Here is a 57,671-nt window from a genome sequence, read left to right on the forward strand (position 1 = left end):
GCAGCTGAGGAATGGAGCAGTGGGAATGTTGTTCCCAGCGCTCAGCCTTGGTCTATAGCAAACCGTGTCTCATATATATTCGACTTCCAAGGTCCAAGCATGCCTATTGATACTGCATGCTCTTCTTCACTGGTTGCAATCCATCTTGCGTGTGAAAGTCTCAAGAAGCGGGAGTGTCAGGTCGCTGTGGCCGGAGGAGTTAATCTATATTTGCATCCATCCAAATATCACTCCTTCTGCAAAAGAAGAATGGTTTCTCTGGAAGGTAAGTGTCGCAGTTATGGTGCCGGTGATGATGGCTTTGTTCCTGGAGAAGGAGTTGGGTCTGTAATACTTAAACCACTTAGCAAAGCTATTGCAGATAAAGATCATATCTATGCAGTAGTGGCTGGCAGTGCATTTGACCATGGAGGAAGATCAAATGGCTATTCTGCTCCAAATCCGAATTCACAAGCAAACCTGATTGAACATACACTTAGAAAGTCACAAATTCATCCTGAAACTATTGGATATATTGAGGGGCATGGAACAGGTACTCAATTAGGTGATAGCCTCGAAATTGTTGCTTTAACCAATGCGTTTAATAAACAAACAAAGAAAAAACAGTTCTGTCCTATAGGTTCGGTGAAAGCGAATATTGGCCACCCTGAGTCTGCTGCTGGAATTGCAGGTGTAGCAAAAATTTTATTGCAAATGAAACACAAGCAGATTGTTCCTACCATCCATTCAGAAGAAGTAAATCCAAATATCGAATTCAAAGAATCTCCTTTTTATCTTGAACATAAATTAACGGCATGGGAATCATCCCCTGATTATCCGAGAAGGGCGATTATTAACTCATTCGGAGCAGGAGGCGTGAATGCATGTATGATTTTAGAGGAATATGAAAAGTCTGATGAAAAGGAAAATGTAAATGAGGTAGGATCATATCTTGTAATACTTTCTGCAAAAAATGAAGATCGCCTTCGTGAATCTGTCAATCGCCTTCTGACTTTTGTGGGCAAGGAAAAGAATGTAAATCTTTCAGATCTCTCCTATTCACTACAAGTTGGTCGTGAAGCTATGCAAGAGCGACTGGCAATCGTTGTCTCGGACAGGAGGGAATTGATGGAGCGATTAAAGGACTGGAGGCAGCATAAACCTTCTGGTAGTATTTATCAAGGTAAGTATGACCCTCGTGAAGGGAGAAAGAAATCGACCAACAATGAAGATCTTCAAAAGATTGTTAAATCAAATGACCTTGCTAAGATAGCAGAATTGTGGATTGCTGGAATTGATGTTGACTGGGAAAGTTTATATGCAACAAATAAGCCGAATAGAATTGCATTACCCACATATCCTTTTGCTAAAGAGCGTTATTGGGTTTCAGATGTAAATACTTCTGCAAAGAAAAATGCTTCTGTTCAAGGAAATGGAAATGTTAATATGCACCCTTTGGTATCATATAACTCTTCAACATTGAGAGAAGTGAGCTTTAGTTCATTATTGTCTGATAAGGAATTCTATGCGATGGATCATCAGGTGCATAATGAAAAGATCTTTCCAGGTTCTGGTTTTCTTGAAATGGCCGGTATTTCTGGAAATATAGCAGGTGAGCAAAAGGTGTCTAAGATTACAGATATTGTTTGGGCAAATCCATTAAGCTTTAAAACAGGACCTCAATTGGTTCAAACGATATTAAAACCAAACGGAAGAGGAACAGAATATCAGATTGTGTCATTGAATGATGATAATGAAAGAGTACTTCATTCAGAAGGAAAGTTGTTTTTCAAAAATGGTATTGGCCATTCAGAGACTGCCGAGAAGACAATCTCAATAAAGGCACTGAAAGAAAAATGTGCAAAACCACAGAACGGTACAAATCTCTATAATTTATTTACTAATGCTGGTTTTAATTACGGTTTGGGTTTTCAAACCATTCAGGAATTTTACATCAATGATTCATATGCCTTATCTAAATTGAAGATAGCAGATTATTTAAAATCTGATTTTGATCAATTCATCCTTCATCCTTCCTTGCTTGATGGCGCCTTACAGACAGTCGCCGGTTTACTAGGAGGATCAGAACCTACAACTCCTTATCTTCCTTTTGCAATTGATGAATTGGAAATAATTCGTCCTATGTCGCAGATCTGCTATGCTTATGTTGAAGATGCGGATAAAGAGAAACAAGCAAAGGCGGGAGTTAAAAAGTTTAATATTCAATTACTGAATGAAGGAGGAGATCCCTTAGTGAGATTAACAAATTTTTATGTCAGAGCTTTGGGAAAGCTTTAAATATTTTGACGTTATTTATTTTTTATTTTTAAACAAGTTTGATAAATCTTAAAGTACCGCTATGAGAGCAATGGTTTGCACAAAATATGGACCTCCAGAGGTCCTTCAGCTTAAAGAGGTTGAAAAACCTGTGCCTAAAAATGATGAAGTTCTAATAAAAATTTATGCAACACCTATAACCGCACCAGACAGGAGAATCAGAGGTTTAAATGTCCCTTTCCCTGCAGCGAAGATCCTGATAAGATTGATGTTTGGTTTCACAAAGCCAAGAAAACCTATACTCGGTTTGTATGTGGCTGGAGAAATTGAATCAGTAGGAAAAGATGTGTCTCAATTTCAAAAAGGTGATCAGATATATGCGCGCACTGGGTCTCGATTAGGAGCCTATGCGCAGTATGTCAATCTTCCTGAAAAATGTGTTATGGCATTAAAACCAACGAATGTGTCTTACGAAGAAGCTATTGCTGTGCCTTATGGAGGTTCGAATGCTTTACATTTCCTCAAAAGAAAAGGCGGTATAAAGAAGGGACATAAGGTGCTTATTTACGGTGCGTCCGGAGCAATTGGTACTTCAGCAGTTCAGCTTGCCAAATATTTTGGTGCGGAAGTTACCGGTGTCTGCAGTACTTCAAATATAGAGTTGGTGAAATCCCTCGGAACAGATGCTGTGATTGATTATACAAAAAAAGATTATACCGATAGCAACGAACTTTATGATATCATCTTTGATGCAGTTGGAAAAATCACTTTTAAGAAAAGTAAGAAATTGCTTAAACCAGATGGGAAATATGTATCAGTGTTTTCTTCAGGTACTGCAAAAATACTTACAGAAGATTTTCTCCTACTCAAAGAGCTTGTTGAAAAGGGAAAATTTAAACCGGTTATTGATAGATGTTATCCATTAGAACAGTTGGCAGAAGCTCATAGATATGTGGATAAAGAACATGCAAAGGGAAACGTAGTAATTACTGTTTCGCATCAGGATTATTTCATACGCTGATAGAATTGTATTTGAAAATGGATTTATAGGTCTATTCAAAGTAGATGTTTAATAAAGAAGAATAATATATAACTATAAAAATAGGAGGAGAAAAATGAAAAAGAATATTGATTGGCCAGGTGAATGGTTTCGAGCCATGGAAGACTGTGGCGAAGATGTTTCAGGAATTTTCGGACAGATTAAAGAAGGTTCCGCACAACCTGAATGGACAGAGTTACCGCACTATGATTATGACGGAGTAGGAGGTTTGGCTTATCTGATGAGAGCTCAAGGTTTAAAAGTGGATCAGGTTCCAACTTTGAAGGATGATAAATATACTTTTTTCCGCAAGCTGCGTGGAATGATGGCATATCTGCCTACAGCGGCTGTCAGAAAGCAAAAGTGGCTTAAGATTGATCCAAATGCAAAACATACTGCGCTTCCTGTTCATGAACGTATCTCTTGGTATTTATTTACAAAAGAAGAGACAGATGAAATAAAGTTTGCTGCTAGGACTGCAGGTGTAACAGTGAATTCTTATTTATTGTATCATTTAGATGCTGTAGTTTCGGCTCAACTGATGCCCCCTTCAGCAAGTAGACGTTGGTCTGTTCCAGTAAATGTTCGCGGTGGTGTAGAACGTTCTGCCGAATTAATCCATACATCTTTCTTGGCTGTGGATATTGATCACAATTTTTCCATAAAGCAGCTTCATGAAAAAATAGTTGGCTTAATGAAAAGAGGCTATCACTGGGGCGCCTGGTTTGGGATTCAAGGTGGATCTATGATGGGGCAGGAGAAAATGCGTAAATATTTAGTCGATAGAAAACAACAAGGAGAGAGCTGGACAGGCACATTCTCAAATGTCGGTGTATGGGATATACCTGGTAGTGGCCATTGGCTGGTTTGTCCAAATGTTCCATATATGTATCCAATTGGTGCTGCATGTATGACAACACATGGACGTATGGGAATTACAATTCAGTTACACCATTCTTTGGGGAATGATGCACGGACACGTCAATCCATATTAGATTCCTGGATAAAATCTTCCTTGAAGAATAAATCTTTTTCAATGCAGGAAGCATGATATAAATAAGAGACTATAATATTACTGGAGAAATTTGACGATATCTTCATATTAAAATCTCGTATCTGTTTTGTAGTTCAATTCCTGATAATTATTTTTACTAACTCTTACAGAGATAGTTTTTTTGAGTACGAATATAATTGCCTTAAGGCAATATTGAAAAGAAGTCTTTTAACAGCTATTAATAACTTCTATTTTCATAAAAGCATATTTTATAAATACCCAGTCAGTACAGGTATATAGCATACATACTATATACTATTAATACATATAATAGTTTTATAAAAATTTACCATAAATAAATATATGAGTATAGTCGGAATTGAAGCGATTAATGTTTTCGCTGGTACCTCCTATTTGGACGTAGAAAAGCTTGCCGAATATCGTAAGTTGGATATGACTCGGTTTAATAACCTTATGATGAAAGAGAAGACGGTTGCACTGCCTTATGAAGATCCTATCACCTTCGGAGTAAATGCTGCCAAACCTTTGATTGATGCATTAAGTCCGGAAGAGAAGGATCGTATAGAGTTGGTTATTACATCTACTGAGTCGTCCTTCGATTTTGCAAAGTCAATGAGTACATACATTCATCATTACTTAGGCTTAAATCGTAATTGTCGTTTGGTTGAACTTAAAAATGCTTGCTATTCTGGTGTAGCCGGATTGCAGATGGCAATCAATTTTATCTTATCCCAAACTTCACCAGGAGCAAAGGCATTACTGATTGCCACTGACATTTCCCGTTTTATGATTGAAGATGGAGGTGATGCCCTATCTCAGGATTGGTCATTTGCAGAGCCAAGTAATGGTGCAGGAGCGGTAGCAGTATTAATCAGTGAAAAGCCACATGTGTTTCAGATTGATGTTGGAGCTAATGGCTACTATGGTTACGAAGTTATGGATACATGCAGACCATCCGCAGATTCAGAAGCTGCTGATTCGGATTTGTCATTGCTGTCTTACCTTGACTGTTGTGAAAATTCTTTTATCGAATATCAAAAACGTGTTAAGGGTGCAGACTATGCCAAAACATTCGGCTACTTGTCTTTCCACACCCCATTTGGAGGTATGATCAAAGGTGCCCATCGTAACTTAATGCGTAAAATGGTTCAGGCTAAGCCGAAGGATATCGAAGAGGATTTCAATCGTAGAGTAATTCCCGGACTTACTTATTGTCAACGTGTGGGCAATATCATGGGAGCTACCGCAATGTTGTCTTTAGCAAGCACAATAGACAATGCTAACCTGGATGCACCTCAGAGGATTGGTTGTTTTTCTTATGGTTCAGGATGTTGTTCGGAGTTTTTTAGTGGTGTTGCAAGAAAAGAAGGGCAGCTACGTATAAGGGCTCTTAATATCAGAGAGCAATTAGATAAAAGATATGAGCTGACGATGGAGGAATATGAAAACCTTCTCAGAGGAAGTAATGCACTTAAGTTTGGCACACGTAATGTGACTTTGGATAGTAGTTTCATTCCTCAAGCAAGAAAGGCAATGGGTAAAGAAACTTTATTCTTAAAAGAGATAAAAGAATTTAAAAGGATATACGAATGGGTGTCTTAGTCAGTGCAAAGCCTTATAAAAACATAAAGGCAAGGTTCGAAGACGACATTTGTTATATACAGATGTATCGCCCAGATGCGAATAATACTATTAATGATGGCCTTATTGAAGAGTTTTCCGAAGTGCTGGGTCAATGTGAAAATGAAGTTAAAATTGTGGTAATAGAAGGTTTGCCGGAAGTTTTTTGCTTTGGTGCAGATTTTAAAGGGATTCAGAAAAGCATGGAAAGTCAAACTCAACATCATGAACAAGATCCAGAGCCTTTGTATAATCTATGGTTACAAATGACTTCCGGGCCTTATATTACAATTGCTCATGTACGGGGAAAGGCCAATGCAGGCGGGATTGGATTTGTTGCAGCCAGTGATATAGTATTATGTGAAGAAAAGGCAGTATTCAGTTTGTCTGAACTGCTTTTCGGATTAATGCCAGCATGTGTATTGCCATTTCTGATTCGTCGAATGGGATTTTCCAAAGCGAATTATATGACATTAATGACCTCCCCTATCACAGCCAAACAAGCTCATGAATGGGGCTTAGTGGATGCTTATGAAGAGAGTAGTGAAAATTTGTTGAGGAAGCATTTGTTGAGACTTAGACGATTATCTAAGGAAGGAGTTGCACGCTACAAGAAGTATATTGGATCCTTGGATGAAGATCTTTTGAGGTCAAAGCAAAAGGCATTTGATGCTAATATAGAAGTCTTCTCAGATCACAATAACCTTGAGAAAATTTCACGGTACGTAAAAACTGGGAAATTTCCCTGGGAAGGAGCTTAATTATGTCAGAGGAGGTTATTGAACTTAAAGAGATAAGTGCTGGAATTATCCAGATCAGAATGCAGGATAAGGAAAGCAAGAATATGTTCTCTGTTCCTTTGGCTGAAGGACTGATTCAAGCTTTTGAAACTATCAAAACCCAAACTCAATACAAAGTAGTAATACTAACAGGTTATGAAAGTTACTTTGCCAGCGGAGGAACCAAGGAGGGGTTGCTTGAAATTTCTGACGGAAAGGCAAGGTTTACGGATATTGATCTTTACAGTCTGGCTTTGAATTGCCCTATTCCCGTAATTTCAGCAATGCAAGGACATGGAATAGGCGGAGGTTTTGTAATGGGAATGTTTGCTGATTTTGTGATTCTAAGCAGGGAGAGTATTTATACTACCAACTTTATGAAATATGGCTTTACGCCAGGTATGGGATCAACTTTCATCCTGCCTAAAAAGCTTGGTATAAGTTTAGCAGAAGAAATGATGCTGTCTGCTAAAACCTATAGAGGAGAAGAGTTACAGAAGAGAGGTATTCCTTTTCCTGTACTTCCACGGGAACAAGTAATGGAATATGCTTTGGAGTTGGCAAAGACTATTGCTGAAAAACCAAGGGTGTCACTTGTTACTTTAAAGGATCATTTGGTTGCAGACCTTCGGGCCGGCCTTCCAAAAGTTATCGAACAGGAGGAGGCAATGCATGAGATAACATTCCTTCAACCTGAAGTAAGAGATAGAATTAAAGACCTCTTTGGAAAGTAATTCAATAAATAGGTCACAGTCTAAATCAAAAGATTTTGTCTTCGTGTGCTAGCTAACCATTCCATATTAATTTTTGACAATAATTTAATCAATCATAAAATTTATGAAAAGAATCACTAACTCCATTTCGGAGTACTTTGCCAATCTTCCAGATCAGGTTCGGAAAAGGAAGCTCCTCTTCTCACTGTTTTTCATTGGTGCTACTGTAGCATGTTTCTTTGGAATGCAGAAGTCCAAATTTGATCTTACAATTGAAGGATGGTTTGCAAAGAACGATCCTGTATATGTCGCATTTAATGAATATCACGCTCAGTTTGGAAGTGAAGATGGAGTTTATATAGTTTATAAGCCTAAAGATGGAAATGTGTTTTCTCGCAAATCGTTGGAAGCGATAAGAGGAATTCGTGAGGAGCTTCTTGATTACAGGTCAAAATTAAAGGATGGAGAAAAATCTGCACTTGATCATATTGTAAAAATCAACAGTCTAGTTAATGCCCCTGTGTTAACTGTTGAAGAAGATATGCTTATTTCTAAACCTTTGGTAAGTAGCAGAATCCCAACATCAGCCGCAGAGCTAGATCAGATCAGAAAAACTGCGGAAGCACAAAGAAGCTTTCCTCTACAGTATTTTTCAAAGGATCTGAAATACGGTGGAATGTACATTGAAACGGATTTTGGGGCCATACCTGAAGACTCTGATGTGCCGGCGGATCAGGTTGCTGCTACTGATATGGAAATTGTGATGGATGGTTCAAAATTAAAAGACAATGTTTCGGCAAAAAAAGAAACTCCACGCTTTAAGCCAACAGACATGGCGGATTATACCGCTTTGAATAATGCAATAAAAGCTATTATTGACAAACCTGAATATGCAGATCATCTGGAATATTATGCAGTTGGTAATACTGCTGGATCAGAGTATCAAAACATAATGGTGGCGGAAATGGGAATGTTGTACTTGGCAGCATTTGTGATCATAATAGTTCTGTTATGGTTCCTGTTCCGTTCATTGTCTGCCGTTGTTTGGGGAATGCTCATCGTTTTCTTAACTACTATCTGGACTCTTGGTATTTCAGCTTTACTGGGTTTGCCATTTACAAGTTTTCTAATACTCACTGTTTTGCTGATTCTTACAGTCGGTATAGCTGATTCGGTTCACTTGATGTCTGGTTACATGTTTTATCGTAAGACGAATCATGACCATAATTCTGCACTTAGGCATACTTATAAAAGCACAGGAGCACCTATGCTTATGACTGCAATTACAAACATGGCAGGTATATTGGCATTAAATATTTCAGACCTGGTTCCTATTCAGAATTTTGCATGGATGTCAACGTTAGGGATTTTTCTTGCTTTGTTTCTATCAATTTTCCTTCTTCCTTTAATGCTTGATTTGTGGCCCCCGGTTCCAAAGGTTGAAAAGGCAGACAAGAAACAGCCTAGCTTTATTAGTCGTATTGTTCCAAATTTTGCCCTCTCTTTGCAAAAATCACTGGATAAAGTTATTCCTGCTGTAGAAAAAAGACCAATCGTTCCTATTATCTCTTTCTTGTCAGTCTTTGTTATTTGTATAATTGGGGCATCAATGGTGAAAGTGGATACCAGCTTAACTGATACTTTCCCTGAAGATTCCAGATGGAATAAAAATGTTAAAATTGTTGATGAGAAAATGTCTGGGTCATCTCGTATTGCAATCTATCTTGACTTAGGCAAGGATGACGGCCTTCAGGACCCGCAAGTATTGAACGTAATAGATGAACTACAACAAAAGTTTGAAAAGAAATATACCAAGTATGTAGTGACGACTTCGTCTATAGTTAATGTTGTAAAGGATTCGTATCAAAAGTTAAATCAAGGCCAGGCAGATAAATATATTATTCCTTCCGACGAGAAACAGCTTTCTCAAACTCTATTCTTGTTTAATAATGCTAATCCTGATGATCGCAGAAGGATGATTGATGATAATTACAGAAAAGCAAATATCTCGATAACATTGCATACTTATGGCTCATATGAATACACCAGAGTTTTTGATGAAATGCAAAAGGATATTCATGAGGCTGTGAATAAAATCAAAACGAAATATCCGGATACTTTTGTTTCTGTTACCGGTGGATTTGCTTTGGCAATGAAAACCGCTGACTATCTCACGCAAAATGAGTTTAAAAGTTTTGGTTTAGCTCTTTTTGTTATCAGTATTATTTTATTGCTGGTTTTTGGATCACTCAAAGCAGGCTTAATTTCAATAATACCAAACTTAATTCCTTCAGTATTGACCTTTGGTATAATGGGATGGTTCGGAGTTCCTCTGGATTTTTTTACAATGATGTTAGCCCCGGTTATAATAGGAGTTTCTGTTGATGATACTTCAACTTTTATTAGTCAATATCGCCTTGAGGTTTTGAAGGATGGAAATATCAGGAGAGCCTTGAAGCATACCATGAAAGAATCTGGTCAGGCAATCGTATTTACTTCTTTAATTCTTGGGCTTGGTTTTGGTATAATGTCCATTGCAGAAAGTACTGGAACATCGAACGTGGGAAAATTTGGCTCTCTGGCCATCTTTGCGGGGTTATTGTGTGACCTGTTTTTGCTTCCTGCACTAATTATGGTGTTTAAATTAAACTTCCAGAAGAAAGGAACAAAGTTCGAATCCAACCAAGAGCAGTATAAAGAATTAATCGGTGCTTAAAATCAATATAAAAAAGTATGAAATCATTTCAGATAATTATTGCAATCGTTTTATCAATTTTTGGACTTACAGCTTTAGTGCCTGCATCGACACAGGATGCACTAAAAATTATCAGTAGAGTTGATAGTGTTAGCAGAGAATCGTATAAGACATCTGTTACCAAGATTAAATTAACGACTTGCAAATATGAAATAAAAGGAGGAAGCTTGAGCTGCTCTGAAAATCCTAGGATATCAGTTCTGGAAAGCGCACAAAAGCATTATGGTAATGAAACAAGATCCATTGCTGTTGTGCTGGAGCCTTCTAAGGACAAAGGTATTGGTATGTTGACCTATGAGAATCTGGAGGCAGGAAAAGACAATGACACCTGGTTATATTTGTCAGCAATTGGAAAAGTTAAACGTCTGGTGTCTAGCAGTGAAGATAGCGATGAAAGCGGAAGCTTCTTTGGGTCTGAATTTTCCGTTGAGGATATGAGCAGTAGAAAAGTTAAAGACTATACATACAAACTTATCGGAGAAGAAACTTATGATAACCGGAAGGTTTGGGTGATAGAATCAGTACCAACCGCATTACGTGTGAAAAAGACCAAATACGGAAAAATTACATCATGGATTGACAAAGAGAGATTACTCATTTTGAAGGAAGACCTTTATGATCATAGAGGAAAGCTCTGCAAGCAATTAAACAGAAAAGGAGTTGAGCTTATAGACAAGGTTTGGGTAGTGAGAGTAACCACTATGAATAATCTTGTTTCGAGAAGGGTAACTGAGTTGAGATTGATATCAGTTGCATATAATATGGAAGCTTCTGATGAATTTTTGACTCAAAGAAGCCTTACAGACTTTGCATTCAGAGAAAAGAACTTAGCCAAGTTCCGTACCTACATGAAATAGGAAAGTGCAGCCATATTTAGTTTTTTGTTAGACCTAATTTTATATATCAATTTTGAAGTCGGTAGCTAGTATTTTTTTCAGTATTTCATTCTGTTTTCTATACACTGTTGTAGTTGGTCAGATTCCTGGTGATAGTAGTTTGATATTAAATGATACAAGTTTAACATCTGGAGATGCTGGATTGATATATAGTTTTGAACCAATAGGAGATGGGCCAGATTCTGTCTCCTTTTGGTCTAGGAATGTTGTCACGCCAATGCGATTAACATTAATGCATGAAGCTTCCTATAAAGTTAAATCTCCGACCAGATTTATAAAGAATCGGACAGCAATTAGGTTGGAATACTCTAAGTTTTTCTTTAAGAATTTATTGTATTTTCAGTATGACTCAAAATTATTAGGCTTTTGGAGCAACGACCATCAGGCAGAAGCAAGAGATAAGGACATTTGGTTTAGATTAAGAACCAGGGAAGCGTTTATGCAAGCTAGTTTTGGTCGAACCAGCATAAAAGCGGGGATTCAACTCCTGGTCTTGGGCGAGTCTGATTTTACAGCTATTACTGATGTTATTAGTCCATGGAATTATTCAGAGTTATTCTTTGTGTCTCCAGAGGAATCTCGGATTGGTCAGCCAATGATAACAGTGGACCAGTTCTCAAAGATTGGAGATTGGGCTTTCTTTTTTATTCCAATTCCCGCTTATAATGAATATCCCAGAGCGGGAAGCGCATATGGCATTGAAATGTTGGGAAATATCGAAGCACCAAAGCGGAGATTAAATGGCAATGATTTTGAATATGGAATGAAATGGAAAAAGACCATTGGCAATAGCGATGTTAGTATCTTGGCTGCGCATTTGATGGATAATGACTTCTTTGTGAGAAAGCAACGAAGTAAATTGGTTGGAATGACGCTGAACCATGCAAAAGGTGCATTCCTGTTCAAGGGTGAGGTAGCGTGGAAATCTCCTAGAAATTTTTATGCTGTTAGGGAAAACTCTATTAGTATTGAGCAGAAAGATGTGGTAGATGCATCATTGGCGTTGAACTATTCTCGTGGATCTAAGTTCAATGCTAGCCTGGAAGGTGCGAATAGTCATATAGTAGGCTGGAACGATAACTTACAGATTTTTCCAAGGAACTATAGCACTTTGACTCTGAACATAACCAAGAGGTTCTTAAATGAAAACCTGTCTGTTAACTGGATGACACTATGGCTGGTATATTATCCGTCCTTTCTACATATGTTAACAACAACATACCAGTGGAATGATAAAGTGAATCTTTCCCTCTTGATAGGTTGTCCTGATGTAATTGATAAAAGAAATATCCTCTTAATGTATTCCGATCAAAAGCAAGTAAATTTTAGAATTCAGTATCAATACTAAGAAAATAGTTTACTATTATATATAAATAAGAGCATTTAAAATGACAATTAATAAACAAGAGATATCTTTCCGAAAAGCAGCTATTATTGCAGGGTGTACATATTTAGTTATGTTCGCAGTAGCAATCATTGTGGAAGCTATTGTCCGTAGAAGATTTATCGTACCAGGTGATGCAGTAAAAACAGCGCACAATATACTAGCTAATGAAATGCTATTTCGGGTGGAGATATGCCATCATATAGTTATTTATGTGTGCGATTTGATAGTAGCATGGGCACTTTATGTTTTTTTGAAACAGGTGAATAATAACCTCGCTATACTCGCAGCCTGGCTTAGAATGGTTTATATGGTTATATCTTCTGTGGTGCTGATTAATAAGATTAATATTTTGCATATCCTAACGAATGGTGACTACTCAGCGGTGTTTGAAAAAAGTCAGGTATATGCTCAGGTAATGCTATATCTTGATGCATTTAAATATGGATGGCGAATCGGGTTTGTCTTTTTTGGCATTCATATATTCATACTTGGTTATTTAATTCTCAAGTCAAGCTATGTTCCAAGAATCCTGGGGATTTTATTTATGATAGTAGCTTTCGGTTTTCTGATCAACTCATTTGCAAGCTTTCTTCTGCCTGACTATAAAAAATATGAAAAGCTGTTTAGAGCAGTTGTTGGTATTCCTTCTTTTTTTGGAGAGATATCTTTTGCTTTTTGGCTATTGCTGAAAGGAGGGAAACCTTCGGTGATAGCTCCTTCTACAAGCAGGATTAATTATGCTGATATAAGATAACTTACCTAAAATTTATGCATGTGAAGCTTTCGCTTCAGCATTTATATAATATTAATATTAACTATAGTTTATAAGTTTAAATTTATTTCATTAATAATCAAAAATGAAAAAGAACGATCTAAAAGAGAAGCCTTCAAGAAAAACTAAGAAATTCTTATTGATTGGTGTGATATCGCTTACAGTGATATTGTTTATTTCACATATTGTTTGGACGAATTCTGGTTCAAATCAATGGACATTGGTAAAAGATGAAGATGGAATCAAAATCTGGACACTAAAAACTCCTGGTTCTTGTTTGAAACAGGTAAAGGCGAAGATGAGATTAAAATCAAGCATTGACGATATTCTTTACTTTTTGAAGAGCGATGCTACAGTTCAGGATCTTGGTATAAAAGATTGGAAGATGTTTGAGAAAGTTGAACAAGGGAATTTTTATAGTGCTTACTATTCATACAAAGTTGACCTGCCATTTCCTATCGGAACAAGAGATTTCGTTTTGCAAATGCACCATTCTCAAGATCCGAAAACTAAAGCTGTTGAGGTAAATGTATTGGCAGCTCCTGCGAAAACACATCCAATTGAAAATATAGAACGTGTGAAAATTATGAATGACATTTATAGACTCACACCGCTTCCTGGTGGTGAAGTAGATTTCGAAGTAGTTGCTGATGCTGATATAGGCGGAAATATACCTTATTTCGTAAAAAATGTGGTATTGACAAATGTTTGGAGCTACAATATGAATATGGTTAGAGATCTATTAAAGAAAGATAAATATAAGAGTGCTAAAGCCAATTAATATTGTTAAATACTTTTGAACGAAATAGAAATTTAAATGGTGTAACAACGAATAGCTTCATTGAAATTAAAATAGAAAATATTTGAATTTTTTATTACCTGGTTTAACTTTAAGCTTTCATTTTTTGTATAGTTAGTAATTTACTAATAGTTGGATGTTAACATCAACGATGATGGTAGCATCTGTCCCAAATCGATTCAGAGGGATAGTATATAGTTAATTATAAAAACAACCAGAAAAATTGTGAAAGCAATCTCATGTTTAAAGTATGGACTTTCAGAGCTCAAGCTCGAAGAAGTAGAAAAGCCTGTTCCTAAAGATAATGAAGTCCTCTTAGAAGTGCATGCTTCTTCTGCCACTACTCATAATCTAATGATTATTGAAGGGAAACCGTTCTTCGTCCGGCTCTTGGATAGTGGACTTATTAAACCCAGGATTAAAATACCAGGTAGTGATATATCCGGTAGGGTTGTAGTGGTTGGTAAAGATGTAACTAAGTTTAAGCCAGGTGATGAAGTATTTGGAGTCTCTACTGGTTTTGGAGCTTATGCGGAATACACAGCTGTTCCAGAACATGAGTTAGTTCATAAGCCAGTAAACATCTCTTTTGAGGAAGCTGCGGCTGTCCCTCAGGGATCACTTGTAGCTTTGCAGGCACTTCGTGACAAAGGCGGAATTCAGAAAGGCCAAAAAGTATTAATTTTTGGTGCATCGGGTGGTATAGGTTCATTTGCTGTTCAGATTGCCAAGTACTTTGGAGCGGAAGTGACAGGCGTTTGCAGTTCAAGGAATTTTGATATGTTGTATACTCTTGGTGCAGATCATTTGATTGATTATACCAAACAGGATTACACAAAAAGCGGGCAGACCTACGACCTGATCTTTGCAATTGCTTATCGTTCAATTTTTGATCATAAGAGAGCTTTGAAGCCCAATGGTGTTTATGTTAGCGCTGGGGGGCCGTCAGTTAAGAGAATTTTCCAGGATATGCTCATTGGGCCAATGGTTTTCAAGAGGGAAGATAAAAAGCTTGTTGGAGGTTGGGCAGTTAATCCAAATGCTAAAGATTTACTTTTTATCAAAGAACTGATAGAAGCTGGAAAAATAACGCCTGTTGTTGATAGATGTTACCCCTTAAGCGAGACAGCAAAAGCTCTCCAGCATTATGGGACAGGTCACCCAGGTGGAAAGGTTGTTATTACTGTTCAACACAGTATTAAATTCTGAAATAATAATTCAGTTAATTTTCAGAAGTAGACTGAGATCTAAGTATATCAAACATTCAAACAGACACATAGCACTAAAGATTTTATATGATGAATAAACCAGTCATATTTATGTTCTCAGGACAAGGTTCTCAATACTATCAAATGGGAAAAGAACTTTATGAGAACAATGCACAGTTCCGGTATTGGATGGACCATTGTAATGAAATCGTTTCTCCATCAATTCAAACTTCATTAGTGGATGTGCTGTATGGAAAGGAGGGGAAAAGCAAACCATTTGATCGCCTTCTGTATTCTAATCCTGCTTTGCTATGTATTGAGTACTGTCAAGTTAAAGTACTTCAGGATTTGGGGCTCCAACCAGATTTTCTTTTAGGCTATAGTCTTGGTGAGTTGACTGCAAGTGTTATTTCTGGCGCTGTTTCACTGGAAGATGGCATTCGATTAGTTGTTGAAATAGCCAGACTTGCTGAACAAAGAACCCAAGGCGCAGCCATGTTGGCAATTATGGAGTCAAAAGCAATTATGGCCAAGTTTCCTGATTTGTTTGATCAATGTTGGTGTACAGGAACAAATTTTCAAGAGAATTTTGTGGTCTGTGGTCTTCCTCATATTATTCAGAATCTTCAGGGGTGTTTAAATAGTATAAATATAATTTCACAGGTTTTACCTGTGAAATATGGGTTCCATACTGAGCTTATTGATCCTATTGAAGAAGAGTTTAAACAGGTAGTAAAGAAGATAAAGTTTTCCTCTGCTAAAATTCCTATAATATCTGCATCAAGAAGTGAAATTATAAAGGAGTTTAAGGATGATTATTTATGGGAAGTAATTCGCTACCCGGTTAATTTTGAACAAGCTGTTGATAGAATTCTGGAGAAGGGAGATTATGTATTTATTGATTCGGGCCCAAGTGGAACACTTGCTACTTTCGTTAAATATATGCTTCCTCCTAATTCAAGTTCTGTTTCTTTGCAAATGATTAATCAATTCGGGCGGGACTTGAATGCGATTGAAAAATTGAAAACTTCTTTATTGGAAAATGTAATTTGATAGGAGTTGTGTCTTTTAAGAGTGTACTTATATGAGATTTTTGGGATATATTACCTATCAGAAATTATTGAATTAAATTTTCATTGCTGTACTACAACAATGAAAGATGGCGCTGTACCCAAGAGGAAAGGGAAAGGTCGGCAAAACCTTGTTCAGTGGTTCGAATCCATTCGGCGCCTCAGTATTTTTAATTGAGAAAAATATAATTTTTATTTTGCCTTAGTTGCTATTATTAAAAGGCGCTGTACCCAAGAGGAAAGGGAAAGGTCGGCAAAACCTTGTTCAGTGGTTCGAATCCATTCGGCGCCTCAGTATAAAATTTTTAAATATATAGATGTAATTAAGGATTTATCTTAATTGCCATCATCAGCTATAATTTCACAGTAATCAATTAACATAAGATGGTAGCGATAAAACCTTTCATGGTTTAAGTCCATTGATTACAAATGAAATATTCGAAAGAGGCCAAAAAAATCATTCTTTAAGGCGATCAACCTTAATTATTTTGTAATGGATGTAAATTATATAGACGCAGGGAGTGGTGGAGGGACACAGGTTGTCGTTCTGAGAATGACACATATGTTCATAATAAGTTACAGCTATTTAGTGATTGATTATAATAGCAAACAATCGATTATTGTTGACCCGGCTTGGAATATTGAAAAGGTAGAGGAGGCTTTATTCAAAACCCAATCAAGTCTTAGTGGAATACTACTTACACATTCCCACCCAGACCATGTGCATTTAGCTCAACCATTGGCAGATAAATACAACTGTCCGATTTGGATGTCAAATAAAGAAATATCTTTTTCAGGATTTTCAGAACAACAATTAATAGGAATAGATATGACGCCATGGTTTGTTGGGCAAATAAGGATACAGCCTATATTAACACCTGGCCATACTCCTGGAAGTACTTGTTATCTTGTAGGAAATAATTTGTTTAGCGGTGATACCCTCTTTGCAGAAGGTTGTGGCTTATGTCCGGATATGGAGGCGGCTCATAATATGTATAACAGCCTAAATCAACTACGTAGTTACTTAACACTGGATACGCGTATTTTTCCTGGGCATGTTTATGATAAACCGCCGGGGCAGAAATTTTCAGAGTTATTAAAATGCAACATATATCTGCAGTTCAAAAACGTAAATGATTTTGTTGCATATAGAATGAGACCAGTGCAAAACAAGTTAAGTTTATTTGATTTTCGATAATTGTTCACAAAATAAGAATCTCTTCAAAAGTCGTTTCATTCACCTAGAATTTAATGTTCCGATGCAAGCGCTGTTTGTTTGAATTATGTTTATCGAGATTTATACTGCAATTGATATTTAAGTGAAATTTTAAGAATACTTTTAGGTAGTTAAGTGACCATGCTACTGAGTGAATAATGGAAGTATTACCCTCATGGAGGGCATTCCTTAGATTTAATATTTAATACCTATAATCATTTAATATAAAACAATTCTATAAGTAAGAAAGGAGTAAATTATGGCAACAGAACAAGTTTATGAAGTAGTGAAAAATGTTATTATGGAGGTTCTTCCTGACCTTAATCCAGAAATGATTTCCATCGAAAAGAATCTAAAGGAACTCGGTGCAAACTCAATTGATCGAATGGAAGTCGTTACGATTTCTATGGAAGAATTGGGTATTAAATTGCCTTTAATGAGCTTTGCTCAAGTCAGCAATATCGAAGGTTTGGTTAAAGTGCTATCTGAAAATGTTGGCAAAGTAGAACTTAAATAAATTGACGATTAATTGCAAGCGTGCGAAGTTGCAATGTTTACTATTTAAATGTTTGGCTTTTTATCAACATAAATGATGGTGACCAATAATAAAGTTGGGATAACCGGAATGGGGATCGTCTCTTCTATAGGTGAAGATGTCTCCTCATTCTGTAATGCTTTAATGATAGGCAAATCAGGAATCAAAATTTCGGCAGTCCAGAAGGAGCCAAAGGTGTCTGTCAACATTGCTGCCGAACTGCAAAACTTTTCTTTTTTAGAGCTTCTAAACCGTTTTCAGAATGTTCCGGAGGAAAAATTCATCAATGCGAAACGCCTTGGAAGAAGAGCTCCTTTTGCTATTCAAGCTTCAATTATATCTGCTTTGGAAGCCTGGCAAAGTGCTCAATTATTTCAAAGCAAAATACAGTCAGAACGAATAGGATTAATAGTTGCAGGTCAGAATAGCACACAAAATTTTCAGTATGATTTGATCCAAAAATTCAGAGAAAATCCGGAGTATTTATCACCGCGATATGCCCTTGAGTTTTTGGAGACAAATCAGGTCGGGGTTTTAAGTGAACTATTCGGGATAAATGGAGAAGGTCTTGTTGTTGGAGGCGCATCTGCTACCGGAAATGTAGGCATCATTAAAGGGTACCAGCTTGTACATTCTGGTTTTGTTGATGTTTGTGTAGTGATAGGCACCGTTGCGGATTTGTCACCCATGGATATTCAAGGGTTCATTAATATTGGTGCAATGGGTGGAAAGAAATATATTAATCAACCAGAAAAAGCTTGTCGACCTTTTGATAAGCAGCATGAAGGATTTATTTATGGTCAAGCGAGTGCTTGCATCATTCTTGAATCCTTAGCTAGTGCATCAAAAAGAGACGCTCCTTTTCTTGCTGAAATCAAAGGAGGTTCCATAAACCTTGATGGAAATAGCTCTTCTGATCCAAATAAGAATGGAGAAGTAAAAGCTATGCTTTCAGCCCTTAATCAGGCTGGATTGTCAGCATTAGAGGTTGATTATTTGAATACTCACGGGAGCTCTTCAGCTCTTGGAGATAAAACAGAGGCTGATGCTATTTGTGATGTATTTGGAAGTCATACTGCTGCTTTAAGGCTTAATGCTACTAAAGGGTTAACAGGTCATTGTCTGTATTCTGCAGGTCTTGTAGAAGCAATAGCTACAGTTATTCAAATGAGGCAAGGATTTCTTCATCCAAATAAAAATCTGGAAGAGCCGATTTGTAATGATTTAAAATTCTGTGAAGCTGAAGCAATTAATCACAGGATAGATATTGCTATGAGTAATTCCTTTGGCTTTGGAGGCATCAATACATCTATTGTATTAAAGCGAGATTGAGAGTATAATAACTTAACTGAAAATTTTGATTAAAATGAAGAAAACATATGTATTCCCAGGGCAGGGCTCACAAATAAAAGGAATGGGTGGAAACCTTTTTGATGAGTTTCAGGAATTGACTAAAAAAGCGGATAAAATACTTGGATATTCAATCAAAGAACTTTGTCTGAATGACCCAGGACAAAAATTGAATCAGACACAATATACACAGCCTGCTTTGTATGTTGTCAATGCATTGTCATATCAAAAGAAAATTAAAGACGGAGGAGTGCATCCTGATTTTTTGGCAGGACATAGTTTGGGTGAGTATAATGCATTGCAGGCAGCCGGAGTACTAAGCTTTGAAGATGGCCTTAAGTTGGTTAAGAAGAGGGGTGAGCTAATGAGCCAGGCCAAAGGAGGGGGTATGGCTGCTATTTTGAATTCGTCTGATGAACAAATCCGCAACATTCTAAAGGATGCAAATCTTTCAACTATAGATATTGCCAACCTTAACTCTCCCTCTCAAATTGTTATTTCAGGCTTGAAAGAAGATATTAACAACGCACAACCGCATTTTACAAATGCAAATGCTATGTTTATTCCTCTCAATACCAGCGGAGCTTTTCATTCTCGCTATATGAAAGATGCTGAAAAGGAGTTTGAAAAAGTAGTAAAGAAAGTAAAATTCTCTAAGCCAAATTTTCCGGTAATAGCAAATGTTACGGGTAAACCATATGAGTTTGATAAGATCGCTCAGGATTTAACCAGTCAAATCTCCAACTGTGTAAGATGGACTGACAGCATTACCTACTTGTTAAATCAGGGTGAAATAGAATTTGAAGAACTTGGTGTCGGAGATGTCTTAACAAAGCTTATCAGGGCGATTAAAAAGGACTATGATTTGAAAATTGCAGCTGCTAAAGAAAAAAGTATTGAAGTTCCTGCAGAAACAAAAGTTGAAGAGCCAATCAAAACGGAAGCTCTACAATCAAAGGACGAAAAATCAATAGTTGGACAAACAGGGTTAATAACAGCAAAAGAATTAGTGGATCAATGGAACAAGTCATATCCAATAGGAACAAAGGTCAAATCGGACTTTTATGAGACGCAGCTTGAAACAAGAACGGAGGCTATGATTCTATTCGGTCATCGTGCGGCGGTTTACATGAAGGATTATAATGGATATTTTGATCTAAGAGAAGTTAAAGCTATTCAATAACATTTAGTAGTTAAGGAATCAACATTAATAGCCTTGATAGATATATTTTTTACCTTCTTTGAAAAGCCATTGAATGAAAGCTTTTATTCAGATTATTTAGCTTTATTGCCGAGGGATTTGAAGGAGAGTAATTCGCGTTATATTCGATGGCAGGACAGACATTGTCATTTGTTTGGGAAATTACTTCTTATACAAGCTCTCAAGACACATAATATAGTAGCAGATATCGGGACTTATGTGAAATACGGAGCATTTAAACGTCCTCATTTAACATTACCTGATATTGATTTTAATATTTCCCATTCCGGTAATTTTGTTATGTGCGCAATCGGAAAAAATACCAGACTAGGTATCGACATCGAGGAAAACAAAAATTTAGACCTTAAAAACTTTCAGAATGTAATGAGCTCTGATCAATGGGTTGAAATAAATAATGCGACTTATCCTCTAAAAGAGTTTTATAAGTTCTGGACAATTAAGGAAAGCGTAATCAAGGCTGATGGTCGAGGATTTTCAATACCTCTGGAAAAACTTTCTGTAAAAGATAACACTGTACAGTATGATGATAAAGTATGGTTTGTTCAAGAGTTGCAAATTGCCAATGGGTATAATGCAGCCTTGGCAACAAGTAGATTTTCTGATTATAAAATTCACAAAGTAGATTTTTATGAATCGATGTTTGTTCAAGAATTTTGCCTTCGATAGAAGTTAGCTTAGATTCCAGGAATAAAGAAAGAGCTTTAAAGGCCTTGTAATACTTAGTATTGCAAGGCCTTTTTTATTTTATGGTAGGTAGTAATGTTATATACTTTAATGGTCGCTCTTTTCAGATTTACTCAGCATTAATTGCTGTAAATCTATTGTATCACTATAGAAGCATCCTGTTTTCTTAAGTGGACTAATTGATATTTTTTTTACATTTTGTTGCTTATTTTTATATTTAACTATCTTGCAAATGTTTGATTACTAATTTTTTTGAAGTTTCTGGGCCGATTTTTTATCCCGGAAAAATTTCGTTATCACTATTCTACATCTGAAGTATCACAAAAGAATTTTTGATGAAAAGTCGTGAAGAAAGAATAAAAGAACAGGAAAAGCTATTGGGAATCTTTGATGAGGTTAAAGAGGTGTTGATGAAAACTCCCGGAGTTATTAACGTAGCCATTGGTTTAAAGCAAAAATCCGGTAAGCTGACAGATGAGATAGTTTTTCAAGTTTTTGTAGAGAACAAAAAAGATATTAATTCTTTAAGTCCTGAAGAAGTAATTCCGAATGAAATCAATGGAATAAAAACAGATGTTTTAAAGGTGCCGAAAGGCAAAGCAAAGTCTGATCCCTCAGCGCACAGCCCCATTCGGGGTGGTATACAGATTGGCAATGGCAAAGGTAAAGTAGGAACACTTGGTTGGTTTGGAAGACTGACCAGTGACAATAGCCTCGTTCTTCTTACTAATGAACATGTATTATATTCCAATGGCAGCGGGGTATATGAGAATTTGATTTACTTTATCACTGCCGCGATTGCAGTTATAGGTAGTCAGGTCCAAAAAGTTGGCAGAACTTCAGGACTTACAAAAGGAATTATATCCAGCTGATGATGAAACTTATAAAATTAATGGAGTAAAATTAGCCTTTTCAGATGCAGGAGATTCCGGTTCCATTATAATTGATGAGCATATTAATATCGTCGGATTGCTTTGGGGAGGAGATCTGGATCTTCACAGTGATTATGATGTAACATTTGCCATACCAATTGTTAAAGTCCTTGATGCCCTTTCAAATTCCGGTCTTGAAACTACTCTTGAAAGTACTCCGGCAGTCAGATCAAAATTACAGGAACTACAATCTCCTAAAGAAGTAGGAATAGATAAAGACATAAAGAGAAGATTACAGGAAAGTACACATGGTACTCTTGTAATGAGTTTGTTTGAAACCCACCAGAAAGAAATAATACATCTTATAAACCATAACAGAAAGGTAAAGATAGCCTGGCAAAGATTGCAAGGTCCTTCTTTTGTTGCTCATATGATGAATAGTTTGAATGATCCCACCTATATAATTCCTAGAAAGGTCAAAGATATTTCACGACAAGACCTGATCATAAAAACTGCAGCTGTGATTAGGGAAGAGGGAAGCGAACTATTGCAAAAGGATATTGAAAAGCATTTAATTGATCTGCTTCAGTATACTTATGAACTAGATTCAATTGAAGGCCTTTTAAAAAAGGTTCAGGAAAATGCTCCGGCATAAATAAATAGTCAAACCAAATGAAGATCTGAATAAGATGGGGGGTATACAGAAGAAGAACTTGCTCGTCTGCATCGGGAAGCAGAGGAAGAGCTAAAAAAATTCCAGGTGTAGTGAGCGTAGGGTTTGGAGTCAAAGAAAGCTCTGGAAATCTCACAGACGAAATTGCATTTAGGGTTTATGTATACGAAAAGAAAAGCAAGGGTGAAATTGTGTTGAGCAAAGTATTCTAATAAAAGGGTTTTGCCTGTACCGGTCAGCCCAGCTAGAACAACTAAGTTAGATGAAAAAAAGACATCTTTTAGGGAGAAATATGTTCCAGAACTCACTTTCGCTTTCAAAGAAACTCTGAGAACCCCAAACGAGCTAGGCTCGGCCAGTGATAAACAGAATTGATCCTTCTAATAACTACACGTTAACATACTAGAGACTCATTATTCAACTTTATAAAGATGGTGTATTCTCTTTTCGGACCAAACCCGATACCGCACATGCGATTGAATACTGACATAGCAATAATAACAGTTTAATACTTAAGGCAAAAGGAATATTGTTTTTTTGTGAATAGGTCCCCCATGGTTGGGATTATGGATCTAAGTTTCTATAAATAGAATATATTTTAAATAAAGGTTTTAGATTAACAAGATATCCTTAATTAAGAAATCTCCTCTGGAGCCGCTACCTGGAAATTCTTTTACAATACCTTTTTTAGTTTTATAAGCAATAAATTATTACCTGCTTTTTTTTATTGGGATTCAATCAAAAATTATTATCTGGTTCGGATTGAGAGGTAAGTGGGTCTTATAATTTATTATTTGGTAAGTGTTTGATTTTTAGATGCATTTATTCGTAAAAATCGTAAATTTATTTTTGAATTATCACTTAAAAGCAAGAAATTAATGTCAGATTTTATGTGCCAATGCGTACAAAAATCTTGATTGCATAAGAATTTCTTGTTTAATCTTTGAAGTACTTCAATATCCGATTTTACTTTTTGTTCAAAAGTATATCCAGTTATATGAAGGGGAGACGTATAACTGGTATTACTTGAATAAAATTCTTAGCGAATTCTAAAAAAATATTCAGGGGGGCGAGAAAAGTTGGTTTCATACAATGCTTTCACATTGGATAAACCAGCTTATTTTCGGTATTAATATTTTCTATCTGAAAAAAATCTATGGATATTTTGGATTATAAGGACATAAAGCTTATTCATGCTTCTTTTAATTTCTCTCTTTGGGAAGCATGCAGAATTAAAGATAACAAACGAGTTTTGTTACAACGAAATGCTCTATTTCCAAAGGAAAGAAGTAAGGAACTGGATTTTTTTTCTCTGGTAGACGGTTTTCAATCTTCATTGCCAACTATAGTTGAAGCTGACGGACAAACACTTTTAGTATTGGAGTACTTCAATGGACAGACTTTGCCTCTCCAGAATTTATTTGCCTCTACTAATATTGCTGAAAAGATTAAAATATGCATTAGTCTCGCAAAGCTCCTTGAGAAAATTCACGACAATAAAATCATACACAATCATTTTGCTCCTTATAATATATTATTGTCTGCTGATTTTGAAGAAGCAAGGATCTTTGATTTTTCAAATGCCTCTTTTTATAATGAACAGAATCAGCATAATAGCAGAATAAATGATTCCACTTTCCTGAGTTATATTTCACCAGAGCTTACAGGTAAGGTAGGCAAACTGGCAGATTACAGAAGTGATTTATATTCTCTTGGAGTGATGTTCTATGAACTGTTCAGTGGGGTGAGTCCTTTTTATTCAGAAGATCCTTATCAGATGATTCATTTTCATCTGGCCAAAAGGCCTGTTCCTCTAAATGAATTGATTAATGGTATCCCTGAATCATTGTCACAGATTGTTCAAAAACTTTTAAATAAAGATCAGGAAAGCAGATATCAAACTGCTATTGGGCTTCGATATGACCTTGAAAGATGTCATAATGAATTGAAAAACGGATTTATAGAATCTTTTTTTAATTGGAAGCCATGATGTAGTGCTCAAGTTGCCGGATCAGTTATTTGGCCGCGAAACAGAGATCGATAAAATTAAGAATCTGCTGGAACAGGCAAGTAACGGAGAGAAAGTAATATGCTTGGTCTCTGGTATGTCAGGGAGTGGAAAGAGTAGTCTTATCAGGCATATCCATGAGCAGCATGTTGAGTCGGGATTTTTTCTACAGGCTAAATCAAACCAATTTGATCAGAATTATCCTTATTCTGTTTTCATTCAGATAATCACAGATTTTGTTAATGCCGTTCTTAGAGAAAACGAATCTGTTATAAAAAGTTATGGTTCAAAAATCCGGGATCAGATTGGTGGTTCAGGCAAGGTTCTTACAGACCTTGTTCCGGAACTTGAACTTATTATAGGTAAACAACAAGACGTGACAACATTGCCAATGGCAGAAAGCGGAAAAAGGTTTTCTTATACAATGAGAAAATTCTTTAAAATTATTTCTGCTGATGGGGCAAAGGTGATTGTCTTTTTTGATGACCTTCAATGGCTGGATAAATCTTCTTTTGATCTTTTGATCGAAGTATTGAGTGAAAAGGATATCAATAACATAATATTTATTGGTGCAATCCGGGAAGAAGAACCTAGAGAGGTAAGAAACAATTTGCTATTTAAACTGAGTGAAATCAATGAGAAGTACCACCTGATCTCCATTGCAGACTTAAGTAATATTGCAATTGAAGAATATGTGGCTACGACTTTGAAGCTTCCCGCTGAAGATGTTGCCAGTCTTGCTCAGGTAGTTTATGCAAAGACTTCAGGAAATCCATTTTTTGCAAGTGAATTTTTAAGATCCATAGTAAAACAGAAGTTATTACGCTTTGATACAAGGTGGGTTTGGGATCTGGACGAAATTAAGTCTATCAAAATTTCTGATAATGCTGTAAAATTTATAGAATCCAAATTAAAAGGATTGCCGGATGATACAAGCCGGTTATTGCAGATAGCATCCTGCCTTGGAAGTAAATTTAACCCGCGCATATTACAGATTATCCTCCCGATGTCCCTCGAAAGGATAAAGAGTAAACTGGATATGGCTTTTGAAGAAAATCTGCTTATCAAATCAGGCAATGATTATCGCTTTTCCCACGATGGTATTCAGCAAGCTGCCAATGCATTGATTTCAGATCCTCAGAAAATGCATCTGCAGATTGCCAGGAGCTTCAAAGCAAGAATGAACTCTGAGGAGCTGGAAAGTCATTTGCTGGATTTGGTATATCATTATAACTTTTCAATTCAACTTGTATTTGATGAAGATGAAAAGTTTTTCCTTTCTCAGCAGAATTACAAAGCTGCAAAGAAAATGAAGACCAGTGCGGCGTTTCAACCTTTTTATGAATTTTCCCGAAATGCAACATTGCTTCTTTCCTCTAACAAATGGAAGGTCAATACGCCTCACACTGCAGATATATATTCATTATATGCAGAAGCTGCTTATCTCACTGGGAATTTTGAAGAGATGGAGATAGCAATAGAAGAGATTCTTGCTAATTATGAATTTCAGGATAAAAAGATAAAGGTATATGAAATTCGTATCCTGGCCTATATCGCTCAATCCAGACTGAAGGAGGCAATTGATATAGGTTTATATGTATTGGGTTTGCTCGATATTAAAATTCCAGGAGCGCCTGGTAAACTAAAGGTACTTGCAGAACTCGTGAAGGTGGTCGCCTATCTGAAAATTTCCGGAGAGGACCTCTTAACAGAAAAACATCATCTGAACGATGACAGAATCTATTCTGCGATAAGAATCATTTGTTCTGTAGGGGCGGCTGCTTATAATTCAGACCCTAACCTATATGCATTGCTTTCATGCAAAGCATTTGAATTGATAATCAGAAACGGTCATTGTGAATATTCAGGATTTATATGCGCAAGCTTCGGTTCTCTGCTCATTGGGGGATTGGGTAAAATCAATTTTGGTTATAAAATTGGAAATTCTGCAGGTGCATTGTTGCTGAAACATGGAAATAATGTTCTGAAATGTAAGACTGTTTTTTTAGTGCACAATTTTGTGATGCATTGGAAGCATCATTTACGTGAATCACTTCAACCTCTTTCTGAAAGTTCTGAAATAGGACTGGAGACAGGAGATACGGAATATTCTGCTTATTGTATTTTTGTATATAATTTCAATGCTTTTTTTTGCGGCCTTCAATTGGATGAGTTGAAGAAGATAATGCTTGATAATTTTAGTGTAGTTCAGAGTATAAAACATAAGATGCCCATCATTCAACATGGGATATATACTCAAACTGTATTTAATCTGACAAGCAATGACGCAAATCCTCTCGAATTTAAAGGCGAGTTTTTTAATGAGAAGGAGATGCTAAATCTTTTATACTCAGAGAAAGTTGAAACATCACTTTTTGAATTTCATCTCTGCAAGATGTACCTGCATTACCTTTTTGGAAATATAAATGAATCAAGGGGACACGCGCATGAAGCAAAGATGAGGTTGTCGAATGTAATAGGGAGTTCGCTCAACCTCGTTTTTTATTTTTATGATTCTCTGAGTATTGCCGCAGCATTGGAAATTACTGGCCGTAACAATAAATCGATTTTATTGGGGGCTCTACATTCAAACCTTAAAAAACTGAAGGCCATAGCTGAAAATGCGCCTATGAATGGCCTTCATAAATATTATCTGGTAAAAGCTGAACTTCTGAAGTTAAAAGGGAAGTCAGAAGATGCTATAGGGTGTTATCAAAAAGCTATAGAGCTGGCTAAAAGCAACAGATATCTTAATGAAGAGGCCTTAGGTTATGAACTGTTGGCTAAATTTTATTTCAGGTCAAAGAACTATATTTTTTATGAAAGCTTCCTTACGAAGGCTATCGAGCTTTATAGTCTATGGGGTGCAAAATCTAAGGTAAGCGCATTGCGCAAAAGTGCAGATGCTAAGTTTCAGGATACAAAGGAATTATTCTCTTTGGAAAATGAAAAGCTGATTTTGCACAGTCTTTTAAAATCTGCATCAGTTCTTTCTGAGGAGATTGTTCAGGAAAAACTTTTCAGGAAGCTGATAAAAATTATTATGGAGCATGGAGGGGCTCATAAAGCGGGATTTTTTATCAGTACACCAGAAAGATTGAAGCTGGTTGCCTTTGGTGATATGGATAAATATGAAGTTGATACCAGCGGATTAGTAACAAATCACAATGAATTATTCCCGGATGGGATCATTGGGTTTGCATCAAGAAAAAAAGAAACTATTATCCTTAAAGATGCATCTACAGATGTGTTATTCAGTAAAGATCCATATATTTTAAAATTCAAACCTAAAAGCATTATTGCATTTCCACTGATCGATCAGGGTAAGCTGGAAGGTATGTTGTATCTGGAGAATAACCTTACTGCAAATATATTTTCGGCAAGAACTATTGAATTTTTAAAAATATTATCAGGCCAATTGACTATCTCTTTACGAAACTCAAGGTTTTATGAAGCATTGGAAGGTGAAGTACTGGCAAGAACCAAAGAGCTGACAGATGCCAATCTGCTCTTGACCAAACAAGGAGAAGAGATTTTTAAGCAGAATACCTTGCTTAAAGAAGCCAGAGACAGGGCAGAAGAATCATTAAAAGTTAAAGAAGATTTCCTTTCTTTAATGAGCCATGAAATACTTACTCCTCTGAATGTGATTCTTGGATTTACAGATTTACTGATGCTGGACAAATCTTCTGGTCCTTTACATGATAATATCAGAAAGATTAAAATAGCCACAAGTACTTTACTGTCTCTTATTAATGATATACTTTATTCTGCACGTATCGGTTCAGACAAAATAATGCTTGTTGAAGAAGATTTTGATCTTCATGAACTAATGATGGGGGTGCGGCTCATGTTCCATGACATGATTACCTCCAAGGGCCTGGAGTTTGTTTTTAATATGGATCCTTCCGTTCCTCATGATATTTGCGGAGATAAAAATAAACTGAATCAGATTCTGATCAACCTTATTGGCAATGCTGTAAAATTTACCCATAAGGGAAAGATAGAAGTAAATGTACGCACAGCAAAGGCATCAGAAGATTTCATCTATCTTGAATTTTCAGTTTCAGATACAGGAATCGGCATTGAAGAAGATAAACAGGATGCAATATTTCAAGAGTTTACGCAAGCCTCAAGTAATATCTCTAAAAATTACGGCGGAAGTGGGTTAGGACTAACCATAGTACAAAAATTAGTCAAATTGTATGATGGAGATATAAAGGTTCAAAGCGCTTTTAATAAAGGATCTGTTTTTAAATTTAATATAAAACTTAAATGGCTTTCAGGTAAGTCTAGAGGAAAAACTTTTAATACTAATTCCGGCATACTCAGGGGTAAGAGAATTTTACTTGTAGATGATGAACCTTTAAATCTTGAACTGGCGGGAGAAATTTTGAAGAAAAGAGAAGCAGAAGTCTCTTCGACTGTCAGTAGCTTTCAAGCTATTGAAATGATTAAAAATCATGATTATGATATTGTGGTTACTGACTTGAAAATGGCTGAAATGAGTGGAGCAGAATTGTGTAAGTTCATTAGGAGGAGTTTGTCATTCCCTAAGAACCAGATACCTGTTCTTGTGCTTACGGCTCATATTTTTAAACAAAAAGATATACTTGCGGAAGAGGCAGGCGTCAATGATGTAGTATACAAACCTGTAAATGCTGCTGAGCTAGTGACAGCAGTTTGTAAGTTGATCGGGCATTCTGAGCTGCTTGACGATGATCTGACTGCCTTGATCCATGAGGATCAAGGCAATGCCTTCCCTTATCTATCATCCATCTTTCAAGATCGGGAAATTTTTAACAAACACCTGAACAAACATATAGGTAAACTGGAATTATATAATGAGACTTTTGCTGATAATATCAATAAGATAGATTTTAAATCCCTTGCGTTGACGATTCATAGTATATACAATGTTTTAAATGCGCTAGATATCAAAAATCTCAATGATCAGCTAAAAAAGACTGAAGAAGTGTTTGAAAATACTGAGGCTTTAAGTAGTCTGCTTTATGCAGAATGTGGTAAGCTGCGAGAATCATTTTCTGATTTAATGAAACAAACAAATGAAAATTAAAACACTCATAATTGATGATCAGGAAGAAGTAATAGATATACTGAGTGACTTGGTTAAAGAGCATTGTAAAGATCTTGAAATTTCAGGTACAGCCTCTGATCCTCTAGAGGCGATGAAAATGATTGAAACCTTATCTCCTGAATTGATTTTCCTCGATATAAAAATGCCCGGGCTTTCAGGATTTGAATTGCTGAAGAAAGCTACCAGAAACTTTGACGTGGTAATAATATCTGCACATAAGGAATATGGTCCTGAAGCCTACTCCAATGGAGCCATACATTATTTGCTAAAACCTTTTGAGGTTGATAAACTGATTGAGGCTGTTGAACGCGTCTGTGAAAAGAAAGCATCTGCAGATCCTGATGTGGTTATTTCTAAAGGAAGAATAAGAATTCCGGATAGCGAAGGTTTTTATGTGGTTCCCATTGCAGATATAATAAGATTTCAGGCAAGTGGCAACTATACTGAAGTATTTACTGTAAAAGGTCAATATATGACAACAAAAACTTTAGGTATATATGAAGTTAAACTTAAAGGATATGATTTTATAAGGGTACACAACAAGCACCTTATAAACAGCAATTACGTAGTCAGATATATTAAAGGGAAATCAGGAATTGCAGTTATGTCAGACGATACTTGTATCGATATATCCAGAAGAAAAAAAGATGAATTTTTGAAATCTATTTAAGCAAAATTTTTCATTCGAACCTTTAACGTTATTAACAATGGAAAGCACAGAGGGATACTTAAAAGATGACGAGAAAAAAAAGTATACTGAAGATGATATCAAGTATACCGATAAGCTCGTAGAACTGCTGGAAAAAGAGTTATCCAGGTTATCTAAGCAAGATTATTCCAGAAGAATATTCAGTCCGATGATGCACGCATTCCTTGAAGCTGAATTCGTTGTTGATACTAATCTTCCTCAAGAGTTAAGGGTTGGATTATTTGAGAAACCGGGTGAAAAATTTGTCGCGAAAATGCGTTATGCAAGTGCTTACAGAAAAAACAAAATTATTAAAAAAGATGTGAGGACGCTTGCTATACGCGTATATCATAAAGATCGTGAGATCAATCAGGATTTCCTGCTGGGAAGCTCTCCTCATTTCAGATCCAGAACAGTTAAACAAACTTATCTCGGACTTAAGCTTCTTTTCAGCGGTGGACTGATGATACTTTTAGGCATCATAATATGGCCCTATGTAGCACTGATGGCACTCAAGTCAAGAAAGAAAACCTTAGATCTCTTTAATATTCCTTTTTATAGTCAGACCGCCTATACTTTTGGAAATGAGAAAACGCTTGTCAAATACATTGTTAAACCTAAGGAAGAATATGAATTTCTGAACTATCCTGACTACGATCATCCGGACTATTTGAAGAATGTCATGAAGAAAAGATTCCATAGTCTGCAGTTTGGTCAAAAGGTAATTCTTGATGTATATCTTCAGTTCCAAACTCCTGAAGATACTAAACCTGAAGATCCTGTAGTAGTATGGAATGGACCTCTGACACATGTTGCTACTATTAGAATTCCAAAACAGGTATTTGATACAAAGGAAAGAGTTCAAGAAGGACAGGATATGGAATATAATGTAGGGAACAGTTTACCAGAGCATAAATATTTCGGTGCAATGAATTGGGCAAGACACGTTATTTATGAGAAACTTGCAGAGTATAGACGAAATGTGCGTGAGCGTCAGCTAAAAAAGGAGAGTAAAGAGAAAGATCTCAAATTAGTATGAAAGACATTGATTATAAATTATCAAATCAAAAGTCTTTTAATGCTGTTGCAGAAATAATGCATGGCAGAGAGAAAGCTCTGAAGGAGCTGCTTAAATTGGGTATGAAAAAGATTTCGGGTTCTCTGAACCTGGACATCCATTTTTTTAGATGGTTTCTGATCACAGGAGAAAATATTGTCCTTGATGAGTTTGATATTGCTTCAAAACCTGATCTGGAAAAGAGTTATCTGGTATTCTCCATGAATTATGATGGAGATAAGGACACAGTTCTATTAAACCTCTATAAATTACTTGAAAGCTTTATAGATAAGATCTATTCGCTTTGCTATGGGTATACAAGTGAATCTGATAGCCAAGCCTTTCTTTGTTATATAAAATCGAATGCAATAAAGGAGTCATTGTTCTGGGTTGGAAAACCAGGCTGGTCAGTTAAGAGGATTATAGCTGAAAGAAATCTTCGTTCTGAAGTTGAAAAGGAATTGAGTGTGCTTGATCCTTCAGAATTTCCTGAAAAAGCGGAGGCCATTCGGAATAAATATAAAGAGTCTACTTTTAAATCCCATCCATGGTATAAAGTAATATGGACCTTAAGATTGATGTGGAGACTTTTAGTTTGTTTAGTTCTTGGTATAACATTCTCACCTGTGGGTATACTTTTTTCTTTATACCGGCAGTATATCGTGAAAGATGTGAAAGCAAAACCGTCTAAGGTTAATTATGATCATTATAAGAAGATTAGTAAAGAAGAGAATAATGTACTTCAGAATCAATTAAGTGTTCATGGGATATTAAAAAATTCTCCAACATGGATATGGTATTGGAAGTTTCAGGTATCACTCAGTCTTGCAAGGTTTTCAGGGGGGCGTAAACGAAGTGGAAAACTTGCAGGGATTGAAAGTATTCATTTTGTAAAATGGCTCATTATACCTAATAAATTTATTCATCCCGGGAAGAAGAAAGAGAAAATATTTCACTGTCTTTTTTTAAGTGATTATGATGGTACTTGGGAAAGCTACATCAGCGACTTTATTGACAGAGGAGCGCAGGCTATCAATTTCAATTTTTCCAATATGAGAGGATATCCTAAAGTATCATTTTCTTTTAAAGGAGGAGCTTCCTCTGGTACTTCATTTAAGCCTTTGGTAAGAAAGAATCAGATAGAATGCCCGTTCTGGTATTCCGGATATGCAGATGTTGTGATGAAAGATAAATTGAGAAATGCATCTATTTCAGATGGAATACAAAAGGAAAAAATGAGTGATGCCGAGTTTCATCAATGGTTAAAGTTATTTGCTTGATCTAAAACATGAATCGTATGAAGGAAAACATTGCTAGTTCACAGTTTCAGGTTGAAGATATTCAATCGTTCATTTATCTGGGCTATAGAGACCTTAAATCTTCAGCGTACTTGTTATGTAGGTTTAATAAGGAAGCTATTGAAGAAGCAAGGAAATGGTTGAAGCATAATTTAAATTTTATTCAGACACTTGATAAAGACCTTGGAGAGAATGCTTTAAATATTGCTTTCACAAAAGAAGGGCTTGGAAAGCTTGGTATTGATAATGATGAATTACATACTTTTTCTATTCCTTTCATCGAAGGAATGACAGCAAGGCAAAAAATTCTTGGTGACTTTGAACAAAATGATCCTGCAAACTGGAAATGGGGAAATGAAAAGGAAGATAGTGCTGTTGATATGCTATTGTTGGTCTTTGGAAAAGATCCTGCTGCTCTTGAAAAGAAGATTGATAGTCTGGAATTTAACAGTGATCACATCAACCTTGTTTACAGAGTAGATTCTGCTTTCAGGGATAAAGAACATTTTGGTTTTCGTGATGGAATTACTGATGTTACTACAGAGGGCTTTCTAAGCCATTATCTCAACAGGCATCCGGATAATGAACATAGTGGTAAAGCTAAATTCTGGAATATCCATCGTGATGATGTACTGAAAGATGGAGAAGTTCTTTTAGGTTATACAAATGAATATGATGAGAAATCAGAAAGCCCGCTCGTAAAGTTAGAAAGTAAATACCTCTCACACAATAGATCAGACTCACAGACTTCGTTTAAAAGCGATTTCGGAAGAAATGGTACTTATCTTGTATTCAGACAACTCGACCAGGATGTAAGCTCTTTCTGGAGTTATGCAGACGAGCAAGCAAAAGCATCAAATATAGAAGGAATGGATGCTCAATACATAGCATCTAAAATGGTAGGTCGCTTGCCGGATGGCACATCTTTTATCAGTAAAGATGAAAATATCAGTGGTTATGTAAAGGAAGACCCTGATGGGTTAAAATGTCCTTTCGCATCTCATGTACGAAGGTCTAACCCCCGTGATTCAATGATCCAGGGTAAACCTGAAGAATCTTTAAAGGCGGTGCGCAATCATAGAATTATACGCAGGGGTAGATCATATGGTGTCGGCATAAGTGATGCTCGTGATATGAAGGAGTTTATAAAAGATGCAATAGCTGCTTCTTCTGTAGATAAAGGCAGTAGGGGGTTGAACTTCATATGTTTTAATGCTGACATTTCTCAGCAATTTGAATTCATTCAGCAAAATTGGATTAATAACCCCAAATTTCTGGGATTATATAATGATCCAGATCCCTTGGTTGCTAGTCTCCCTGTAAATGGTAAAACATTTTCTATTCCTGATCAACCATTTAGAAAACGACTAGAATTGCAAAAGAATTTTGTGACAGTTGTAGGAGGAGCCTATTTTTTTATGCCTGGTTTAAATGCGATCAGATATCTGGTGCACAAGGAATCTATAGTAAGCATAAGCAATGATGAGGGGAAATCATTTATTGATATTGGATTATCAATTTATTAGATAAGAACTTAATTTTTACCTGGAACCTTTATAGGTTAATTTTTACTTTGCGATTTTTAGCCCTGACAGATGACAAGTCTCAGTTTACTGGTACTTTGTCACCTGTCAGGATTTTTTTTAGATTTTTTTCACTACACAAATAAAATTCTTATTAATCCTGTTTTTATAGCATACAGGCGAATTATTCCTGACGATGTTCTTAATAATATCATTCAATATTAAATGTACCCTGTAACTCCGAATAGATAAATAAATTGTTGGCAATAATATTTTTACTGACTAGTTCTATAGTCTGTAAAATATAATAGGTATGATAAGCAAATATCCGTTTCGTCTTTTGTTTTTTGATAGGAGCAAGTGGGTATTTGCATTTATATTACTTTTTGTCTTATCCATAATTTCTGTAGTGGCTGAAGGCACAAAGGAATTAATGCCTAAATCCACAGATCATGGAGTGGTTCAGATATTCGATCGTTCAAGATTGTTTATGACGTACGATGCTCCAAAGGAAAACCGACTCAATATTCACATTTGCAAAGCTGGTGAAGTTATTTATTTTGGTTTTAATCAACCGGATGAAGACGTTTACTTCAAACTTAAAAGTCCGGATGGCACTGTGGTGATGGGGCCTACATTAATACCTGCCTCTGGTGCTGGTTTTATTGCAAACTACAATCAGGCGGTGGCTGGTCCTTTACAATTATCTGTGGGTGGTTATAATGCTTTGTCATATACGTCTCTTACAGATGGTGATTATTATATAGAATTTAATCCTGTTTCTCCGACAACTAAAACAGATTCAAAGAGATACTTTGATTTGTTTGATATAACTGTTGCAGATGGAAATAAACCAAAGCCTGGCCGGCTATGGTCTTATACATGGGACATCAATACAACCGCTGCTGACTACGCTTTTAACGGAAAGATGTATGTGCTCTCAACGGATAGTATTGTTACATCTATAGACTTCAATGGAATACAGCCTTTCGGTGCTACTATCAGCGCAAATTCCAAAGGATGTACAAGTACCGGAATAGCTATTAATGACAGAGTGAGTAGAGTAGGTAATGTAACTTATCCAGAGTATAAAATATTTCTTAATGATCCTGATCCTGCTTGTTATCCAACAGGCACCTTTGGTAATTTTTTGCAAAAGCCATTTATAAGCGGTTGTGATCCTGATAATAGATGCATTAATATTAATGTAGATAAGCCCGGAAATATTGAAGTATTGCTGGAAATAAATGGCCAGGATGGCTATCAACCCAATTCGACGGATAGAATTATCTCAGCTTCTGTACAGAAAGGTGAGAATTGTATTAAGTGGAATACAAGAGATGGCAATGGAGATATAGTCCCTCCTGGAGCGTCAGTTGAAATAGAACTAAGTTACGGAAATGGAATAACACATCTTCCACTGTATGATGTCGAACATCATAAGAACGGTTATATTGTTGATCTTGTAAGGCCTATAGGCCCCAAGCCTCAATTGTTTTGGGATGACAGTCAACTCAAATCAGGAACTGCAACTGATGGACTTACCAACCTCATCGGGTGTACCAATGCAGGTGGATGTCATCAATGGAAAGACAGAGGAACAGACGATTGCAAAAACGAATGTCCAGAAACGATTAATACATGGTGGTACGCCCGAATGGTAAAGGAGAAGGTTGGTTATTTAGTCTCAGTTCCCAAGGTTGATGCAGAATCTAGAAATAATCCAGGCGATATAAATGACACTCTTGTTTGTGTCAATATTTCTAGCTTTCAACTTAGTGGCACTTTAACAAATGCCTCAAGTGCCCAATGGACTGGAGGGGACGGCGTATTTAATGCTTCTCGCGTTGGTCTTACCCCTATATATACACCTACTGTAGAGGAGAGAAATTGGGGGTCTGTTAAATTATATTTGAAATCGAATGCACAGATAAATTGTCCTTCTGCAATAGATTCCATGCTGATTCTTTTCAAAAGACTTCCTGAAGTAGATGCCGGTGATTCTCTCATTTTATGCGAAACTACAAAAGTAATTGATTTGACTGGTGTTGTTAAAAATGCTACAAGTATTATCTGGTCGGGGGGGGACGGTGTTTTTGGGGATAAGAATAAACTTGCAACATCATATACACCTTCTGCTTCTGAGTCAAAATCAAATTCCTTTCTGTTAAGACTTACTTCTGCCACTGCCTCGCCATGCCCTGATGTATTTGATGAGGTTAAGATAATATATAAACGTGCTCCTACTGTTGAGGCAGGTTTGCCAATCTTTCTGTGTGCAGATATAGATTCTGTTATCATATCAGGGGGCAGTTTGAATGCTACCGGCTTAAAATGGAGTGGGGGAAAAGGCAGCTTTTCAAACGATACAAAGGCTCAAACTTATTACAGAATTAAACCAGATGAGAAGGCAGGTGATATAACCCTTAATTTAAAGGCAGAGGGAGAAGCTCCATGTGTTGCAGTTTCTGATGAAATTAAAATTTTGTTTAATCCTTTGCCTGATATAAACGCTGGCAATGATTTAAACAGTTGTTCGGGTGATGTAGCTATTTTCGAATCAAAGTCTTCTCCAGCTTATTCTTATGAATGGATAGATGAAAAAGGCATAGTAATTGGTAATGAGGCTACATTGAAAGTTACTTCTTCCGGAGATCGTACATATATTCTTATTGGAAAAGATAGTAAAGGATGTGTTTCTTCTGACACGGTAAAGCTCATAGCGAATTCAGTTCCGGTATTGAATCTACCAGCAGAAATTTGTCTGAACGATACTTTAAAGATCTATGCTAATTCACAATCAAATTCTTTTGCAGGAACCTATACCTGGAAAAAGGATGGAGAAGTCTTGCCGAGCAAAAACACATCTGTTATTAATGTATTTGAAGCAGGAGTCTATGAATTAGATTTTAAAAACGGAAATTGTAAAGCTTCAGGAAAGACGGTTGTATGGGCTCCTCCGGCTTTGACTGTCATTGATTCAATTGTTGAATGCGAAAATACAAAGGTTGTTTTAACCGCTAATAAGATTGAAAATGCCTCTTATATCTGGTCTCTTGATGGAGTCCAATTATCATCTACTACTTCCTCTATCGAAGCAATTTCTTCCAACACAATTCAAAGATTTTTTGTAGAGGTAAAGGATACTCATGGTTGCAGGGATATAGACAGTCTCATGCTGGTAGGAATCCCAGTGCCAAAGATAATTGCTGAAGATACTGGAATTTGCCCTGGTAAAGATGTTGTGCTGGATCCTATTGTCAAAAATACTTATAACGTTATGCGTTTTCCAGTTGAATATACTTGGTATGATAACGGTCAGGATATTGAAATTCATGATACAGTTTATCGCACTTCAAAAGCTGGAAATTATGAGGTTTCGGTGAAGGTTGGAACTTGTTATGATAAGAAATCTTTTTCAGTGAGAACTTTTTCTTATCCTACAAAATCACTTCCTGAATCAGTGAAGTTTTGCAAAGAAGAGTTCCAATTCTATGAGTTAACAGCAGGACTTGGAAAAACATACTTGTGGCATGAGACAGGTGACACAACTCGCTCAATAAACATCGCATTGCCAGGAAGATATTCTGTTATGATTACCAATGAAAATGGTTGTAGCATAGAAGACGCTACTGAAGTGCGTGAATTATGTCCTCCGAGACTATATATATCTAACTCATTTTCTCCAAATAAGGATGGGAAAAACGATACTTATGATGTCTTTGGCGCAAATTTTACAAACTTTAGAATGCTCATCTTTAATAGATGGGGAGAAATAATTTTTGAAAGCAAGGATCGGAATGAAGTATGGGATGGTCAATATAGAGGAGAGCCTATACCTATTGGCGTTTATCCCTGGGTGATTACTTATGAGGGCGATTCGGAAGAGTACAAAGGCCCATATAAAATGGAAGGAAGCGTTACAATTGTTAGATAATCGTCTTAAGTCAAATGAGGTTGAGTATAAAGAATTTGTATTTGTCATTGAGCGCATTGATTACAATGATAGTTTTGTTTGTTGCCATAAATAATGCAACAGCACAGGATATTCAGTTTTCTCAGTTTTATGCTAATACTTTATATCTTAACCCCGCATTTGCAGGAAGTACTCATGATTTAAGAGGAGTACTGCATCAGCGGATCCAATGGCCTAAGCTTGAGGCTAAATACATAACATCTTCGGCGAGCCTTGATACCTACATCAAGAAAACAAAAGGAGGTGTAGGGTTAATAGTCATGAAAGATTGGCAGGGAGCAAATACAATAAGTTCTACAGATATTGCGCTTCAATATGCTCAGGAAGTAGATTTTTCACCAAAATTTTCAATGAGGTTTGGTTTGCAGGGAGCATATGTTTCAAGAAATATCAACTATGCGCAGTTGACATTTCCTGACCAGTACACGGATGGTGGATATTCAGGCCTTGCCACTTCTGAAGATTTTGGTGCGAATCGAAAGAACTTCTTTGATCTTTCAGCTGGAACAGTTTTGTATTCGGATAAGCTATGGCTCGGAATTTCCGCTCATCATATAAATAATCCTAATCAGTCTTTTTATAATGAAGTAAGCAGACTGCCTGTTAAAATCGGAATTGTGGGCGGATATAAAATAGAATTAGATGGAGGAGAAGCAAATAATGGAAATAAGACCAACAGGTATACTCTGACTCCTACCTTTTATTACAAAATGCAGGGGAAATCCGATCAGCTGGATCTTGGTATTTACGGGATGCGTGAAGACCTGATGGTGGGATTCTGGTATAGAGGTATTCCTGTAAAACATTATGAAAGAAACCTTCAGAATAATGAATCCATGGTAGTGCTTTTGGGCTGGAGGATAAACAAATTAGTAGTTTCTTATAGCTACGATTTTACTATTTCCAAGCTGAATAACACACGGACAGGAGGTTCACATGAATTCAATCTTACATACATTTATCCATTGCCACTGAAAAGAAAAATATATAAAAGACTTCCATGTCCTAAATTCTGATCATTTTCCTTAGTATGATCAGATATTTTTAAATTTTTTATGGATTTTTTCACTTAATAAAACTATTTTATCCCCTTGTGCTTTAATAGGTCAGTACTGAATGTGATTATTCTAATCTTATTTTAATATCTCCATCGCGTTACAGACCAGATCTGGCATGATGTCTGTTATATATGTCCTTCTTGAAGATGGAAGGTTTGAAGAGCTGTGGGAAGAAGGTCTAGTAGAAGTAATATGTTTAATTATAAGTGAAAAGTTATGCTGTTTTTGTTTGATATTTCATTGCCATTTAAAGATCCTGTATTAGTATTCTCAGTGGTATTGTTTATCATATTCTTTGCCCCGATAGTACTCAAGAAGTTCAGGATTCCAGGCATCATAGGTCTTATTCTTTCAGGTGTGATTGTTGGTCCGAATGGTTTTAATCTTTTGTTGAGAAACTCGGGCATTGTCCTTTTCGGTACTGTAGGTCTTTTATATATCATGTTCCTTGCTGGACTGGAGATAGATTTGAATGATTTTAAAAAGAACAGAAATAAGAGCTTAATTTTCGGTGGATTTACCTTCTTCATTCCTTTAACACTAGGTTCACTTGTATCTTATTATATTCTTCATTTGAATATTCAAGGTTCTGTTTTGCTAGCGAGTATGTTTGCATCTCATACCCTTGTTTCCTATCCTATAGCAAGTAAACTGGGCCTTACCAAAAAGCAAGCGGTAACCCTTGCCATTGGAGGTACTATCATTACGGATACAGCAGTATTATTATTGTTGGCAGTTATTACAGGTTCCGTAAGTGGTAATCTTGATACAGCTTTTTGGGTTAAGCTGTCTATATCCCTCGTAATATTTGGATTTATTGTACTCTATATCTTTCCAAAAGTTACCAAGTGGTTCTTTAAAAATGTTCAAGGAGATGGAGGCGCACAATATATTTTTGTCTTAGGCATTGTATTCGGTGCGGCTTTTTTATCAGAGGTTGCCGGTGTAGAGCCTATTATCGGAGCTTTTCTGGCAGGTCTCTCTCTCAACAGACTGATACCTCACACATCACCTTTGATGAATAGAATTGAGTTCATTGGCAATACATTGTTTATTCCGTTTTTCCTTATCAGTGTTGGGATGATCGTAGATGTAAAAGTATTGTTCAATGGATATCAGGCTCTTTTTGTTGCAGGAGTATTGATTGTTCTTGCTTTATTCAGTAAGTGGGCCGCGGCGTTCATCACTCAGAAAATATTTAAGTTTTCTTCTATAGAAAGAAACTTAATTTTCGGATTAAGCAGTTCTCATGCTGCAGCGACACTTGCAGTTATACTTGTAGGCTTTGACTTGAAGCTATTTGATGAAGCGATTCTTAATGGAACCATATTGCTCATTCTTGTTACCTGTATGGTCAGCTCATTTGTCACTGAAAGCGCAGGAAGGAAGTTGGCAATAGCAGAATCAAAAGGTGGTGAGGAGTATCATGAAATAGAAGAAAGAATCTTAATAGCCATAACAAATCCTGCATGCATTGAATCCAAAATTGATATGGCTGCAATGTTAAAGGAATCGGATAAGTCTAAACCTATCTATGCGGTGTCAGTTGTGAACGATGATGAAGAAGCAAGAGACAAGCTCATTCAAAATAGAAAGATGGTGGAAAAGGCAATAAAACACGCCGCTTCTGCAGAGAATAAACTTGAGGTTGTATCCAGGATAGATCTGAATATTGCGAATGGAATAGCGCGTGCAGTAAAAGAGCTGATGATTACCGAGATCATTATCGGCTGGCATGAAAAGAATACAACTACTGAAAAGTTGTTCGGTACGGTGCTTGAAAATCTTGTAGAACGTACCGATCAGATGATCATAGTATCCCGTTCACTGCAGCCTTTGAATACTATCAGTAAAATTTTCGTAATGGTTCCTCCAAATGCTGAACTGGAGATTGGTTTCAAAAGATGGGTTCATATGGTGAAAAAGTTATCCAAGCAGATTAACAGCCAGGTGATTTTCTTTGGTGTGTCTGAATCCTTGCAACATTTGAAAAAAGCAGTAAATGAAAGTAAGCCAGGTATAGAGGCTGATTACAGAGGGTTTTCGGATTGGGATGATTTTCCATTTTTCTCTGGTCAGATAAATGAAGATGATCTCTTCATTGCGATTACAGCAAGAAAGGCTACTTTATCGCATACGATATTCATGGATTCTATTCCGAAAATTTTGCAAAGGCATTTTGAAAAGAATAACTTCATGCTTGTCTATCCTGAGCAATTCAGTGAAGATCCTGAAAATAGAAATCTTCAGCTGGACGGGATGACGACCTCATTGATAAGAGAAGACTTGCAAAGATTTAACAAGATTGGTAAGATTTTAAAAGGAGTTATAAAATGGCGCAAGAAATAATTATGAAGCGGAACAGACTTTTGTATTTCTTTATTATTATAGCTCTTATATGTACAGGACTGGCTGCAAGGAAGTGGCAGATTTATTTACCTGATATGATCAATGTTTACCTGGGAGACGCGATTTGGGCTGCTATGATTTATTTTGGTATAGCCTTTATTTTCAACAGACGGAGCATGTCGTTTATTGCAATGCTTTCATTGACGTTTTGCTATTGTATCGAAGTAAGCCAGTTTTATCACGCACCTTGGATTGATGCAATAAGACATACCAGAATCGGCGCTCTTATTCTTGGATTTGCATTTTTGTGGAGCGATATTCTTGCTTATACTTTGGGAATAAGCATATCATTTCTAGGTGAATACTTCTTTTTTAAAGGAAATAGGAAGGAAGTAAATGTTGTAGCTTAATGCTACTCAATGTGTTAATTCTATTCTTTAGTTTTTTATAAGGCACTTTTTCTGATTAATCATCGCTATAAACTTTAATGGGTTTTTAGACGTTTCTTTATATGCAAATCTTAATTTTGCAGCCTTTCAAATATAGATATGATATTCAGTGGTTGGTTTAGGGATAACCTAAAGGAGTATAAAGACACTATAAAGATTGCTTACCCTGTAGTTCTGAGTCAGTTCGGACATATTGCAGTTGGTGTTGCAGACAGCATTATGGTTGGTTCACTAGGCAGTATTCCACTTGCATCGGCTACATTTGCCTTCAGTGTATTCGTCCCATTTATGATGTTTGCGATAGGTCTGACCTATGGCATTTCCCCTTTGGTAGCCAAAGCCGATGGTGAACAGAATCATGAAGAAATAAGAAAGATTCTGAAACACAGTATTGTGTTGAATTTCGTAGCTGCAGTATTGCTGGCAGGAGGGTTGTTATTCGCTGCTCCGCTTTTGCAATATTTTCAACAGCCACAGGAGGTGCTATCACAGGCAATCCCTTTCTTTAAAATTCTTGTATGGTCGTTAGTACCCTTAATTTTATTTCAGATATGGAAACAGTTTGCAGAAGGACTTGCGATTACAAAACAAGCGATGTACATCACAGTAATTGCGAATGTAATGAATCTCTCGCTTAACTATCTTTTAATTCATGGTCACTATGGATTTCCTAAGCTTGGGACAAATGGTGCGGCTGTTGCTACTCTGATCTCAAGGATATTCATGGCAGTCACGATTTTCATATTTGTTATCAAATATTCCCGCACTAATATTTTCATCATAGGATTACAAAAGATTAATTATTCTTTAAAGGAATTTAAAAGATTGTTTAGGGTAAGTATTGCTGTTGGTTCTCAGCTTGCTTTTGAAACCGGGGCATTTGGAATGGCTGCTATTATGATTGGTTGGTTAGGTGCTTCGGAAATGGCAGCACATCATATTGCATTAAATATGGCAGCAGTAAGTTATATGGGGGCAACAGGAATAGGTGCAGCTGCGACTGTGCGTGTTGGAAATGAATTGGGAAGAAAAGATTATCATGCTGTTCGAAACGCGGGAAAAGCAGCATTTCATCTTGTTGTGATTTACATGAGCTTCTGTGCTTTAGTGTTTGTGCTATTCCGACATGACCTGCCTTGGTTTTATATCAATGAAGAGCCTATCTGTAAAATGGCTGCATCGCTCTTATTGATCAGTGCATTTTTCCAATTGTCTGATGGTATTCAGGTAGTTTATCTTGGAGCCCTCCGCGGAATTGAAGATGTGAAGATGCCTACAGCTATTGCCTTGCTGGCTTATTGGGTTATAGCCTTGCCATTAGGGTATCTACTTGCGTTTCCGCTTAACATGGGAGTAGAAGGTGTTTGGTATGGACTTTTGATAGGACTTACTGTTGCAGCGGTGTTGCTGTATTATAGGTTTGAGAAGAAGTCGAAGGAGTTGATATAGGCATTGGAGAGGTCGGATGTTTATAGATAATAATACCTGAAAATATTATACGACCCCGATCGGGTCGTATAAGTGAAATCAACTTTTTTGTACATTTATTTTATCACCTGAATTATCCTTATTTGACTTTCGATTGTTTTTCTTTGTTGTTTTTATTCCTCATCATTAAAATTGCGCCCATTGTAGCCCCCACTCCAGCTGAGCTATCAATATTGGTATAATATCCAACTATTCCTGCTGGAATCCCAATCACTATCGCCCCGACAAGAGCCCATCCAATTAATCTAAAAGTATTGCTTTTAGTATCTACTAATGCTTGGATGTTATTTTCTGTCAAATCCTTTCCCGTATAGATGTTAACCTCAAAATTTGAAATAAATGTATCCCAAAGTTTCTCCTCCTTCCAAGTCACGATCTGTCCAATTGTATTTACATTGATTGTTGAATGAATTGTCGGACCATCAAACCTTATTTGGATTTCGCTTTTCCATTTTAATGAATTAAAAGTTAGAAAATTCTGGAACAATGAACCTCTTTTATAAATCATATATTCATCAGATTCTCTTGTTAAAATAAAGCCATTCTTAGAGAAATAATTCCTAGTTAAATTTTTATTAATGGATAATTCATTGCTGGTTAAAATGGTAATTTCTTTTTTCATTCCTATTAATTTAAAATATAATTACACCTGCCAATACTCTTCAAAGTTTCGTTCGAAACGTTCTTCAATTTGTGATGACAGTCTAACCTAAATTTCTTTTTCCTTTTGTTCTCCTTTTGCCATAGCAAAGTAAATATATCTTCCCGTCTTTGAATAAATTGAGCTTATCTGACATTTCAGAACATATTTTGATAATGCGTAAATTTGCCTTTTGACATCAATTTGGTGCAATTATGACGCAATTGGTGCAATTATGGTGCAATTCAAAATTTATAGAAGGCACCTGCTCCTTTGGCTTTAGATGATTTTAGAATCTTCTTTTCAACAAGTTCTGTTAAATCTCTTGTAGCAGTCATTCTTGCCATTCCGGTTAATTCTTGATATTCTTTATTGGAAATCTTCCCATTCTTTTTCACGTATTCAACCACTTTAATTTGCCTTTCATTCAATCCAAGCCTAACAAGATAATCTGCATTCAGAATGTCTTTGATAATTGTAAGCAGGAACCCGCCATCCTGTTCTTTCATTTCAGGTTCTTGAAGTTCTGCTGCTTTGCAACTGTCAATGATCTTGATAGTACCTCTTCCCCAAGCGTCAATATATCCGCCTTTGAAACAAACGTCAGCAATAATGGGATTTCTAGGTCTTGAAGCATGAGGGCGCTTTAATGCCTCCAGTGTTAATCCTTCCATAAGGGAACCTTCGTTCCATATATTGATCTTTTTTATTCATGCTTCTCAATTTTTTCTTCACAAGAAAAAAATAAGAGCAATAGAATGATTAGGTTAAATCTATACATTTTCTGACCAGCTAACTTGATTAATCTAAAAAATTATCTATCCACATTTTACTTACCTCTTTTAAAAGAGTCATTTAAAAATAGTATTCAAGATGTTCATTTCACAACCGCAATAAAAAAAGCCCCGAAGTTAATTTCCTCCGGGGCTTTTTATTGAAATATTTTTAAAGTTTAGTTCTCAGCTTTCTCCGTAACAGATTCTTCTTTGCCGGTATCTTTAAAGAACCTTTTCTGCCAGATAAGTATAATACATACTCCAACAAATATAGCTGCATCAGCGATATTGAATATAGGCCAGAATGCATAGTGTTCTCCTCCGAATATAGGAATCCACTCTGGAAGTCTGCCTTCCCAGATATCGATATAGAACATATCTATTACCTGTCCATGAAACCATGGTGTACTTGCGCCATCAGGAGCATTGTTCAGTAATACTCCATAAAATGTGCTGTCTATTACATTTCCAATAGCACCTCCAAGTATTAAAGCTATACACCAAAGCATACCAGGAGCCATCTCTTTTTTTGCAAGGCGATATAAATACACCGAAATAGCAACCATGGCAATGATTCTGAACAAGCTCAGAATAAGCTTTCCATATGGAGAACCTAGTTCAAAGCCAAAAGCCATACCTGGATTGGTAGTGTAGTAAAGCTTAAACCAATCATCAAAGATTCTTATTTGACCGGGATAACCGAAGTCCATTTTAAAATGAACCAAAAGCTTTACAAGCTGATCCAGAACAATAACTCCCAGAGTAAGGAAGTAGTACTTATAGTATTTATACTGAAGGGCCATGCCTCTTTTATAGTTTTTAAAGTTCGATTTTCATTATAAGCTGATGCTCGTCCATATCAACAAGCTTGCCATCTTTCAGATTTTCTGTAAGGACAAGAGATAATGCCTGAGTTTCGCTGCAGATATATTCTTTGTTTGCGAGCAACGCATTATCTATCAACTCATCTTTCTTCTGAATAGTGATTTTGATTTTGTCCTGAACTTCCAGCCCCATGTCTTTTCTCATGTTCTGTACTCTGTTCACAACATCTCTGGCAATACCTTCTTTTTTAAGCTCTTCCGTAATAGTAATGTCGAGGGCCACGGTAACACCGTCTTCACTTGCCACAGACCATCCCGGAATATCTTCAGAAGAGATTTCTACATCTTCTAAAGTGATCTGAACAATATCACCAGTAAGCTTTATTTTGAAAGCATTTTCTTTCTCAAGCTTCTGGATATCATCCTGAGTCATTGCAGTGATGGCAGCTCCAACTTCTTTTAATCTCGGACCGTATTCTTTTCCAAGTTTCTTGAAGTTTGGCTTGATCTTTTTAACTACCACTCCTGATGTATCTTCGATATATTCGATCTTCTTGATGTTAACCTCAGAAAGGATCAGATCTTCAACGGCAACTATTCTGTTTTTGTATTCCTGGTTTAATACCGGGATCAATAATCTTGAAAGTGGCTGTCTTACTTTTATTGTATGACCTTTTCTCAAAGAGTGAACAAGAGAAGAAATCCTTTGTGCCAATGACATTCTTTCTTCAAGATCAAGATCGATCTGTTTCTCATCTGCAACAGGGAATTGGCTTAAATGGATACTTGCGACTTTTTCTTTTCCACTTACTTCATTCAGGTCAAGGAATATTTTCTCTGAATAGAAAGGAGCAATCGATGCAGATAGTTTTGCAATCGTTAGAAGACAAGTATAAAGCGTCTGATAAGCAGCAATCTTATCTTCGTTGTATTCACCTTTCCAGAAACGCTTTCTGTTAAGACGTACATACCAGTTGCTCAGATCATCAACAACAAAGTCCTGAATCTCTCTACCTGCTTTCGTTGGTTCATATTCTGCATAGGCTTCATCTACTTTTTTGATCAGGGTATTAAGCCTTGAAATGATCCATCTGTCACTTTCTGTTCTTTTGTTTAAAGGAACCTCAGCTTCTTTAAAGGTAAAGTTGTCAAGATTTGAATACAGTGCAAAGAACGAGTAAGTGTTCTGAAGCGTTCCGAAGAATCTTCTTTGAACCTCTGTAACCCCGTCAATATTGAATTTCAGGTTATCCCAAGGAGGTGCGTTAACGATCATATACCATCTTGTCGCATCCGGTCCGAACTGACCGATGGTCTCAAATGGATTGATCACGTTCCCAACTCTCTTGGACATCTTAGCTCCGTTTTTGTCCAATACAAGACCGTTTGCTATTACATTTTTAAATGCAACAGAATCATTCAGCATTACTGCTATTGCATGTAGTGTAAAGAACCAACCTCTTGTCTGGTCAACTCCTTCAGCGATGAAGTCTGCAGGGAAGTTATTGTCAAATACATCCTTGTTCTCAAACGGATAGTGCCATTGCGCATAAGGCATAGCACCTGAATCAAACCAAACGTCAATCAGGTCTGTCTCACGAATCATCGGTTTGCCAGACTCACTCACCAATACGATCTGATCAACATAAGGACGGTGCAAGTCTTCAATCGATTTAAGATTGTAGATCTTTGTATTAAATTCCCTTTCCTTTTGAGCCAGAGTGCCAGCGGTGATATTAAGCGCTTTATTGGCTTTCTGGATTTCCTCGTTCAGCTCTTGAAGAGATCCGATACATTTTTCTTCTTTTCCATCCTCTGTTCTCCAGATAGGAAGGGGAGTTCCCCAGTATCTTGATCTGGAAAGGTTCCAGTCTACAAGGTTTTCCAGCCAGTTACCAAAACGTCCGGTACCGGTGCTTGCTGGCTTCCAGTTGATGGTTTTATTCAATTCAACCAATCTGTCTTTTACAGCAGTTGTTTTAATAAACCAGGAATCAAGCGGATAGTAAAGAACAGGTTTGTCTGTTCTCCAGCAGTGAGGGTAGGAGTGTTCGTATTTCTCAACCTTAAACGCTTTGTTTTCTGTTTTAAGCTTGATACCGATTCTTTCATCTACAGATAGATATTTGTCGCGGCCCTGTTTCTTTCTCTCTTCTTCTTTTTCAGCCTCAGACAGGTAAGCTTCTTTTACAAATTCTCCCGGAAAATCTGTTACTTCAATTACAAATTTTCCTCTTTTATCAACAAGTGGTAATTGATTGCCTTCATCGTCTTTAACAGTGATTGCAGGAACACCAGCAAGTTTTGCAACTCTAGCATCGTCTGCACCAAAGGTAGGAGCGATGTGAACGATACCTGTACCATCTTCAGTACTTACAAAGTCTCCAGGTATTACTCTGAAGGCCTTATCAGCTTCTTCCGGCTGCACATAAGGCAGAAGCTGCTCATATCTGATACCAACAAGTTCTTTTCCTTTAACTTCTTTTAAAGTTTGGAAAGGAATATTTTTATCTCCCTCTTTAAAGTCTTCCAGCTTCAGCTCTGCATTTTTAGCACTGAAGTATTTTCCTGCAAGATCTTTCGCAAGGATAACAATACCTGCCTTAAATGTATAAGGGTTAAATGTTTTTACAGCGACATAGGTTATGTTTTCGCCAACTGCAAGAGCACTGTTCGATGGAAGCGTCCAGGGAGTGGTCGTCCATGCAAGGAAATAGGTCTGATCCACATCTGCATCAGATATTCCCAAAAGACTTTTTACTTTTTCCTTAGAGCTGTCCGCTACTTTAAACTGAGCAACGGCTGATGTATCTCGTACATCTTTGTAAGTACCCGGCTGATTCAACTCGTGAGAGCTAAGTCCTGTGCCTGCAGCAGGAGAGTATGGCTGAATGGTATATCCTTTATACAAAAAGCCTTTTTTGTAAAGCTCTTTCAAAAGGTACCATACAGACTCTATGTATTCTTTTTCAAACGTGATATAAGGATTGTCAAGGTCAACCCAATAACCCATCTTTTCAGTAAGGTCATCCCACTGTGATTTATATTTCATCACAGCTTCGCGGCATTTCTGATTGTATTCTTCTACAGATATTTTTTTACCGATATCTTCTTTAGTGATACCAAGCTCTTTCTCAACCTGAAGCTCAACCGGAAGACCGTGTGTATCCCAGCCTCCTTTTCTTTTTACCTGAAATCCTTTTAATGTTTTATAGCGGCAGAAAATATCCTTTACGGTTCTTGCCATTACGTGGTGAATACCGGGAGTACCATTTGCAGAAGGAGGACCTTCATAAAATGTAAAACTTGGAGCACCTTCTCTGCTCGTTACGGATTGTTCGAAAACCTTATGCTGCTTCCAGTAAGAAAGTACTTCTTCTCCTACTTTTGCAAGATCGACGTTCTTGTATTCCCTGTACTTCACTTTGTTAATTATTTCTTTAATTCTTAAAAATTCTAATTCAAGAGTCGGATGTCTTAGTCTGCTTTTTCAGACATTTTTCAATGTCACTGCAAGCAGCAACTCATTGTAAATAAATGCATTTGTCTGATCGTCAGATTTGGCATCCCCTTGTATCTTCAGGATCAGTTATATATAACCTGTTTTGAAGAACGCAAAGGTAATCAATTTTAGGTTAAATGAGCTTTTTGAACAGAATTGATCACATTTTTTAACCATTTTCAGGTTAAAATGGTGCAATTAAAGTGATGGGCTTCCGTAATTGGGATAAGTGTTTTGAGAATGGGAGAGGGGAGTTTTAAATTTCAAACCTGTTAATTTAATTTAAGTATTTGATTTTTAATAGATAAATGCCTAATTGGCGCTTTTCTTTTTTTTACTTTCTTTAAACGCTGTTGGATGTGAATTGGCGGGATCCTGCCTTAAAAGTTGTACAAGAATCTGGTATAGCTGGGGAACTTCTACCCTGAATTCTTCCGGCTTCTCGAAAAAATATTCTACAGATACAGCAAATAACTCTTCAATGTTAGTTGCAGCGTATTTACGGATAAAGTGCGTTTTATCTTTTTTGATTTCGTTTATTTCTGTTTTCCCTATTTTGAAAAAGCGCACAAGATCTTTGTAATCAAACAGACTATTCCCTTCAAAATCATCATCATCGTCATACATGTCTGCAAGTTTTACAGCATGTGCCATTTCGTGAAGGCCAACATTCAGGCCATCATCGGGGATTTCATAACCTTTCTGAAAATGCTGCCATGACAATACAATTGCGCCATCTGTCTGCACTTCACCTACATGATGAAGGTTAGTGATTTTTGAAAAATACCGGGTCGGGTAAATATAGAAACGGCTGAAATGCCTCAATTTAACAGGGCGAAGTCCAAAGGTTAGCTGAACAAAGCAAGCACCGATCATAATTTTCATTTCTTCGGTGATGTTCATACCTCCCTGAGGATAGAATTTTTTATTTAAAAGAAAAAACTTAACTCTCCTCTGAAATTTTAATTTGTTTTCTGAAGAGAGCTTTTGATAATAACGAAAGTTGAATTCTAAAATATGAATCTGGACGGGATTAAGTTTCACAAACCTTGTCAAGATCCATTCTCCAAGACTCAATATTTTACCTCCTATAGTTTCATATAGAAAGATGCATGTTGTAATCAGAAATATAATTATAAATAAAGCCGCCAAGACCATAAAGATTTCCTTCAAGATAGGGAATTCTGAGCTATGTTTCAGAGCCTGTCTTTTTTATTTAAGAAAAAAGAAATTAGAAATGTTTCGGAAATTTTGCCAGTTGATTTCTTCCTTATGGAAGGTGACTTCTGGTGCCTGGTTAGTAAAGATTTACATAAAAAAAGGGCTTTTTATTAAAAAGCCCTTTCAGGAATTAAATTAAATTGGTAAAACTTTATTTAACTATTTTATGTGTATAGCTTCCGCTTTCTGCTATAATGTTTACGATGTAAATTCCGCTTTTCAGATTGTCTCCGACAATAACTTCAGTAACATTCTGCCCTTCACCTGAAGCTACTTCTCTGCCTGTCATGTCGATCACCTTAAAAGATGTAATTGTTTCTTTTGTATCTAATGAAACAGCAGTTTGATTTCCGTCCGGAAGAGATACCGCCATTACTGCAGCCCGCGTTCCGCAGCCTGTTGTCGAAACTATCTTCGTATATTGCAAGCTATAAGGATAGGTTGTATAGCTTAGTAAAGCAGTCACAGTTACCGATGGAGCAGCATATTGACCAAATGTTACATCGAAGTATTTTCTGTCATAGTAGCTAAAGTAAACAGTAGCATCCGAATTGGTATATGCTGTAATATTTACTGGATTAGGATATTCTGCATACACCTGGAAGTTATAAGGAATTCCTTTGGCAACACATGTAGGCCCTGATAATCCGTAAGGTAATACTGTAAATGAATTAACAGCTGAAAACTTACGGCCATTTCTGTTGTCTACCGCCTCTGCTTTTATGTTATAAACTCCCGGCAGATAGGTGTCAATATAGGCTGAATAGGGTGCCATATAATCAACCCCGACTATTGTATTGTCTTTATAGAAATAAACCGCAGTGATTGTTCCATCATTATCATAGGCATCTGCGGTTGCTACAATTGAGTACCTCGGGTCAAGAATAATTCCGTTTGCCGGATAAGTTATAGAAACAACAGGTAATTGATTGGCTGGGGCAACAAGGACTGAAACTGTATAATAATTTTGCCCGCCATGATTGTCAAAAGCCACTGCTTTAAATGTTCTCGTTCCACCTGGAGCATTGTTATAGACAAGAGAATATGGTGCATTGATATCTGATCCCAGGAATGTTGTTCCATCATAAAAGTCAACTCTCGTTACAGTGCCGTCAGCATCACTTGCACTAGCTGATATTGTAATAGGTGTTCCGATAAGGATATCAGCACCTTCTGATGGAGCGGTAATAGATACAGTAGGTATTTTGTTGTTTACAGAATTACTTATTCCTCCTACCAGAGAATAATATCCAAGGGAACCATAATCTGAGTATCCATCTGTTGCCGGGTCTCCATACCCAACACCATCTACAATTAGGAAATATGTTCCGGCAGGAACTAATGTATCTATAAAAGCATTTAATCCTTCCAGATCAGATACAGCAATGGTATTACCTGCAGAGTTTTTGAGTGTAAGGGAAATGTCAAGGTTTGGATAGTATGGATCCGGATTTGCAGCTATTTGTACACTTCCACCTAAGGTAGTAAAATAGAAATAGTCGACGTCCTCTCTTTTTTCAATGATGCCATTATTTTCTAATGGAGAAACGAAGCCTGCGCTATTATAAGTAAGTTGTTTCGCAAGGGAAGGGATGTTACCGCTTTCATCTGTTTTGAACGAAAAGCCGTTGGTAGATGAGATGACCGCAATATCATCCTGATAAGCGTTCGTAGCACCGCTGTATTCTCCTTTACTGAATTGTACCACACTTTTGTAATAACCTGTTCCCATGATAGGAGCCCAATATCCGTGTCCATGGTAATAATCATCATAAGGCTCATTTATGCCATCGTGATAAAGGCCCAGCGTATGACCTATTTCATGGGAGCCGCATTCTCCTGCATATTTAGAGGTAGCAAGAAAAACCCAGCATGGGGTATCAACATTCATAGGAAAAGAACCGATGCGGGCATATCCTCCATATCCCGGAGCAGCATCAGTGGTAGGAGTGAATATTACCCGTACTCTTTTGTTTATTGGAGTAGCCAAAAAGACAGTCGAATCGGTGGTGATATTAAGATTAAATGGTCTGTAATCTTCACTTATTAATCTCCATGCTTGTTCTATTTCTGTTTCATTTAGCTCAGAAGGTAAAGCATCTATCGGTAGACCTCCATTCCAGTATGGATCTACGACATATTGTCCATCGAAGTCAAGGTATACGACATATTCTGAGGAAGGAAAACTTTGAAGGTCATATACGTATGATCCCTGAGGAGCTACAAAAGATGAAGAAGCCTGAGGACCTGCTTCTGCAGGTACTGCTGTTTCTATACAGATAACCTTGTTAATATCAACCTCTTTTGCATATACTTGCTCATTTTTGGTATAATACTCATAAGCTTTTTTCTCATTAAGCAAGAGTACCTCTCCTTTCAGTTTATCTTCCTCAAATGTCAGGTTAAAGGTAGATTTTGGGTTGTCTTTAATTTTACCTGCAATTGTATTAGAACTCCCTGAAGTCTTGTCATAATGTACATCGACATTAAGCTTCTTGTCATTAGACAATGGGAGTATAGTTGGAGTACTTTTCCTTTTCTTGTTAGACGATTTGAATTGTTGTTTAAATTCAGATACAGAACCAACAAATGTCCCTTCATTGTCTGTACTCTGTGCATTTGCAACAGAGAATGTAATGAGGATTGAAAGGGATAAGAGAATTTTTTTCGCCAGTGAGCTAGGATGGGGTTCCGGCAGTAGTCTTGGAATAGCTTTTAGCATATTAGTTATGGTTAGTTGATAATTTTATGCTAAGGAAGGGACATTAAAAATGATCGTCAGTTACAAAAGTTACATATGCTTTAAAAAAATGAAAGTTTAGTGGTCAGTGGGATGCGGGTTCCAGAAGGATATAACGCATCTGTTTGATTTTCACATCTTCTTGATTGGACTTTACGTGAATTTAGTTGCACTTATAAAAATAAAAAGACCAACTTATTAGGTTGGTCTTTTCCTACAATTACTAAAGCTTTAAAGAATATATTCCTTTAAGGGGATTTCTTAGTTTACTAATTGAACGTTCACGGCATTCATGCCTTTTCTACCTTTTTCCAGATCAAATTTAACTTGATCGTTTTCACGAATTTCGTCTATAAGACCTGAAGAGTGAACGAAGATGTCCTCACCGGACTCTGCTGATTTAATAAACCCAAAACCTTTTGAGTTATTAAAAAATTTAACTGTTCCTTGCATTATTATGTATTTATGAAATTAAAAACATTTTCAACGGTAAAATGTTCAAAATGCACCTACATTTTTTTTCTTTTACTGTAATTTAATTTTAAAACCGTTTCAAGCGCTTTATTTTAGGATTTCAAAGTCTATATGAAAATGATCATCATGGAGACTATTAATCAAAGGGGTAAGGCTATTGACGAGGTAAATATTACTTTGCTTTAATTTTTTCCCGTGAGGGGTAGCAAAAATAAGATTTTTAAATTCAGTTTTGATAATTACTTTCTGAATTTTATATCCATTATTTCTTGCGGATGTTTCGAGGGAGAGAATTTGGCGGGCAACCAGATCAAAATCAATGGAAATGCTCTTATCTCCGCTGTATTTCCCTTCATTGTCAAAATCCAGCCAATAATGACTTGCTCCAATTGTATCTAGCTTATAAAAGACCATGTTGTCCTTCATTAAAGGCATCATGAAATCTATGCTTAAGCCATTCTGATGTGTTCTGTGAGGGAAAATTTCACCACCATTTTTATTGCTGCATTCCATGATGAAAAATTTCCTATTGGGAATTTCTTTCTCAAGCTGCTCGTAAGAACTTATCACAACAGTCCTTATCTTATCATTCAAGAATGCGCGATTGTTGATATAACTAGAAGTATCAAAGTATTGATAATTGGTTCCCTGAAAAGGGAATAATTTTCCGTTTATCAAAGTTCCACCAGATACTGTGCCAGTGGAAGTGCTTGGAGTACTATTTTCTTTATTACCAGATAAATATACTTTTATCCTGTCGGAAGAATGACCTTGCCCAAATACAGAATTGCAGAAGCATACCAGCAACAGGAGTTGAAAAAGCTTACTCATAAAAGTTCTTATTTCTATGAGAAGCTCATTTGCAAAATTCAAGCCTGAATGTTTATATCGAAAGAGTATAAGCAGTTGGGTAAGTATTTTGAACTCCGATTATGATTTTTTTACGCTGACGGCATTGAGGCCTTTTGGCGTATTGATAGTTTCAAAAGTTACTCTGTCGTTTTCCTTTATTGGTTCCTTGATGCCATTGATGTGCACAAATATGCTTTCCTGGGTTTCCAGATCCTTGATAAATCCATATCCTTTAGATTCATTAAAAAAGGTTACTTTGCCCTTTCTGAGAGGTTTCGGCTCATTGCTGTTCAGGTTTCTAGCTACACCGATCTGTATGTCATCCTGATTAATGACAGTTTTCTTTTTATTCGGGTCTGGAGGAACTGATGTAATGTTTCCATTTTCATCAACATAAGCCATCATATCCTCAAGGCTTTGACCTTTGCTGGAATGAGCTTTACGTTCTTTACTTTTCTCTTCCTTTTCTTTCTTCTTTTGCTGTTTTTTCTTTTCTACTTCTTTTTTGTTAAACGTTTCTTGAGATTTACCCATAATTTATTTTCAAATATTTAATGTTGGCAACTTTGTGAAGAGTTCTAATCTGAATATATCCGGTTGAAATTGGACTAAGAATGCAAGCCTTTTTTTAGAAGATTGTTCAGAATTAATCACAAAAATACAAGTTTTTTATGATTTGTATAAATTTAACTATTTTTCCTGCCTTTTACAAAAAGGCTTTTCGTAAAAGAAGCTTTAGCCTTTAATGTTTTAAGGTTTGGCAATTCTTTTATGGCCTGGTTCAGCAAAAGCATAAGCTTTCTGTTTTCCGGCGGATAAAAATAGAATTTCGCATTTTGAAGCGTTTTGCCAGGATCTTGTTTCAATAACTTTGAAAGTGACTCATAGAGCGCTGGTAACTGCAATCTAAACTCTTCAGGCTTTTCAAAGAAATATTCTACACATACGGCAAAAAACTCATCTTCATTGTTAAAAGCATATGGTCTGAGGAATCTGGTTTTACCCGTTTTAATTTTCTTTAACTCCTGACGACTTATTTTCCCCCATTCTTTTAGGCTCTCGTGATCAAGCAACTCTTGTTGATGATGATGAAGAGCATCTTCTATCTTCAATGCATGAGCCATTTCGTGCAACCCCAGGTTAAATCCATCTTCTGGCCTTTTGTAACCATAAAGGAAATCCTCCCATGAAAAAGCTATAAATCCGCTAAGGCTCACTTCGCCTTTGTGCCTCTTGCCGTTTGAAGATTGATAGTGAGAAGGGTATATCAATATTTTAGGAAAGCTTACAAATCTTACCGGGGCAAAGCCGAAAGTTAACTGAACGCCGCATGCAGCTATAAGTATTTGCATTTCCTCCGTAACCTGAGGAATTCCTTTTGGAATAAATTCCTTATGGAGAAGAAAATTCCGTACCCTTTTTTCAAAATCTATTTTTTGATTTCCGGAAAGATCTCTATAGTACTTGAAATTTTTGAGAAGAATATCTCTTTGTTTTCTTGAAAGTCTTTTATTGATGCTGATTGTTTCCAGAAAGGGATTTATGATAAGTGCATACAAGCCGAGGCTAAACGTGCCAAATAAAAATACTGCGATGCCTAGTATATAAAAGGTAACTGTTATATATGTTTCCAAGTCTTAAACCTTTAAGTTAATAAGACCCGCAGACGCGAGTTTTTGTTTTAAAAGCTGAAAGGAGCTGAAAGCAAATGCGAAAAGCTTAAAGCTGTTCTCTCCGAAAGACGACTTTGATATAAGTCTTACTTTTGTGGAATTGAGTTTATTTTAACCAGATATAATTTAACTCTATTCTTTGAAAAGGAGAAACTTTTGGTCGAAAAGTGAAATTTTGGTGGGTTAAAAGTTAGAAGTGATTAAAAAATACCTCATCCCTAACCCTTCTCCTTCGAGAAAAGGATTTAAGATGAGGTCTTTTCATATTGGCGAAAAAGATGAATAAAAAAAGGAGGCACAAAATGCCTCCCTTCCACTTAAAACGTATTACCTAATTATTTTCAAACCAATTGCTCAAGGATTCTCTTGAATGAAGTGGCTTTTCTTATTTTCTTTCTTAACTCGCTGATAGGAACTCTCTCTTGCTCCATAGTATCACGATAACGAATAGTCACCATGTTATCATTCAGTGTATCATAATCTACTACTATGCAGAAAGGTGTTCCTATTAAGTCCTGACGAGTGTATCTTTTTCCGATAGCATCTCTTTCTTCATAGATCACATTCATATCCATTCTAAGCTCTTTGAAGATTTCCTGGGCTTTCTCCGGTAGACCATCTTTTTTTACAAGAGGGAATATTGCTGCTTTCACAGGAGCTAATGCAGGATGCAGTTTCAGATAAACTCTTTCTTTCTGATTTTCGCCTTCGCCCACAGTTTCTTCTGTATATGCATTGCAAAGAACTGCCAGGAATGCTCTGTCGGCTCCGACTGAAGTTTCCACAACATATGGCACGTAGTTTTTATTCAGTTCATTGTCGAAGTATTGAAGCTTCTTCTTTGAAAATTTTTCATGACTCCCAAGGTCAAAGTCAGTTCTTGAATGGATACCTTCAATTTCTTTAAATCCGAAAGGAAACTCATATTCGATATCTACAGCAGCATTAGCGTAGTGAGCAAGCTTCTCATGATTGTGGAACTTCAGCTTGCCTTCGGGTAAACCGATTGCTTTGTGCCATTTCAATCTAACTTGTTTCCACTCTTCATACCATTTCATCTCTTCGCCCGGACGAATGAAAAACTGCATTTCCATTTGTTCGAATTCCCTCATACGG

The 57,671-nt window shown here is 36.6% G+C and carries 42 protein-coding genes and 2 tRNA genes (2 of these 44 only partly in view); 33 read left to right on the forward strand and 11 right to left on the reverse strand.

The genetic code is table 11. The features are described from left to right. The 33 genes from K350_RS0119365 to K350_RS0119535 form a co-directional block, all read left to right on the forward strand. Positions 1–2,277, forward strand: partial view of an SDR family NAD(P)-dependent oxidoreductase gene (locus K350_RS0119365; protein ID WP_037576442.1) — the end only. 4,971 nt of this gene lie to the left of the window's left edge; only the last 2,277 of its 7,248 coding nucleotides appear in the window; the start codon falls outside the window, past its left edge; it ends in the stop codon at positions 2,275–2,277. A gap of 61 nt (positions 2,278–2,338) precedes the next feature. Then, positions 2,339–3,277 carry an NAD(P)-dependent alcohol dehydrogenase gene (locus K350_RS0119370; RefSeq protein WP_028981304.1) on the forward strand — a complete coding sequence of 313 codons (939 nt, stop codon included), beginning with the start codon at positions 2,339–2,341 and terminating at the stop codon, positions 3,275–3,277. Positions 3,278–3,413: 136 nt separating this feature from the next. Continuing rightward, positions 3,414–4,346 (forward strand): hypothetical protein, encoded by a 933-nt coding sequence (locus K350_RS0119375; RefSeq protein ID WP_156027104.1) that lies wholly within the window; start codon positions 3,414–3,416, stop codon positions 4,344–4,346. Positions 4,347–4,652: 306 nt separating this feature from the next. Beyond that, positions 4,653–5,912 carry a hydroxymethylglutaryl-CoA synthase family protein gene (locus K350_RS29605; protein WP_037576445.1) on the forward strand — a complete coding sequence of 420 codons (1,260 nt, stop codon included), beginning with the start codon at positions 4,653–4,655 and terminating at the stop codon, positions 5,910–5,912. After that, positions 5,900–6,691: an enoyl-CoA hydratase/isomerase gene (locus K350_RS0119395; protein ID WP_028981306.1), complete on the forward strand. Its 792-nt coding sequence runs from the start codon at positions 5,900–5,902 to the stop codon at positions 6,689–6,691. The genes K350_RS29605 and K350_RS0119395 overlap by 13 nt, the downstream gene beginning before the upstream one ends. A 2-nt stretch (positions 6,692–6,693) precedes the next feature. Further along, on the forward strand, positions 6,694–7,443 hold the full coding sequence (locus K350_RS0119400; protein ID WP_028981307.1) for a polyketide synthase: 750 nt from the start codon (positions 6,694–6,696) through the stop codon (positions 7,441–7,443). Positions 7,444–7,546: 103 nt separating this feature from the next. Next, the gene (locus K350_RS0119405) at positions 7,547–10,138 is read left to right on the forward strand and encodes an efflux RND transporter permease subunit (RefSeq protein WP_028981308.1); all 2,592 of its coding nucleotides are present in this window, start codon (positions 7,547–7,549) and stop codon (positions 10,136–10,138) included. Between the two features lie 17 nt (positions 10,139–10,155). Further along, positions 10,156–11,034 carry an outer membrane lipoprotein-sorting protein gene (locus tag K350_RS0119410; protein ID WP_028981309.1) on the forward strand — a complete coding sequence of 293 codons (879 nt, stop codon included), beginning with the start codon at positions 10,156–10,158 and terminating at the stop codon, positions 11,032–11,034. Positions 11,035–11,086: 52 nt separating this feature from the next. Then, on the forward strand, positions 11,087–12,421 hold the full coding sequence (locus tag K350_RS0119415; protein ID WP_028981310.1) for a hypothetical protein: 1,335 nt from the start codon (positions 11,087–11,089) through the stop codon (positions 12,419–12,421). Positions 12,422–12,461: 40 nt separating this feature from the next. Further along, complete coding sequence (locus tag K350_RS29610) at positions 12,462–13,214, forward strand: DUF4386 domain-containing protein (RefSeq protein ID WP_051313372.1); 753 nt, start codon at positions 12,462–12,464, stop codon at positions 13,212–13,214. A 103-nt stretch (positions 13,215–13,317) separates the two neighbouring features. After that, entirely contained in the window at positions 13,318–14,013 is a 696-nt protein-coding gene (locus K350_RS0119425) for an SRPBCC family protein (protein WP_028981311.1), read from the forward strand. A 243-nt stretch (positions 14,014–14,256) separates the two neighbouring features. Then, the gene (locus K350_RS0119430; protein WP_028981312.1) at positions 14,257–15,240 is read left to right on the forward strand and encodes an NAD(P)-dependent alcohol dehydrogenase; all 984 of its coding nucleotides are present in this window, start codon (positions 14,257–14,259) and stop codon (positions 15,238–15,240) included. Between the two features lie 86 nt (positions 15,241–15,326). Next, entirely contained in the window at positions 15,327–16,292 is a 966-nt protein-coding gene (locus K350_RS0119435) for an acyltransferase domain-containing protein (protein WP_081671075.1), read from the forward strand. A 108-nt stretch (positions 16,293–16,400) separates the two neighbouring features. Continuing rightward, positions 16,401–16,471: transfer RNA gene (locus K350_RS0119440), tRNA-Cys, on the forward strand. A 59-nt stretch (positions 16,472–16,530) separates the two neighbouring features. Beyond that, positions 16,531–16,601 (forward strand) — tRNA-Cys (locus tag K350_RS0119445). Between the two features lie 201 nt (positions 16,602–16,802). Beyond that, on the forward strand, positions 16,803–17,507 hold the full coding sequence (locus K350_RS0119450; protein ID WP_051313374.1) for an MBL fold metallo-hydrolase: 705 nt from the start codon (positions 16,803–16,805) through the stop codon (positions 17,505–17,507). A gap of 277 nt (positions 17,508–17,784) precedes the next feature. After that, the gene (locus K350_RS0119455; protein ID WP_028981315.1) at positions 17,785–18,042 is read left to right on the forward strand and encodes an acyl carrier protein; all 258 of its coding nucleotides are present in this window, start codon (positions 17,785–17,787) and stop codon (positions 18,040–18,042) included. A 72-nt stretch (positions 18,043–18,114) separates the two neighbouring features. After that, complete coding sequence (locus K350_RS0119460; RefSeq protein ID WP_245598680.1) at positions 18,115–19,392, forward strand: beta-ketoacyl synthase N-terminal-like domain-containing protein; 1,278 nt, start codon at positions 18,115–18,117, stop codon at positions 19,390–19,392. Between the two features lie 34 nt (positions 19,393–19,426). After that, positions 19,427–20,593 carry an ACP S-malonyltransferase gene (gene fabD / locus K350_RS0119465; RefSeq protein ID WP_028981317.1) on the forward strand — a complete coding sequence of 389 codons (1,167 nt, stop codon included), beginning with the start codon at positions 19,427–19,429 and terminating at the stop codon, positions 20,591–20,593. A 33-nt stretch (positions 20,594–20,626) separates the two neighbouring features. Beyond that, entirely contained in the window at positions 20,627–21,298 is a 672-nt protein-coding gene (locus tag K350_RS0119470; RefSeq protein WP_028981318.1) for a 4'-phosphopantetheinyl transferase family protein, read from the forward strand. 353 nt (positions 21,299–21,651) lie between these two features. Beyond that, positions 21,652–22,188, forward strand: coding sequence for a hypothetical protein (locus K350_RS0119475; protein WP_028981319.1), 537 nt, complete (start codon positions 21,652–21,654; stop codon positions 22,186–22,188). Beyond that, the gene (locus K350_RS0119480; protein ID WP_028981320.1) at positions 22,145–22,843 is read left to right on the forward strand and encodes a hypothetical protein; all 699 of its coding nucleotides are present in this window, start codon (positions 22,145–22,147) and stop codon (positions 22,841–22,843) included. The genes K350_RS0119475 and K350_RS0119480 overlap by 44 nt, the downstream gene beginning before the upstream one ends. Before the next feature lie 1,174 nt (positions 22,844–24,017). Next, a complete protein-coding gene (locus tag K350_RS0119485; protein WP_028981321.1) occupies positions 24,018–24,851 on the forward strand; it encodes a serine/threonine protein kinase in 834 nt (277 codons plus the stop codon). Between the two features lie 4 nt (positions 24,852–24,855). Then, the gene (locus K350_RS0119490) at positions 24,856–29,946 is read left to right on the forward strand and encodes an AAA family ATPase (protein WP_081671076.1); all 5,091 of its coding nucleotides are present in this window, start codon (positions 24,856–24,858) and stop codon (positions 29,944–29,946) included. After that, positions 29,936–30,637, forward strand: a complete 702-nt coding sequence (locus K350_RS0119495; RefSeq protein WP_028981323.1) for a LytR/AlgR family response regulator transcription factor — start codon at positions 29,936–29,938, stop codon at positions 30,635–30,637. The genes K350_RS0119490 and K350_RS0119495 overlap by 11 nt, the downstream gene beginning before the upstream one ends. A gap of 37 nt (positions 30,638–30,674) precedes the next feature. Further along, positions 30,675–31,694 carry a catalase family protein gene (locus K350_RS0119500; protein WP_028981324.1) on the forward strand — a complete coding sequence of 340 codons (1,020 nt, stop codon included), beginning with the start codon at positions 30,675–30,677 and terminating at the stop codon, positions 31,692–31,694. Then, positions 31,691–32,992 (forward strand): hypothetical protein, encoded by a 1,302-nt coding sequence (locus K350_RS0119505; protein ID WP_028981325.1) that lies wholly within the window; start codon positions 31,691–31,693, stop codon positions 32,990–32,992. The genes K350_RS0119500 and K350_RS0119505 overlap by 4 nt, the downstream gene beginning before the upstream one ends. 17 nt (positions 32,993–33,009) lie before the next feature. Further along, positions 33,010–34,536 (forward strand): Dyp-type peroxidase, encoded by a 1,527-nt coding sequence (locus K350_RS0119510; protein ID WP_028981326.1) that lies wholly within the window; start codon positions 33,010–33,012, stop codon positions 34,534–34,536. A 310-nt stretch (positions 34,537–34,846) separates the two neighbouring features. Continuing rightward, the gene (locus tag K350_RS0119515) at positions 34,847–38,470 is read left to right on the forward strand and encodes a T9SS C-terminal target domain-containing protein (RefSeq protein WP_028981327.1); all 3,624 of its coding nucleotides are present in this window, start codon (positions 34,847–34,849) and stop codon (positions 38,468–38,470) included. Positions 38,471–38,535: 65 nt separating this feature from the next. Continuing rightward, positions 38,536–39,525 carry a PorP/SprF family type IX secretion system membrane protein gene (locus K350_RS0119520; RefSeq protein ID WP_051313376.1) on the forward strand — a complete coding sequence of 330 codons (990 nt, stop codon included), beginning with the start codon at positions 38,536–38,538 and terminating at the stop codon, positions 39,523–39,525. Positions 39,526–39,783: 258 nt separating this feature from the next. Further along, entirely contained in the window at positions 39,784–41,916 is a 2,133-nt protein-coding gene (locus tag K350_RS0119525; RefSeq protein WP_028981329.1) for a cation:proton antiporter, read from the forward strand. Then, positions 41,901–42,326 (forward strand): ribosomal maturation YjgA family protein, encoded by a 426-nt coding sequence (locus tag K350_RS0119530; protein ID WP_211236766.1) that lies wholly within the window; start codon positions 41,901–41,903, stop codon positions 42,324–42,326. Before K350_RS0119525 ends, K350_RS0119530 begins: the two co-directional genes overlap by 16 nt. Positions 42,327–42,464: 138 nt before the next feature. Next, the gene (locus K350_RS0119535; protein ID WP_028981331.1) at positions 42,465–43,814 is read left to right on the forward strand and encodes an MATE family efflux transporter; all 1,350 of its coding nucleotides are present in this window, start codon (positions 42,465–42,467) and stop codon (positions 43,812–43,814) included. 118 nt (positions 43,815–43,932) lie between these two features. Here the strand turns inward: K350_RS0119535 and K350_RS0119540 are convergent, their stop codons facing one another. The 11 genes from K350_RS0119540 to K350_RS0119600 form a co-directional block, all read right to left on the reverse strand. Continuing rightward, positions 43,933–44,475, reverse strand: a complete 543-nt coding sequence (locus K350_RS0119540; protein WP_028981332.1) for a DUF2062 domain-containing protein — start codon at positions 44,473–44,475, stop codon at positions 43,933–43,935. A 263-nt stretch (positions 44,476–44,738) separates the two neighbouring features. Continuing rightward, the gene (locus K350_RS29615) at positions 44,739–45,203 is read right to left on the reverse strand and encodes an ATP-binding protein (protein WP_342665065.1); all 465 of its coding nucleotides are present in this window, start codon (positions 45,201–45,203) and stop codon (positions 44,739–44,741) included. 242 nt (positions 45,204–45,445) lie between these two features. Continuing rightward, on the reverse strand, positions 45,446–46,072 hold the full coding sequence (locus K350_RS29620; RefSeq protein ID WP_037576450.1) for a lipoprotein signal peptidase: 627 nt from the start codon (positions 46,070–46,072) through the stop codon (positions 45,446–45,448). A gap of 16 nt (positions 46,073–46,088) precedes the next feature. Next, the gene (gene ileS, locus K350_RS0119560; protein WP_028981333.1) at positions 46,089–49,517 is read right to left on the reverse strand and encodes an isoleucine--tRNA ligase; all 3,429 of its coding nucleotides are present in this window, start codon (positions 49,515–49,517) and stop codon (positions 46,089–46,091) included. A 390-nt stretch (positions 49,518–49,907) separates the two neighbouring features. After that, positions 49,908–50,753 (reverse strand): zinc-dependent peptidase, encoded by an 846-nt coding sequence (locus K350_RS29625; RefSeq protein ID WP_081671077.1) that lies wholly within the window; start codon positions 50,751–50,753, stop codon positions 49,908–49,910. 214 nt (positions 50,754–50,967) lie between these two features. Next, on the reverse strand, positions 50,968–53,538 hold the full coding sequence (locus K350_RS29630; protein ID WP_037576452.1) for an Ig-like domain-containing protein: 2,571 nt from the start codon (positions 53,536–53,538) through the stop codon (positions 50,968–50,970). 279 nt (positions 53,539–53,817) lie between these two features. Further along, positions 53,818–54,012 carry a cold-shock protein gene (locus tag K350_RS0119580; protein ID WP_028981335.1) on the reverse strand — a complete coding sequence of 65 codons (195 nt, stop codon included), beginning with the start codon at positions 54,010–54,012 and terminating at the stop codon, positions 53,818–53,820. A gap of 105 nt (positions 54,013–54,117) precedes the next feature. After that, positions 54,118–54,861, reverse strand: a complete 744-nt coding sequence (locus K350_RS0119585) for a penicillin-insensitive murein endopeptidase (protein ID WP_028981336.1) — start codon at positions 54,859–54,861, stop codon at positions 54,118–54,120. A gap of 99 nt (positions 54,862–54,960) precedes the next feature. Further along, positions 54,961–55,416 (reverse strand): cold-shock protein, encoded by a 456-nt coding sequence (locus K350_RS0119590; RefSeq protein ID WP_028981337.1) that lies wholly within the window; start codon positions 55,414–55,416, stop codon positions 54,961–54,963. 152 nt (positions 55,417–55,568) lie between these two features. Further along, the gene (locus K350_RS29635) at positions 55,569–56,516 is read right to left on the reverse strand and encodes a zinc-dependent peptidase (protein WP_081671078.1); all 948 of its coding nucleotides are present in this window, start codon (positions 56,514–56,516) and stop codon (positions 55,569–55,571) included. A gap of 380 nt (positions 56,517–56,896) precedes the next feature. Then, positions 56,897–57,671 carry the 3' portion of a glycine--tRNA ligase gene (locus K350_RS0119600; protein ID WP_028981338.1) on the reverse strand. 704 nt of this gene lie beyond the right edge of the window, so the window shows 775 of its 1,479 coding nt (coding positions 705–1,479); its start codon lies off the right edge, out of view; its stop codon occupies positions 56,897–56,899.

The sequence above is a fragment of the Sporocytophaga myxococcoides DSM 11118 genome (assembly GCF_000426725.1).
Taxonomy (GTDB): Bacteria; Bacteroidota; Bacteroidia; order Cytophagales; family Cytophagaceae; genus Sporocytophaga; species Sporocytophaga myxococcoides.

Bases quoted from the DNA above. Each gene is read 5' to 3' on its own strand.
- K350_RS0119370 (WP_028981304.1), top strand. From the start codon at position 2,339: ATGAGAGCAATGGTTTGCACAAAATATGGACCTCCAGAGGTCCTTCAG.
- K350_RS0119375 (WP_156027104.1), top strand. From the start codon at position 3,414: ATGGAAGACTGTGGCGAAGATGTTTCAGGAATTTTCGGACAGATTAAA.
- K350_RS29605 (WP_037576445.1), top strand. From the start codon at position 4,653: ATGAGTATAGTCGGAATTGAAGCGATTAATGTTTTCGCTGGTACCTCC.
- K350_RS0119395 (WP_028981306.1), top strand. From the start codon at position 5,900: ATGGGTGTCTTAGTCAGTGCAAAGCCTTATAAAAACATAAAGGCAAGG.
- K350_RS0119400 (WP_028981307.1), top strand. From the start codon at position 6,694: ATGTCAGAGGAGGTTATTGAACTTAAAGAGATAAGTGCTGGAATTATC.
- K350_RS0119405 (WP_028981308.1), top strand. From the start codon at position 7,547: ATGAAAAGAATCACTAACTCCATTTCGGAGTACTTTGCCAATCTTCCA.
- K350_RS0119410 (WP_028981309.1), top strand. From the start codon at position 10,156: ATGAAATCATTTCAGATAATTATTGCAATCGTTTTATCAATTTTTGGA.
- K350_RS29610 (WP_051313372.1), top strand. From the start codon at position 12,462: ATGACAATTAATAAACAAGAGATATCTTTCCGAAAAGCAGCTATTATT.
- K350_RS0119425 (WP_028981311.1), top strand. From the start codon at position 13,318: ATGAAAAAGAACGATCTAAAAGAGAAGCCTTCAAGAAAAACTAAGAAA.
- K350_RS0119435 (WP_081671075.1), top strand. From the start codon at position 15,327: ATGATGAATAAACCAGTCATATTTATGTTCTCAGGACAAGGTTCTCAA.
- K350_RS0119450 (WP_051313374.1), top strand. From the start codon at position 16,803: ATGGATGTAAATTATATAGACGCAGGGAGTGGTGGAGGGACACAGGTT.
- K350_RS0119455 (WP_028981315.1), top strand. From the start codon at position 17,785: ATGGCAACAGAACAAGTTTATGAAGTAGTGAAAAATGTTATTATGGAG.
- K350_RS0119460 (WP_245598680.1), top strand. From the start codon at position 18,115: ATGATGGTGACCAATAATAAAGTTGGGATAACCGGAATGGGGATCGTC.
- fabD (WP_028981317.1), top strand. From the start codon at position 19,427: ATGAAGAAAACATATGTATTCCCAGGGCAGGGCTCACAAATAAAAGGA.
- K350_RS0119475 (WP_028981319.1), top strand. From the start codon at position 21,652: ATGAAAAGTCGTGAAGAAAGAATAAAAGAACAGGAAAAGCTATTGGGA.
- K350_RS0119485 (WP_028981321.1), top strand. From the start codon at position 24,018: ATGGATATTTTGGATTATAAGGACATAAAGCTTATTCATGCTTCTTTT.
- K350_RS0119495 (WP_028981323.1), top strand. From the start codon at position 29,936: ATGAAAATTAAAACACTCATAATTGATGATCAGGAAGAAGTAATAGAT.
- K350_RS0119500 (WP_028981324.1), top strand. From the start codon at position 30,675: ATGGAAAGCACAGAGGGATACTTAAAAGATGACGAGAAAAAAAAGTAT.
- K350_RS0119505 (WP_028981325.1), top strand. From the start codon at position 31,691: ATGAAAGACATTGATTATAAATTATCAAATCAAAAGTCTTTTAATGCT.
- K350_RS0119510 (WP_028981326.1), top strand. From the start codon at position 33,010: ATGAAGGAAAACATTGCTAGTTCACAGTTTCAGGTTGAAGATATTCAA.
- K350_RS0119515 (WP_028981327.1), top strand. From the start codon at position 34,847: ATGATAAGCAAATATCCGTTTCGTCTTTTGTTTTTTGATAGGAGCAAG.
- K350_RS0119520 (WP_051313376.1), top strand. From the start codon at position 38,536: ATGATAGTTTTGTTTGTTGCCATAAATAATGCAACAGCACAGGATATT.
- K350_RS0119525 (WP_028981329.1), top strand. From the start codon at position 39,784: ATGCTGTTTTTGTTTGATATTTCATTGCCATTTAAAGATCCTGTATTA.
- K350_RS0119530 (WP_211236766.1), top strand. From the start codon at position 41,901: ATGGCGCAAGAAATAATTATGAAGCGGAACAGACTTTTGTATTTCTTT.
- K350_RS0119535 (WP_028981331.1), top strand. From the start codon at position 42,465: ATGATATTCAGTGGTTGGTTTAGGGATAACCTAAAGGAGTATAAAGAC.
- K350_RS0119540 (WP_028981332.1), bottom strand. From the start codon at position 44,475: ATGAAAAAAGAAATTACCATTTTAACCAGCAATGAATTATCCATTAAT.
- K350_RS29620 (WP_037576450.1), bottom strand. From the start codon at position 46,072: ATGGCCCTTCAGTATAAATACTATAAGTACTACTTCCTTACTCTGGGA.
- K350_RS29625 (WP_081671077.1), bottom strand. From the start codon at position 50,753: ATGGTCTTGGCGGCTTTATTTATAATTATATTTCTGATTACAACATGC.
- K350_RS29630 (WP_037576452.1), bottom strand. From the start codon at position 53,538: ATGCTAAAAGCTATTCCAAGACTACTGCCGGAACCCCATCCTAGCTCA.
- K350_RS0119585 (WP_028981336.1), bottom strand. From the start codon at position 54,861: ATGAGTAAGCTTTTTCAACTCCTGTTGCTGGTATGCTTCTGCAATTCT.
- K350_RS0119590 (WP_028981337.1), bottom strand. From the start codon at position 55,416: ATGGGTAAATCTCAAGAAACGTTTAACAAAAAAGAAGTAGAAAAGAAA.